The organism is Deltaproteobacteria bacterium (assembly GCA_016709225.1).
GTDB lineage: Bacteria > Myxococcota_A > Polyangia > Nannocystales > Nannocystaceae > Xiheibacterium > Xiheibacterium phototrophicum.
Genome location: JADJEE010000012.1, coordinates 112,554 through 170,224 on the forward strand (window position 1 = coordinate 112,554; position 57,671 = coordinate 170,224).

Genomic DNA, 57,671 nt, shown 5'->3' on the forward strand with positions numbered 1-57,671 from the left:
TCCATCGGATCCCAGCTGCTGGTGGCGTCGCTGCAGCCGTTGACCGCGACCCACTTGTTGCGCGACGCCTGCCCCTGGCTGTACGGCACCACGTCGTCGGTACTGCCGTGGATGATCATCGCGCCCACCGGTGACTGGCAGGTGTCGCCGGGGCTGGGCCCGCCGCCGCCGACCGCCGCGATGCCGCGCAGGTAGTTGCCGCGGTAGCACGCCAGGTAGTTCGACATGTACGCACCGAACGAGAAGCCCATCGCGTAGATGCGATCGAGGTCGAGGCACAGCTCCTGCGCGAACGCATTGGCCATCGCGTCGAAGAACGCGATGTCCTCGCCATTGCTCGCGAGGTCCCAGCCGGTCTCGGTGCCGACCTGCATCAGCCCCTGCGGATAGACCACGATCACCGGCTCGGGCCAGTAGTCCTCGAGCTGGTAGATGCTCTGCGCGAGCGCACTGTCGCCGCCCTGGCCGTGGAAGCCGAACACGATGGGATAGGCGCGGTCGCGATCGTAGTCGGTCGGTAGCACCAGCAAGTAGCTGCGCGGCGTGCCGTCGACGTCGATGGTGCCGGAGGTCACCGTCTGCGGATCGGTGCCGCAGCCGGGCGAGTGGCCGAGACCACCGGTGCCGCTCGAGTCGTCGACCGAGCCCGTGGTGGTCGGCGACGTGCTGGTCGAGCCCTCGGTGGTGGCGGTCGTGTCGGCGGTGACGGTCCCCGAGCTGTCGCTGCCGTCCACGACGGTGGTCATCGCGACCGTGCTCGACGACTCGCCGCTGCTGCCAGTGCCGGCCATGGGCCCGGCCTCGGAGGAACAGCTGGACAGCGACGCGATCAACAACGAGGAGGCGATCGTGCGGGGCGACATGGCGACGCGCACGACCATACGCCGACCCCGCGCGCTATGCACCCCAGGTCGGCGGGACCATCGCCACCGCGGCGCGGGCCCAGCAGCTGAGGTCGGTGCCGACGCTGGTGATGAACATGCGCTCGATGGTGCCCATGCCGCGCGATCCGCAGACGATGATCGGCGCCCCCTCGACCTCGGCGATCGAGGACAACCGCGCGATCACGTCGCCGTGGGAGACGACCGCGGCGGCGGACTCGAGGCCGTGGTTCGCCATCCAGCCCTTCAGATCGCGCTCGCGGTCGAGGCCCGACTGGCTGAGGAACTGGTCGACGGTCGCGTCGGGGAGGTAGCGCGCCATGTCGGTATCGGCCGGGACCACGTGCGCGACCACCAACGGGCGACCGGTGACGTGGGCGAGGCGCTTGGCGAAGCGCGCGGCCGAGCCCGCGGTCTCCTCGAGATCGGTCGCGAGCATGATCGGCCCCTTGCCGATCTGATCGGCCCGCAGATCGGGCGGCACGACGATGGTCGGACACGGCAGGCGACGCACGATGCGGCGCGCGACCCGACCCAGGCGCACGAGGTTGCGCTCGTTGCTCGGCGCCTGGCGACCGATGATGAGCGCGTCGCCGTGCTCGGCGTCGAACTCGCGGACCAGGGCCTCATCGGCGACCACGCCGCGAACGATCCGCGCGGGCCCGGCGACCCCGCCCAGCTGCGCCTTGTCGAGCTGGTCGGTCGCGGCGCGGCGGGCGAGGTCCTCGACGGCGTCGATGTGTTGGTGTCGCAGTACCTGCAGCAGGTACGACTCCTCGAGCACGTGCACCGGCACGAACGACGGCCGCTCCGACTCGATGTGGTTCGCCGCCAGCCAGGTGCCGAAGTTGAGTGCGCCCGCAGCGGTCTCGCGCAGGTCGACGCCGATGATCCACTTCATTGCTGCCCTCGCTCCCGCGGTCGCCCGCGCGTTGCGCCAGCATAGCACCGATGGCGCCCCATCGGCCCTCCCCATCGAGGGCGGCAGGCACTGCGCGGCGGCGGACCGACTTGCCGCAAGCGTCGCGGTCTGCAAGAAAGGGCGCGTGCCGGCCTTCGTGTTCGCGACCTGCCTGCCTCGCTCGGCGACGTGGCTCAAGCGCGAGCTGGCGCGCACGCGACCCGATCTGCGCCCGGCGTACTCGCGGCCCGGCCTGCTCACGTTGCGCACCGACGCCGAGCTCGACGATCCCGAGCCGCGCTCGCCGTTCGTGCGCGCGAGCGGTCGCTCACTCGGTATGGCGGCCGACGTCGACGCGGTGCTGCCGGCGATGGCCTCACTGACCGCGGCGCGCCTGCGGCTGCACGTGTTCGCCCGCGACCCGGTCGATCCGGATCGCACACCCGACGATCCCGACGCGGTCGCGCGTTGGCGGGAGCCGCTGCTGCAGCGCCTCGGCGATCGCGTGCACGAGGATCCGCGCGCCCAGCTCGGTGACGTCGTGCTCGACGTGGTCCTGCCGGCCCCGGGCGCCACCGACCCGGCGCTGGTCGGGTGGCACGTGCACGACGAACGTCGCGGCGATGCCCCCGGCGGGGTGCGTCGCGTGCCGTTGCCCGACGACGTACCGTCGCGTGCCTACGCCAAGATGGAAGAGGCGCTGGCGTGGTCACGGCTGCCGCTGCGCGAGCGCGACGTGGTGGTGGAGATCGGTGCCGCGCCCGGTGGTGCCGCGCTGTCGCTGCTGCGCCGCGGCGCCGACGTGATCGGCATCGATCCCGCCCGCATGGACGAGCGCGTGCTCGCGTACGGGCGCGACGGCCGCTTCCGCCACCTGGGCATCCACGCCGAGCGCGTGCGCACCCGCGATCTGCCGCCCGCGGTCGACTGGCTCGTGCTCGACGCCAACGTCGCGCCCCACCGCGCGATGACGGCGCTCGCCCACCTGCTGGCGCTGCGGCGCGACAGCATCCGCGGGCTGCTGCTCACGCTCAAGCTCAACGACGACGGCGTGGTCGACGATCTGCCGCGGCTGCTCGACAAGGTCGCCGAGCTGGCCGAGCTCCCCGACGCAAGCGCGCTGCGGACCACCCAGCTGCCCAGTGCCCACCGCGAGGTGGTGGTCTGGGCCGACCGACGACGCGCCGGCGCTTGAGCGCGCGATCGCCAACTCGGTTGGCGCCGTCGACAACCGCAAGCGCCCGCCGCCACGCGCCAACCCGGTGCTCTCGCGGCGCGAGCGGATGGACCCGCCACGACGACGCGAGCAGGGCGGCCCACCCGCCTCGAACGCCCGCCTGTGCCGTCGCGCCACCGACGGCACCCTTTCGGCACGCGGCCTGCAGCGCTACCCTCTGCCGCCGACCATGGATGCGAACCTGCTGACCGAACTCGCCGCGCGTCTCTGGCAGCCGTGGGTCGCTGCGTTGCTGCTGCTCGCGGCCGCCGTGCTCACGCTCGCGACCGGCTTCGTGCAGCTACGAGGCCTGCCCGCAGCCGTTCGCCAAGCGCTCGCCGCCCGTCGCGGCGGCGAGGAGGCCCGCTTCGCGATGCTGGCCGTGATCGCGGCCAGCTGTGGCATCGGGGGGCTGGGTGCGGGCGTGCTCGCGGTGCAGTGGGGCGGACGCGGCGCGCTGATGTGGATGTGGATCACGATGGTGCTGGCGATGGCGTTGCGCTTCGCCGACGCGGCGCTGCGCAGGCCCAGCCCCACCGCGGTGACGCCGGCGAGCCCCAAGGCCGGCGGCGGAGCGATGGGCCTCGTGATGCTGCTGGCCGGCCTCGCGGTGGCCGGATCGCTGCAGGGTCAACAGCTCGGCACGATGGTCGAGACGCTCTGGGACGGTGCGCCCCTCACCGGCGCCATCGCCCTCGCGGTGCTCGCGGTGCCGCTGCTGTGGCTCGACGCCGGTCGCCGCGTGCTGCTGCAAGCGGCGCCGTGGGCCCTGCTCGGCTGGCTCGTCATCGCGGGCGTGCTGCTCGCGCGCGACGACCTCATGCTCTCGTTGGCGCTCGGCGACGCGTGGGGCGAGGCGTTCGGTCTGCAGCCGGCCGTGACCGGTGCGCTCACGGGTGGCGCCGCCCATGCCTTCGCCGAGGGCGTGCTCGCGGCGGCGCTCGCCGGCGCGGTCGGGCCCTCCTCCACCAGCCCGCGCGCACGCACGCACGTGGCCCTGCTCGCGCCGCTGGTCGGCATCGGCCTCATCGGCTCGCTCGGCGGACTCGTGGCCGCGACCGCGCCGAGCCGCGACAGCATCGTGCTGCCCGAGCCCACGCCGCTCGAGCGCTACCACTCACGGGGTCTGCGACCGAGCCAGCAGGTCGGACAGACCGTGGTGATGCCGGTCGACTCCCCGCTCGAGGCCGACAAGTTCTACGCGTTCTTGCTGCGCAGCAACCCCCGCGGCATCGCGTTCGCGCAGCTCGACGGCAAGAACAACGCGGTGCTGGTGCCGGGTTGGCAGGTCGCCGACGGCGTCCACGACGTCATCTTCCGCATGCGCGAGAAGGACCCCGCCGCCAAGAACATGAGCTGGGACGTGCGCGTGCCGTGCAACCGCGAAGAGGTCACGACGCGCGACGGCTCGCACCTGGTCAAGCTGACGCCGGTGAACCCCGACCTCGAGCTGCGCAAGCTCATCGCGTACTACGAGCTCAGCGACAAGCCCTACGTGCCGCTCGCCGACGCCCACTTCGTGGGCAAGCTGGGCATCGCACAGAGCCCCGACGAGAACCTCGGGGAGCACCTCGCGATGTTCGAGGCCGAGGGCGCGGATCGGCCCTTCAACCCCAAGCTCCACGAGTTCTTCCGCGGCGGCTACCGCGGGCCGTACGCCGACATCGAGCAGGAGCGACCGCCGATGGGGTGGATCGCAGTCGCCGGTTTCGAGGCCGAGCTCGGCACCAAGGTCGCACTGCGACTGCCGGCGTCGTCGCGCGGCGAGCCGTTCGTGCGGGTCAACCGCGCCGGCGGCATCGAGGCGCCCGCCTGGGACCTGCTGATGCGCGCCGACGAGCTCGTCGTGCGCCACCAGAGCGACCCCACCCAGGACATCGTCATCCCCGTGCGCGCGCGACTCGACGGCTATCGCATCCGCTACGAGACCGACGATCCCGAGTGGCAGGACTTCCGTGCGCTCGCGAGTCGCCAGGGCTTCCTGCCGACCCCGTTCGTGCGCGTGCGCGACGTCGACTTCGACGCCGAGGTCCACGGCGACGCGCGGCTGGCCCCGGAGTTCCGGGGCCACCGCTCGCTGGTGGCCCTGCACGAGCTGGTCGAGCCGCAGGGCCCGTGGGGCGAAGTGCTGCCGTACCACCCGCACCCGATGGAGCTGGTCGGCTCGGGCATGCACGGGCCCGTGCTCGCGCGCGACGGTGCCGCGGTCATCGCCGGCCGGTTGCGCGACGAGTCGGGCGATCAGCCGCGGTGGCTGGGCCACCTCGCGGGGGTGCTGGCGTTCGTGCTCGCGCTCGGTTGTGCGGCCGGCTGGACCCACCTGCTCGCGCCGGGGGTGTCATCGAAGATCACCGTCATCGTGCTGGCCTCGGCGATGGCCGGCGGTGGCGCGATGGCGTGGCCGGTGGCGCAGGCCTTCGCCGCGGTCGCGTTCGCGGTCGTCGTCATCGCGGTCGCGATCGCCGGGCTTCGCGGCCTGGCGACCGTCCGCGCCGCCGCCAACGACCCCGAGTGATCGTCGCTGCGCGCCTGCGCTTCAGCGCAGCAGCGCGTCGACCTCGTCGGCGATGGTCTCGCCCCGCACGCGGCCCTGGTGCACGTGGCGGAGCTGACCTTCGCGGTCGAAGATCGCCGTGTGTGGGATCGGGCCCACCCCGAACGCGCGCGCCATCTGCCCGTCGTCGATCGCGATCGGCACCCGCAGGCCGGTCGCGCGTCGATACTGCTGCGCCACCGCGACCACCTGCTCGCGCGTGAGCCCGCCGCCCTCGCGGTTGACGGCCACCATCGCCACGTCGTCCGGCGACCAGCGACCAGCCATCTGGTCGAGCTCCGCCAACTCGTCGCGACAGTAGGGGCACCACGTGGCCCAGAACGTCACGACGTGGACGCGGCCGGCCAGCGCCGCGGTGTCGAAGCGCCCGCCCTCGAGGCGCTCGACGGCGAACTGCGGGACCGGCTTGCCGGGGCCGAGCGGACCCATGCGATCGAAGCGCCGTAGCCCCTGCACGAGGTCGCCGACCGCCGCGACGCCCACCAGAGCCGCGAGCACGATCCCGGCCAGCGCCGGCGCCTTCACGTGGCCACCTTGCGGGGCTCGATCGCCGCGCGCACTGCGAACGCCCAGCCCAGCGCGGCCAGGCCCGCCAGCAGCGGTGGCAGCCACGCACCCGCGGGTCGCCAGGCCCCGTTCGCGATCAACAGGTGGCCGATGGCACCGACCGCGATCATCGGCGCCAGCAACGTGCCCGCACGGTGCGATCGCGTGCGACCAAGCACGAGCTCGATGGCGAAGGTCGCGACGTAGGGCGCCAGCAGGGCGATCGCAACGTCGGCCGCGCCGAGCAACAGCGCATCGAAGCTGCGCAGCGCCACCAGGCGCGCCGTGACCTCCACCAGCGCGTAGACCGAGGTCGCGGCCAGCCACGCCAGCAGGGCCCAGGTGCCGTCGCGGGCGCCCTCGTCCGGCGCCATCGCGACCAGCGTCTGGCGCGGCGTCACCAGGATCCCACCCTGCCGCTGCAGCCAGCGCCACGCGGCGTTCATCGCCGCTGCTCCAGCTTGCGGCGCGCCGCGGTCGCGAGTGCCGACGGGATGTTCTTCGAGAACGCGACCTTCTTGACGTCGTGCGGGTGCAGCCGCACCAAGAAGCCCATCGCCGTCGCCATCGGCGTCTTCGGGTTCAGCACCAGGTTGAGCGTGATGGCGTAGTTCTTGGTCCACTCGCGGCGCTTCGAGATGTACGTGACGACGTCGCGCGCCAGCGTGCGGTTGGCCGCATAGCCCATGACCTCGTTGTCGTTGACCTTGGGCGACTTGATCGCGCTCATGGCCACCGCCTTGTTGCTGTCTCGCACGAGCACGAAGCGCTCGAAGGCACCGCCCAGCAGCGCCATGCGCATCTTCTCCATCGGATTCATGCGCGAGATGATGAAGAAGAGCCCCTGCCCGCCGGTGGCCTTCTCGGCGACCGCCGCCGCCGCCTGCTGCACGGCCTCGTCGAGCGGCAGATCGAGATCGAGGTTGGCCTCGTCCATCGGCAGCGACAGATCATCGACGGCCGACTGCGCGAACATGGCCTCGAGATCGAGCACGTCGACGCTCCCCCCGGCCTCGACCCGCACCGCGTCGAGGTCGACCTCGTCGCCGACGGCGGCGTTCTGGAAGGTCTCGATGACCTTCGCGTGGGTGTCCTGCAGGCCCACCGTCGCGCGCTTGAAGAGGTCGTCTCGCTCGGGCTGCGGTGCGGACTCTTCGAGCAGCGCCGTGCGGATCTCGTCCATGTTGGGCAGCCGCACGTCGATGTTCTCGCGCACCGCGAACTCGAGCATGCGGTGCACCACGCTCATGCGGCAGTTCGGGTTCTGGTACAGCGATTCGACGATCGCCGGGTGCCGCATCCATCGTTCCTGGTTGTCCGCGAGCACGTCGCACACCGCATCGGGGCAGACCCGCGCGATGCCGGCCAGAGTCTCGTCGTCGACCTGACGGTGTCGCACCACGCGTTCGAGCACGTCGGTGTTCCGCGGCAGCTTGCGACCGAGCAGATCGAGCACGCCGGCCGGCAACGTCGCGTCGTCGAGCGCACCGTTCAGGATCGCCGGCGGCAGCCCCTCGAGGGTCTTCGACGCCACCGTGGCGAGGTCGGGGTCGTTCGAGACCCAGATCTGATACAGCGCGATCAGTAGGTCGCGCGGCGGTAGCGGGGCCAGGCCGCGCGCAACCATGCCGCGCAGGGGCGCGGGCGCATCCGGCCCGACCACGCGCCACACCCCGGGGCCGGCCTCCTGCTGCTCGAGCGCGCGATGGGCATAGGCCACGTGCTACCGCCTCACTTGCCCCGGTTGCGCGCATGGATGATGCGCAGGCCCTGCAGCACCAGCGCGTCGTCGACGGCGTCGATGGCGTTGGTGTGCGCCGCCAGGGTTGCCGCGAAGCCACCGGTGGCGACCACCCGCACCGGGAAGTCGGCCTCGTCGCGGATGCGCGCGATGAGGCCCTCGACCAGCCCGATGTAGCCGTTGACGAGGCCCGATTGGATCGCACCGACGGTGTTGCGACCGATCACGCGATCGGGCTTGGCGGTGTCGACCCTCGGCAGCTTCGCAGCGCGGGTGAACAACGCGTCGGCGCTGATGCCGATGCCGGGCGCGATCGCGCCGCCGAGGTACTCGGGCGCCGGCGAGACCACGTCGAACGTGGTCGCAGTGCCGAAGTCGACGATGATGATGCCGCAGCCGTCGCGGCCGTGGGCCTCGTGGGCCGCGACGGCGGTGACGATGCGATCGGCGCCGACATCCTGCGGGGGGTCGTAGCGGATCGGCATGCCGGTACGGACGCCCGGTCCGACCACGAGTGGATCGAAGCCGGCGTAGCGCACCAGCGCCTCGCGCAAGGCCGAGAGCGCGGGTGGGACCACGCAGGCGATGATCGCGTCGCCGACCTCCGAGAGCGCGAGCCCGGCCAGCTCGAGCCCCTGGCGCAGCGCAATCGCGACCTCGTCGCGCGTCCAGCCGTGACGGGTGGACAGTCGCAGCTCGCAGCGCAGCTCGGCGCCGTCGAAGACACCGAAGGTCGTGTGCGAGTTGCCGACGTCGATGGCGAGCAACATCGTCGTAGTCGTCACGATACCTCGCCTTTCGGGCATCTGCTACCGTCGTAGCCCGTGGGCGAACGCGATCCAGCGCGCGACGGGCAGCCGGCCCAGGATGGCGCCGCCGGGGGCGCGGGCGCGTCCGACACGTTCGCGGGCCGCACGCTCGGCGTGTTGGTGCAGTTTCGCAGGGCCGCGCTGCCGAGCGCGACGTGGACCGTACCGGTCCTGATGATCCTCGGCATCGCGAGCCTCATCTACCTGAGCTCGTTCTGGCTCGACGTGCTGACCGCATCGCGGCATCGCCAGGGCGACGACGGTGCCTCGCTCGCCGGCCTGCTCGACACCGTGCTCGACCAGGACATCCAGCAGGCCCGCAACACCCTGGGCGGGCTCGGCGAGGTGATGGCCGCGGTGCTCGGCCTCGCGCTCACGGTCTCGAGCATCATCGTGCAGCTGGCGGCGACCCGCTTCACGCCCCACATCACGGGGCTGTTCTTCCGCGCGCGCACCAACCTCGTCATCCTGGGCTTCTTCGTCACCTCGAGCGTGTACGTGCTGTGGGTGAACTTCTCGGTCGGCGACCACTACCTCCCGCACTGGGGGGTGTTGTTCTCGATGCTGCTGATGACGACGAGTCTGTTGCTGCTGTTTCCCTACTTCGCCTACGTGTTCGACTTCCTCGATCCCGAGAAGATCGTCGGCCGCATCATGGACCACGGCCTCGCCGCCGCGACGCCGTTGCGCGGCCGCGCCGCACAGGCCACCGACGACCGCCAGCTGCGCGCGGTGGAGGCCGTCGAACACCTGGCGAACATCGGGCTCAACGCCCTGCAGCAGAAGGACAAGGGCATCGCGTCGGAGTCGATCGACTCGCTGTGCGAGTTCGGCGTCCGCTACGGCGAGACCAAGGCCGCGATGCGCCAGGACTGGCACCGAATTCCCGGGTGGAACCGGCAGAGCCCCGACTTCGTCAGCCTCTCCGACGAGGCCGTCGACGACCTGCGCCGTCGCGGCACCTGGCTCGAGTGGAAGATCCTCCGCCAGTACCAGATGCTGTTCGGCGAGGCGCTCGGGCAGATCAAGGACACCTGCTACCTGATCGCGATCGACACCCGGCGGCTCGGCGAGGCCGCGGGCCGGCGCGCCGACGTGCACGCGCTCGATCTCGCGATCAAGTTCTTCAACACGTACCTGCGCGCGACCGTCAACGCCTCCGACATCCGCACGGCCTACAACATCCTCCACCAGTACCGTCAGCTGGCGGAGTTCGTGCTCTCCCACAGCCGCGAGGTCACCAGCGACCGTGAGCGTCGCGAGAGCCTCGAGCACCGGGCGCTGCAGATCGCCCGCTTCATGCGCTACTACTCCGCGGTCGCGTTCGAGCGCGGGCTCGCGTTCATCACCGAGGTCATCGCCCACGACATCGGGACCCTGTGCGAGCTCGCCCATGGCCTCGGCTCGCGCGCGCACGACGAGTTCCTCTCGGTGTTCCTCGCGGTCGACGAGCACGCCGAGACCAAGGAGCAGGAGAAGTCGCTGCGCGGGGTCCGGCGTGCGCAGGTGAAGCTGGCGACGATGTACCTGTGCCACGGCGCCGAGGCGGTCGCGCGGCGCATCCGCGACGACATGGCCGAGGAGCCGCTCGAGCGCCTGCGCAGCATCTGGCAGGAGCTCGAGTCGCTCGAGAACCGCGAGTTCTGGGAGGTCAACGACCGCGGCACCAACTTCGACTACCTGCCGCCCGAGCAGAAGAACCAGCTCGAGACCTACTTCGGCTGGTTCCCTGGGCTCGAGCCGCCCGCCGCCGCCCGGGCCCGTCGCACCACGTCGTCGCTGCTGCCCGAAGCCGCGCGACCCGCCGCGATGCGCCGCGGCCAGGCCTGAGGCCCGCCGCAGCAACCATCGACGCGGCGCGTCGCTCTCAGCGCCAGTCGTGGCGCGCGAACCAGCCGAAGTCGACGTTCATGCCGACGTAGCCGCCCGACATCGCGATCTGGCTGCCGGAGGCCCAGCGCTCGCGGGCCACGAATCGGTAGCCGCCGTTCAGCCCCAGCCGCATCCACTTGGTGAGCGCGAAATGCATGAAGGCGCCCGGCTCCGCGACGAACATCTTGACCCGCTCGACACAGCGCGCGTCGACGTTGCTGTCGTGGCGACTGCCCTTGCGCGAGATGCAGCCGACGCCGACGCCGAGCAGCGAGTCGATCCCGAGCTCGAAGCGACCGCGACGGATGACCGCGACGCCGATCTGAACCCCGCCGTAGGCCATGGCGAGATCGTAGGTCTTGCCGCTGGTCCCACGCAGCGGCGGACCGAAGCGCTTGGTCATCCGCACGAACGAGCCGCCGATCGAGAAGCGCTCGCCGAGCAGGAGTCCGCCGCGAACGTTGGTGAAGCTCGCGGCGCGATGGGACGCACCCCCGAGTCGCCAACCGAAGCCACCGTAGCCACCGACGAAAGGGCGGTGCCGTGGGGTCTCGACGGGTGCGGCAGGGGGCAGCGGCGGCACGGCGACACGCTGCGTCACCACCACCGTCGTGGTCGTGGTGGTGGTGTTGCTCGGCGTCGTGGTGGTGACGCTCTGGGTGGTGGCGGCGGGGGTGTCCCAGCCCGGGGCGGGCTGCTCGGGCCGAAACGGATCTCGCATCGTGCCGGCGGGCGCCGCCTCGAGGCCCGTCGCGCCGAGGCTCGGCGCGGTCACGGCCGCCGCGGGATCGGGGCTCGCAGGGGCCGGGGCCGAAGCCGAAGCCGGAGCCACCGCGGTTGGGGCCACCACCACCGGCGCAGGCGCTCCCACGGCGGTGGGTGCCACGCTCGGATCGGCCACGGCGAAGGCGGACTCGAGGGCCAAGAAGGAGACCACGCTGAAGCCGAGGGCGAGCATCGTTGCGTCGATCCGAGCTTGCCCCTTTCGTGCCGGTTCCGCCACCCGTTTTGGGACCGTCGCGCGCGCGCGCCGTGCATCGCGTCACCGCCGGTGGCGCATGGTGACTCGCCCCGGCCACACACACTCCAGCGCGCAGCCTCGCACCCGCGGAACCAAAATGGGGAGGCCAACGGTCCCGCTCGCGCCCCCCCGGTGCGAACGGGACCGCGGCCCCGCCTCAATGTCCCTGGCGTAGAGACACCAGGCCGGCGGAGCGCTTCCGGACGGCGCGAAAAAAAACCGACGGCCGCGGGGCGCGCCCGCGACGGAGGTGCTCGACGCGGCGCCGCAGCGTCAGGCGCCGTCGTCGTCGTCGCCGAGGAAATCCATCGCGATCACCACGGCCGCGTAGATTGCGTCTTGGTCGCCGACGACGGTGAGCTCGTGGCTGGTGCCGTCGGCCATCACGAAGAGGTCGCCGGCGCGGTACTCGTTGCCGTGCTCGTCGCGTACGCGACCTTGCAGCACGAGCATGCGCTCCTCGCCGACGTGTCGATGGGCGGGGAAGACGCCACCGGGACGCAGGCGCACGAGGCCCGCGTGGGCCTCGCCGAGTCCGGGGCCACCGTCGAAGTCGCGGAAGCTGCAGCCAGGCAGCAGCTCCTCCCAGGCGTCACCCGGGCTCACGATGGTGTCGATCTCGCGCTGGGTCTCGGACTCCGGCAGATCGAACAGCGACATCAGCCGGTCGAGGAACGGCAAGAAGCGGTCCCGGCCGCCGATGCGGGCGAACAGCGACGCGCGCAGCGAGGGCTGCGGTGGCGGCACCGACGGCAGCGCGTTGGCGAGTGCCTCGAGGACGAGGGGATCGAGCAGGTCGTCGTCGTTGGTGGCGTCGATCATCGCAGGACCTCCCTTCGTGCCGATGGCCCGGCCGCGTCGACGCGCCCCTCGTCGATGTGCATCACGGAGCGCAGCTTCGCCAGCCCCGCGGCGGTGCGCGACTTGACGGTGCCCAGTGGCGAGCCCATCCGGGTCGCGATCTCCGACGAGCTCAGGCCGTGGAAGTAGGCCAGCTCGATGACCTCGCGTTGTTCGACGGGCAACTCGGCGAGCGCGCGGCGAACCGCCTTGCGGTCGGGCTCGAGGCCCGGATCTTCGCGCTCGTCGGTCACCGCCGACACCGGCTCGCCGTCGTCGTTGGAGACCTCTCGGCGGGTCCGCGCGGAGCGGAGTCGATCGAGGGCGCGGCTGCGCAGGCGCACCAGGATCCACGTGCGCACGCTGCCCCGCGCGGGATCGTAGCCGGCGGCGTGGCGCCACACCTCCAGAAACACGTCGTGCACGAGGTCCTCTGCCATGGCGCGGTCCAACAGGATCTTCTCGGCCATCGTCATGAGCAGACCAGCGAATCGATCGTAGATGATCGAGATCGCTCCGACCTCGCCCCGCGCCGCCTCGCGCATGAGATCGACGTCGTCGAGCTCGCTCACGGGGGTGCTGGGAGGTGCCGACACCACGTGCCGGCGACGGTACGTCACCGTCCATTCGCTGGTCAATTGCAGCTCCACGTCGCCGAGGTCCCGCTCCTTCCGGCCTGCGGAGCCGGTCTCGCAGCGGGTACGGCGGCCGGGGTGGATTCGGATCGGCCGCGCCATGCGGAACGGCTGCGACGCCGCCGCCGCACCGGCCCGACGCCGGATCGCGCGCGACGGGGGCTCAGCGCTCGGTCGGCGCGTCGGGGTCGGCGTCGGCCTCGAGCTCGGCGGTGCCGCCAGCGCCGTCGGGGCCGTCGCTCGGCACGTCGTGGAAGCGGTAGAAGGCCCGATCGTAGCGGCGCATCTGCCCCACGTTGGTGACCTTGATGCGCCCCTTCACGAACGCGAACACGGCGTTCAGCTTGCCGGTCTCGATGCCGAGGAAGGTGCGCTCGTCCATCGTGATGTTGCACGTCGGCTCGCCGACGAAGCCAGGCTCGACGTGGCATGCACCGTTCTCGATCACCACCGTCCACTGCGGCGTCGCGGACTCGCGGATGTCGAAGTGGAACACCCCGCGGTAGTCCTTCACGCGATCGAGGCGCAGCCGTGCGGGCAGGCAGCGAAAGATGGCCTCCACCTCGGCGGGGGTGTCGCGCATCGATGGTCGCGTCACGGGTGGCAATCCTAAGTGGGGGAACCGCCCGCGTCTACGTCGGGGCGCGTGCGCGTGGATCGGAGTCGATCGCCCGCGTCGCCGCACATTGGGTCGATCCGAAGCACGGGCCGCGCCGTAGAACTCGGGTCCGGGTACCCACCCGGCCCCGGGATCTCCACCCGGCAGTTCGAGACGGTCCATCGTCGGTCCATCGGCGGGAGCCCGGGTCTTGGGGCGTATGGGAGTGCGTCCCAAGGCCCGGGTGTCCACTGCGCCGTTTTTTGCGGGCGCCGACGGGCCCTGTAGACTCCCGCGCACGATGCAGTTGCCCGACGCGCTGAACGTGCCGCAGCTCGACCCTCGCGCGCTCGCGCAGGTCCGTCGGCTGTGCGACGCGATCGTCGAGAGTGCCAAGCTCGGGCTCGATCCCGGGCTGTTGGTCGAGTCACTGAACGACTGCACGGCCAACGAGTTCTCGGCGCAGGATGTCGTCGACGCCGCCGCGCGCATGGGCACGCAGACCCTCGCCTGCCTCGCGATGTCGCCGCCGACGCCGCGGGTCGACGCCGAGCTGCCGGCGTGGACCGAGGTGATCACCCGCATCCGCGCCGGGGTCGCGACCGGCTTCGAGCGGGCGTGGTGGCTCGAACTCATCGACAACGCGAGCGGCCACGACGACGCCGTCGCGCAGGTGCTGGCCCCCGACGCCGGCGATCCGCACAGCATCGCCACGCGCTTGTTCGCGCGCTAGCAGAGGGGCACGCCCGGCTAACGCGGGCCATCCGCAGGGGTGTCGCCGGTGGCGGTGGCGGCCGCGACCGGCTTGCCCGCGGCGGCCGGATCGGCGGGCACGTCGATGCGGCGGAAGCACGACCACGTCAGGCAGTCGCGCAGCGCGTTGGCCTTGTGCATGACCTCGCGGTGTCCGACGTGGGCGCGGATGAAGGCCACGCGGGCGTGCACCATCGCGGCATCGACGAGGTGACGATCGTCGCGTTCGTGCCGGCAGTGGATGCCGTCCTGCGCGAGCTCCATCCGGAGTCGCTGACACTGCCACGCGACCTCCTTCACGCCGTACCACGCCATCAGCTTGTGCCGGCGCCGCGGTGCGCTCTCGTCTCGCCGTGCGAGCACCCAATTGCGGAACTCCTCGCGCGCGCCGTACAGCGCGTCGAAGAGGTAGAGCTCGTTCACGCTCCAGCCACCGTGGGTCACGCACTTCGCGGCCACGCGGTAGCCGCCCGAGTGGGCCGACAGCGCGGTCACGCCGACGCGGGCGTCGCTGCCGATCGCAGCCTCGCCGAGCGCGTCGGCGACCTCGGCGCGTTGCAGCGCGGGCCGCAGCTCCCGCAGGAAGCGATTGAGACCGCCGACCTCGTCGAGCTTCCCGAAGCGCCCGTCGTTGGCATCGACCGGCCCCTGCGGCACCACCAGGATCGCGTTCTGCTCGCCGGCGTGGAACTGCTCGCGCAGCTGCTTCTCGGCGACGGTCTTGCGCGCGTGGGTGCCGTGACCGTGGAAGTGCACCAGCACGTCGAGCCCGTCGCCTTCACGCGCACGGTAATGGCGCGGCACGAACACCAGGGTGCTGTCGTCGGTCCACTTGGCGCCGGCGTACGGGTACGGCCCGTTGCGCATGCCCAGGATGATGGTCCAGCCGAGTTCGTCCGCCTCGATGCTGCGGATCTCGGTGTCACCCGCGATCTCGGCGCGGGCGCGCCTCGGCAACCACAGGCTCGGTGCGACCGCAGCGACCGCGATCGCCCGCGTGAGCCCCCTGCGTCCGAGCCGCCACGTCATCGCCGCTATGCGAGGTCTTCCAAGCGATCGCCACGGTAGCACGCACGCGCGGCGCAGCAACGCTCGGGCGCGACCACGTCGTCGTCGGGCCCCCAGCTCTGGCAGGTGCGCAGGCAGGTGTACGGCACCGCGTCGCGCTGCAACGAGGCCACGATCGCCGCCGGATCGCCGTCCTCGCGTGACCAGCTCTTCCAGCGCAGGTGTCGACAGAACTCCATCTTCGCGCCTCCGTTCGACTCGTCGGTGCCGCTCATCGCACCGGCTCCGCGAGCAACGCCAGCTCCAGCGCCTCGAGCACCGAGGCCTCCAGCAGCTCGACCTTGTAGCCGGTCATCGGCAGCGGCTCGGCGCCGTCGCGGGCGAGCTTCGCGGCCTTGGGCAGCGCCTCGGGCTGCGCGGGCGCGCCGACCAGCGCCGCCTCGACCGCCGCCAGCCGCAGCGGCACGCCGGCGACACCACCGACGGCGACCTTCGCCCATGCGATCGCATCTCCCTGCACGCCCACCCGCGCGAGCACCTCGACCAACGGCCACTCGGCGCGCGCGCGGGAGATCGCGCGCATGTAGGCCGCCCGCTCGCCGACGACCTTCGGCGGCACCGTCACGCTGCGCAGCACTGCGCCCGGCGGCAGGTGATGATCGCGGGTCGGATCGCCGCCGTCGCCGATCAGCGCACCCACCGTGTCGACGGCGGCGCCGACGACATCGACGGTCGCGTCGTAGGCCAACAGCGCCATCGCGAGCGTCGACGGGTGCACCGACGCGCACGGGCTCAGATCGAAGCACGCGTGGAAGAGGTGATCGCCGGCGCGGGCGAAGCACTGATCGCCGCCCTTCTTGAGGCACACGGCCTCGTGGGAGCGGTAGTACCAACACCGCGTGCGCTGCAGCAGGTTGCCTCCGAGGGTACCGACCGCACGGATCTGCGGCGTCGCGAGCCCACCGGCGGCGGCCGTGAGGCCCGGATGACTCGCGCGCAGGCCGTCGTGGGCCGCGATGGCGGCGATGGGCACGAGCGCACCGATGCGCGCGGCGCCGCCGGGAAGCGCTTCGATCGTGCGCGCGTCCTCGACGTCGCGCAGGTCGACGAGCTCGAGCCCGCGCCGTCGCTCCATCAGATCGGTACCGCCGGCGCGCACGGTGCCGGTGGCCGCTGCGGCCTCCTGCAGGGACTTTGGGAAGACGATCATCCGCGAAGACCCTCCAGCACGCGATCGGGGCGCAGCGGCAGCTCGCGCGGGCGCCACTTGGTGGCGTGGTGCACGGCGTTCGCGATCGCCGCCGCCGGCGTGAGCGTGACGAGCTCACCGAGGCCGACGTTGTGGCCCGGCACCTTCTCGTAGCCGTGCTCGTCGAAGTGCACGTGGATCGGGCCGATGTCGCCGATGCCGGCGATGCGATAGTCCTCGAGTCCGGCGGTGAGCAAGAAGCCCGCGCGCGGGTCGAGCCGGCGCTCCTCGTACAGCGCGTAGCCGATGCCCTGGATCACGCCGCCCTCGGCCTGACTGCGCGCGAGCGCGGGCGAGACGATGCGGCCGACGCCGGCGCCGAGCCAGGTCTCGAGCACGCGCACGCGACCGAGGCGGGTGTCGACCTCGACGTGGGCGATCTGCAGCGAGCCCGACACGTAGCGTTCGACCGCGAGCCCCGCCAACGGCGGCAAGAAGTAGCCGCCCTTGTCGCGCTTGCGTCGTCCCACCACGAGCAGCTTGGGTGCGATGCCGACCAGAGCGCGCCAGGGGATCACACCGCCATCGTGGCGGACGCCCTTGGGGTCGCGCTCGGCCCCACGCAGGTGCCAGCGCCGCGACGCGAACTCGACCAGCTCGTCTTGCAGCTGATCGCAGGCGTCGTCGCAGGCGCCTGCGAGCGACGAGGTCGAGCGGCTGCCGCCGGCCATCGGGCCGTGCACGTAGCGCGAGTCGCCGATGCGCACCTCGACCTGCGTCGGCCGCAGATCGAAGCGATGCGACACGAGGTTGGCGATGCTGCTGCGGCTGCCGTTGCCGATGTCCTGGGTCGAGCACGAGGCCAGCAAACCGTCGGCGGTGATCTCGAGCTGCAGCCGCGTGCTCGGCTCGGCGAACGCGAACCACGCCCCGCACGCGACCCCGACCCCGCGGCGGAAGCGACCCTTGTCGCTGGCCACCGGGCCGCGATCGCGCCACGCCGGGATGCCCTCGGCCCAGGCATAGAGAGGTTTGCGCGCGGGGTTCGGATCCCAGCGCTTGCGCACTGCGAGCGGATCTTCACCGCGCAGGTGGGCGAGTTCGTCGACGGTCGACTCGAGCGCGAACACGGCCGGCGGCCCGCCGGGGCCCCGGAACGGCTTGCCGGCCGGCGCGTGGGTCACCACGTCCTCGTCCTGCAGGTCGCGGGGCGCATCGGGATAGATGATCCGGAACATCACGCTGGTGACGGTTCCGACCGCGACGCCGGCGGTGCTGGTGGACTTGGCGCGCAGGCCGACCATCTCGCCGGCCTTGTCGGTGGCGAGCGCGACCTCGATCGTGGCGCCGGGGCGATTGCCACCGAGCATGATCTCGGCGCTGCGCTCGAGTGCGTAGCGCACCGGTGCACCGGTGGTGCGCGCGAGCTCGATCGCGACGATCGCCTCGGGGCCGAGCGTCGCCTTGGCCCCGAAGCCACCGCCGACGTGCTCGGCCACCACGCGCACGTTCTCCTCGCGCAGCTCGAAGCGCTCCGCGATGTCGTGCGCCATCATCTGTACCGACTGCGTCGACAGGTACACGGTCAGGCGATCGGGCCCATCCCAGGCCGCGACCGCAGCGTGGGGCTCGAGCGCGGTGTGGCACTGCACCTGGGTGCGGAAGCTGCCCTCGGCGACCACGCCGATGCTGCGGGCTTCTTCGATCGCGCGGTTGGCCTTGTCACCGTGCTTCGAGAACAGCTTGAACGGACCGCGACGGTTGCCGTGCCAGCGCTGCGGCAACAACGGCCCCTCGGTCGCGTTCGACGGATGGCCGCGGTCGCCGTTGGGATAGATCGCCGCGGCCCCGGGCGCGAGCGCGGCCGTCATCGTGAGCAGCGGCGGCAGCACGTCGGCGTCGAGCTCGACCAGCGCCAGCGCGCGAGTGGCCGTCGCTTCGTCGACCGCCGCGATCGCGAGGATTTCCTGGCCGGCGTGGCGCACCAGCTTGGCCGGGCCGAGCATGTCGACCACGCCGCGCACACCCGGCAACGCGAGCGCCTTCGACCAGTCGAGCTTGCGCACGCGGGCGTGGGCCCAGGGCGCGTGCAGGACCTTGGCGTGCAGCATGCCCGGCAGCCGCACGTCGACGGTGTACACCGCGCGTCCGGTGAGCTTGTCGGCGGCCTCGATGCGCGGCGACGCGGTTGCGCGATCGAACCGGCCTGCGCACGCGCCCTGCACCGCGCGGTAGATCGCCTCGTACGATCCGCAGCGACACAGGTGACCCGCCAGCGCGGCGGCGACCTCGTCGCGCGAGGGCTCGCTGCCGCCGTGGGCCGCCCGCCAGCGCTCGTAGAACGCGACCGACTCGATCACGAAGCCGGGCGTGCAGTAGCCGCACTGCAGCGCGTCCTCGGCTGCGAACGCGCGCTGCACCGGGTGCAGATCGTCGGGCGCGGTCGCGACGTACTCGATGGTCTGCACCGCGCGGCGGTGCAGCGAGGTCGCCGGCAGCAGGCAGGTCGTCACCGGCGTGCCGTCGAGCATCATCGTGCACGCGCCGCAGGCCCCGTGGCCGCAGCCGTGCTTGCTGCCGGTGAGCCCCAGCCCACGCACGACCTCGAGCGTCGAGTCCTCCGCACCGACCGACAGCGAGCGGGCCTCGCCGTTGATCGTCGTGGCGACGTCGACCCGCTCGCGCGGCGCGGCGTCGGGCGGCGTGCCCTCCGGCGCCGCCTCGCCGTGCACGCCCGGGCGGCACGCGCCGCCCAACAACGCGGCACCGACACCGCCGCGCAGGAACCCTCGCCGAGTCGTCGATGCCGTCATGGGTGATTGCCCCGACGAATCATCGGGCAATCCGGTTACCGCAGCAATCGCCGCGGCACGCCACCGGCCTCAGATCTTCTTGCAGCTCTGGGCATAGGCCTCGAAGATGTCCGTGTAGATCTTCTCGCGGACGTCCTCGGGATTCTTCGCCATCTGCTCTTTGCGGTCCGCGGGCATGTGGTCGATCATCAGTTTGCGGGCGGTCTTGCAGTCTCCCGCACGTCCGAAGCAGCCGGCGACGTAGGCGGGGAGGTTGCCCTCGAGGCTCGTGATCTGGTGGTCCTCGGCGTCCTTCGGCTTCACCTTGCCCTTCAGCTTCACGATGGTGTCGAGCGACTCCTTGCAGGCCTTCACACCGCCCTTGCTGTTGTGGACCCCCATCGAGATGGTCATGATCGCCTTCAGCAGCGCGTCGCGGTCGCTCATCTTGCCCTGGCAGTTCATCGACGCGTAGCTCTGCACCATGTTGTCGATCTGCTCGGGACCCATCATGGTGTTCGACGACTGCTCGGCGGACTTGCGGATGAGGTTCTTCCCCGCGTCGCACTGGCCGGCGATCATCAGGCACTGCCCGCGCATGTAGCCGTAGCCCGAGCGCGGGTCGTCCGACTTGTGCTTGGCGTCGAGCTTGTCGTGGGCATCGAGCTCCTTCAGGCAGCCCTTGCCGTCGCCGGCGCCCATCTTGCGCTGTGCCGCCTCGAAGTGGGCGAAGGCCTCCTCGCTCATCTCCAGCTTCGCGTTCACGAGACCGGCCGCGTTGACCGAATCGGGGGTGTCGGCGGCCTTCATCGCGGTCTTGTCGGGGTTCTCGCCGGGCCGGATCGGCCGCAGCGTGAGGCGGATCGGCGCCTTGCAGCCCTCGACCTCCTTGGCCGACTCGGAATCGCAGACCGCGAGCTTGCCGCCCTTCTTCTCGGCACTGCTCGCGCGGCTCTCGGAGGCGCCGGCACCGAAGCCGAACGCGCTGCCACCGACCTCGGCCTTGATGGCCTTGGCCGACGCCAGACCGAACGCGCCGAGGTTGTAGCCGTAGACGAAGTGGGTGGCCTTCTCGCAGCCGTACTTGCCGTCGAGGTCCTTCTGGTAGACGGCGTCGCGCGTGGCGGTGCGGGTGCCCGCGACGTAGTACTCCATGTGGAACTTCTCGCCGCCGTTGACCCGACCGCCGAGGGTCGCGTGGCCCAGCGGCAGCTTCGCGTAGAGCTCGGCCTCGTTGTTGATGTCGAGCGTCTCGAGCGAGCCGCTGGTCCACTCGGCTGGCTTGTATGCCCCCGCCTCACCGCGGATGCTCTCGTTGCGACACTCGTCGAGCACGCGCAGGTCACAGCCCTCGTAGTGCACGAACACGATGTCGTTCGCAGCGTGCTGCTCGAAGCTCGACATGTCGGTCGCGTCCCACTCGATGATGAAGGGCCGCAGGTGGTTCTCGGGGTTGCACGCGTTCTTGCCCGCGAAGGTGTCGGCCATCAGGTTGCTCTGACCCGATGCGCGATCGGCCTTGGTGTGGGCGGCGAGCGAGCACGCGTTGCCACCGATCAGCAGCAACGATGCGGACATCGTGGAGACGAGGAATCGCGTCATGTCGTGGTCCTTCGGAAGGTCGCTTGGGGAGGCCGGCCGTCCGCGTCCGGAGGGGCGCGCTCGGACCTGGCGGGGACGGTGCAACTGTCGCCGACGGCGCCGCGGCGGTCGACGCTTGCACTGCAACGACGGGCGGCTCCCGCCCACGTTGCAGGGGACCGCCCCTCGCCGCGGCCCGGTTCCCCGCGCGATTCCAGGCGGTTACAGGACGCGGGCAGGGTGCGACGATATGTTTCATTGAGTTGGAATGTTGGGTTTTGTAGGGTGCTGGCGTGATGCACGTCCCCGCACGCCTCGCCCCGCTCGCCATGCTCGTGTCGCTCGCTTGCAACGCCGGTTCGACCGCCCAGGGCGGGGATGGGACCGACGAGGGCGCCAGCTCCGACCCCACGAACACGGGCAGCGGCGCCGGCAGCGAGGGCAGCGACGGCACCGGCGTGGCCGACGACTCCGGCGGCGAGTCCGGCACTCCGGCCGGCGACGTGCCGGCCCGCGGGCTCCGCATCGCGCTGGTCGAGGCAAACCCGGGCGTTGCGATCCCAGTGGCACGCGACGGCGCGTGGGTCGGCGGCGGCGAACGCAACGCGCCGATCGTGAAGGGCCGCGACACCGCGTTCCGCGTCTACGTCGACATCGACGAGGCGGTGTGGGTGCCGCGCGACATCGAGGCGCGCATCACGGTCACGCAGCCGGACGCGCGTGAGGCCAAGAGCAGCGTGATCGTCAACGTCGACCAGGACTCGTCGGTCACCTCGCTGCAGTCGAACTTCCTGCTCGGCGTGCTGGCCGAAGACATGCAGCCGGGGGCGAAGTTCCAGGTCGAGCTGTTCGAGGCCGGCGACGGTTGGCAGTCGCTGCCCGAGCCCGCGACGCCACCGCGCGCGATCGATGCCGGGGCCGACTTCATCGGCGTCGAGGGCACCGAGCAGACCATGAAGCTCGTCATCGTGCCGGTGGCCTACGACTTCGGCGGCTGCCAGAGCACGCCGGATCTGACCACCGAGGCGCTGCAGCCCTACGAAGACGCGATGTATCAGCAGAATCCGCTCGAGCACATCGAGATCGAGGTGCGCGCGCCGCTACCGGTCAGCGATCTCGACCTCACCGACAGCAACGACTTCTTCGCGCTGCTCAACCGCGTGGTGCAGCTCCGCGCGCAGGACGGCCCCGAGCCCAACGTCTACTACTACGGGCTGTTCGACAACTGCGGCGCCTGCATCGGCGAGGGCGGGGGCTGTCTGCTGGGCGTGGCCCCGGGCACGCCGGGCTCGTCGCAGGGCGAGGCGTCCCAGCGCGCTGCGATCGGCGTGCGCTACCTGTCGGGCAGCGAGGTCGGCATCGAGACCTTCGTCCACGAGATCGGCCACACGCAAGGACGCGCGCACGTGGCCTGTCCGAGCGCGCAGTCGGCCGGCCCCGATCCTTCGTACCCGTACGAGGGCGGCAGCATCGGCGTGTGGGGCTTCGGCGTGCGCGACTTCAGCATCCACAACCCCAGCAATCACACCGACTACATGAGCTACTGCAACCCGACGTGGGTGTCGGACTGGCAGTGGAACGCCACCTTCAAGCGCATCCAGGCGCTGACCGAGTGGGATGCCTTGAAGGTCGCGCCGCCGCAGACCACGATCTTGGTCGGCACGCTCAACCCCGAGACCGGCGAGTCGAACTTCTGGACCGAGCGGGGCTTCGTCGAGCCGCAGGACACCGCGGGCTCGCCCCACACGCTGGCACTGGTGGCCGGCGACATCGATCTGCACAGCACCGCCGCCGACGTCGACGCGTGGTCCGAGGGTCCATGGGTGACCGTGCGGGCCAACCTGCCCGCCGAGGCGATGATCGCTGGCAGCGACGCGTTCGAGCTGCGGATGCCCGAGCGGACCGCTCGCATCGCACGCGAGCGCGTGCGCTTCGACCTCGCGGCTTCGATGCGCACGCCGGCGGGCGAGTGATCGCGCGCGCCTGATCGCAGGCGCGGCCGCCCCCGACCGCTCCGCGCCGAGTCCGGGCGCCGGTTTGCGACGGCGACCGCCTCGGGCGCTGCCCCGACGTCGCGAACGCGGCATCATGGCAGTCCGCCATGCCGCGCCCACCCTGCTCGCGCAACGCCGTCGCCGCGGCGGTCCTCGCGGTCGCCGCTGCCACGCTGGTGCCGCGCGCCGCGGTGGCGCAACCCAAGCGCACCGGCAAGGGGGGCGACGTCGGACTCGGCGCGAGCCTCGGCGATCCCACGGGCGCGACCCTGAAGGTCTTCCTGCACCCGCGGCACGCGCTGGAATCCGGCGCGGGGTTCGGGCCGTTCCATCGCGGTGGCGGACGCATCCACGCGACGTACCTCTTCCACTCGCGAGCGTGGCGCGACGACGAAGGCTTCTCGCTGCACGGCTATGTCGGCGTCGGCCTCGGCGTCGCGCTCTGGTACAAGCGCTACCTCGGACCCGCGCTGCCCAGCGACTTCAAGCGCGCCGCGCTGTTCGTGCGTGCGCCCGTGCTCGGGCTCGCGTTCCACATGCACGAGATCCCGCTCGACGTGTACATCGAGACCGCCTACAGTCCGCTCGTCACGCGCCCCGCGACGTTCTGGAACGTCGACTTCGCCCTCGGGGCCCGTTACTGGTTTTGAGGCCATGTTCCGCAAGAGCGACACGCACATCCACTTCGTCGGCGTCGGCGGCATCGGCATGAGCGGCATCGCCGAGGTGCTGCTGGATCTCGGCTACCGCGTCACCGGCACCGACCTGGCCGACTCCGACACCACCCGTCGGCTCGCCCAGCGCGGCGCCACCATCCACACCGGGCACGCCGCGGTCCACCTCGGCGACGCCGACGTGGTCGTGGTGTCGTCGGCGGTCGGCCGCGACAACCCCGAGCTCATCGCGGCGCGGCAGCGCAAGATCCCGGTGATCCCACGGGCCGAGATGCTGGCCGAGCTCATGCGCCTCAAGCAGGGCGTGGCCATCGCGGGCAGCCACGGCAAGACCACCACCACCTCGCTCATCGCGTCGATCCTCCACGCCGCGCAGCTCGACCCGACCGTCGTCATCGGCGGCAAGGTCAACGCGCTCGGCTCGAACGCCAAGCTCGGCGCGGGCGAGCTCCTGGTCGCCGAGGCCGACGAGAGCGACGGCTCGTTCCTGGTGCTGACGCCGACCTTCGCGGTCGTGACCAACATCGACAGCGAGCACCTCGACCACTACGGCACCCTCGAAGACGTCGTGCATGCATTCGTCGGCTTCGCCAACCGAGTGCCGTTCTACGGCATGTCGGTGGTCTGCCTCGACGATCCCAACGTCGCGCGCATCCTGCCGCAGCTGGGCAAGCGCACCACGACCTACGGCATCACCCGCACCGACGCCGACTACGTGGCGGCCTCGATCCGCCACGAGGGCCTGGTCACGCACTTCCACGTCATCGTGCGCGGCCGCGACCACGGCGAGTTCACGCTGCGCATGCCCGGCGCGCACAACGTCGCCAACGCCCTCGCCGCGATCGCCATCGCCGACGAGCTCGAGGTGCCGCTCGAGACCACGCGCGCGACCTTGGCCAGCTTCGAGGGCGTGCAGCGCCGCTTCACCGTGCGCGGCGAGGTCCGCGACGTGCTGGTGGTCGACGACTACGGCCACCACCCCACCGAGATCCGCGCGACCTTGGGCGGCGCACGCTCCAGCTTCGGCGGGCGCCGCATCGTCGCTGCGCTTCAGCCCCATCGCTACACCCGCCTGCGTGACAACCTCGAGGGCTTCGTCGCCTGCATGGACGACGCCGACGTCGTGGTCGTGACCGACGTGTACCCGGCCGGTGAGTCACCGATCCCGGGCATCGACGCGGCACGGTTGGTCGAGCTGTTGCGCGCGCGCCGGCCCGACCGCGAGGTCGTGCACGAGCCCGATGTCGCGCTGCTGCCGGCACGGCTGGCCCTGCTGGCGCAGCCCGGCGACCTCGTGCTCACGCTCGGCGCCGGCAACATCACCCGCACCGGCGGCCAGCTCGTCGAGGCGCTCGAGGGTCTGCGCACGCTGCACCCCACCGGAACCGAACGATGAGCCACCACGACACCGACTTCCAGGGCGACGTCCACCAGGCCATCCGCGACGCGATCGAGGCCGCCATCCCCGGCGCGCTCGTGGCCGTCGGCGGCAGCGGCGGCCACTACACCATCGAGGTCACCTCACCGGTGTTCGAGGGCAAGAACATGCTGCAGAGCCAGCGCTTGGTGCTCGGCGCCATCGCCCCGCTGATGAAGGGCGACCGCGCGCCGGTGCACGCGGTCGACAGCCTGCGCACCCACGCGAGCTAGCCCCGTGCACGGCCCCATCGGGGTTGCATCGTGCGGCGCCGCCGCCCACGATCCCCAGGGGTCGCCCGTGCACCGGCTCGCGCTCGTCATCACCCTCGTGCTGCCTGCGTGTGGCCGCGGACCGCTGTGGTTCTTCGGCGACGACGGGCCCATCGACACGCCACGCGGCGAGTGCGACGAGGCCGACTTCCTCTTCGTGATCGACGACTCGCCCAGCATGCAGGTCCACCAGCGCGACCTCGCCGACAACGTGCCCGCGTTCCTCGACGGCGTCGAACGTGCGCTCGCCAGTGGCACCGACCTGCACGTCGGCGTGACCACGACCGATCCGTACTACGGCAACACCGGCGCATGCCGGACCCTCGGCGGGCTGGTCTCGGCGACCGTGGGCGCCAACTCGAGCAACTCCGCGTGCGGTCCGTTCGCCGCGGGCGGCAACTACATGACCGAGGACGACCCGCTGGCCGAGGCCTTCGCGTGCGCGGCCAAGGTCGGCACCCTCGGTGACGACACCGAGCGCCCGCTCGCGAGTGCGCTCGCAGCCCTCGACGCCAACGGTGACGCGGCGACTTGCAACGCGGGCTTCCTGCGCGACGACGCGCTGTTGGTGCTGGTCCTGCTCACCGACGAGGGCGATCAGTCCAAGGGTGATCCGTCGGGCCTGGCCCGCCAGCTCGCGACCATGAAGGGCGACAACGAGGAGGCGGTGGTGGTCGTGACCCTCGCCGACGCCGGGTGCGCCGTGGGCGAGCCTCCCTGCTTCGACTGGCGCCTGAAGCAGTTCACCCAGGCGTTCGCGCACGGCTTCCTGGGTTCGATCGACGACGACTACGCCGAGCAATTCGACGCTGCCGTCGACATCGTCGCCGACGTGTGCGGGGCCGAGGGATGACGCCGCTCGGTCACGCGGGGCTCGGCGTGGTGCTGGCCCATGTCGATCGTCGCCTGCCGCTGGCGGCGGTGGTGGTCGGCGCGGTCTTGCCGGACATCGACTTCGCGCTGGTGTGGGCGCCACAGTTCAACGCATGGCACCGCGTCGTCACGCACAACCTCGTGTTCGTGGCTGCAACGTCGCTCGTTGTCGGCGTGCTGTGGTCGCGAGAGCATCGCGCGGCGCGGTGGACCTACGTCCTGGCGCTCGCGCTCGGCGGGCTCTCGCACCTGCTGGTCGACGCTTGCCTCGACGCCAACGCCAGCAACGGCATCGGCGTCGCCATCGGGTGGCCCTTTCGCGACGCGATGTGGTCGCCGTTCAATCTGCTCGACCCGGCGCCCGGGGGACCCGGCTGGGGCGATCCGACGACCGCACTGCTCGGCGCGTTGCGGGGCCTGGCATGGGAGCTGCCGGGGATCGTGCTCGCAGCGGTGCTGCTATGGCGGCGCGTCCGTGCGCGCCGTGCTCGGGCATGATGCCGCCCATGACCTGCTCGTCCCGTCGGTTGTGCGCGATCGTGTGGCTGTGGACCGGCTGCGCCGGCGGTGAGACCGGCAGCACCGCGACCGACTTCGCCGATGGCAGCGACGGTGCCGGCACCACGCTCGGCAACACCACCGCCACGACGACCGCGTCGACGACGACCACATCGGACGCATCGACGACCGACGTCGATGGCAGCGGCTCGGGCTCCGGCGGCCCGGATGTCGGCGGCGGCTGCGAGCCCGGCGCGATGGACTGCCCCTGCGACGGCGGCACGTGCATGCGCGGGCTGACCTGCGAGGCCGAGGTTTGCACACCGACCGTCCAGTGCGACGACGACCCCAACGAGCCCAATGACGGCTTCGGTGCCGCGACGATGCTCGGCAGCATCACCGACGACGACACCGAGACGCTGCCGTTCGCCGGCGTGCTCGACCACGCCGACGACGAGGACTGGTTCCGCTACGACGGCTCCGACGTGCTCGGCGAGACCGTCGACCCCGGGCGCACCTTGATGGTCGACGGCGGTGGACTCGAGCTGTGCAAGTTCTTCCAGTGCAATGCTGGCGAGGCGCAGGTCGTGTGCCCCGACGGCACCCGCGGGGTGCTCGAGAGCAACGTGCACGGCTGTTGCTCGCCGAATGCACTCAGCTTCGGCGACAGCGACGTCGAGTGCATCGGTGGAGCGTTCGACACCGGCGGCACGGTGTGGATCGCGTTGCGCGGCGCCGGTGCGCAGTGCGTCGGCTACTCGGGTGTCGCGCACTTCTGATTGTCGGCACCCTCGCAGCGGGTCGCCGCCAGCATGCCGCAGGCCGCGTGCCGGGCGGAGCCGCCGGAGTAACGCCGCACGAACGGGATGTCCGCGGCACGCAACGCATCGAGCAGTCGCCCGCGCGCGAGGTCGTCCGCGCGGCGATAGCCGTCGGCGCGCGCGTCGTTGACGTCGATCAGGTTGAGCGCGATCGGGACCCCGGCGAACAGCTCGCGCACGCGGGCGACCTCGTCGGGCCGGTCGTTGATGCCGGCGATCAGCACCCACGCGAGCGTCACCCGACCGCCGCGGGCGACCTGGTGCGCGCGCAGGGCCGCGGCGAGCTCGTCGAGACCGAAGCGCGAGGCCACCGGCAGCAAGCGGCGGCGGTGCACCGGGTCGGTCGTGGTGAGCGAGACGATGAGCCGGAACGGCTGACGATCGGCGGTGTAGCGGCGGATCTGCGGCACGAGCCCGACCGTCGAGATCGTGATCGCGTCGCCGGCGATCGAGCCGCCACATGGATCACGCAGGCGATGGCCGGCGCGCATGACCTCGTCGTAGTTGTGCAACGGCTCGCCCTGACCCTGGAACACCGCCCCGGTCACGCGTCCGGGCGCCTCGTCGCGCACCGCCACGAACGCCGCGAGGATCTCCCATGCCGCGAGGTTGCGGCGCAGCCCCAGGCGCCCGGTCGCACAGAAGTCGCAGCCCATCGCGCAGCCGACCTGCGACGACAGACACACGCTGAAGCGACCGGGCTGGTGCAGGGGGATGCGCACCGCCTCGAAGCGGGCGCCGTCGGGGGCGCGAAGCAGGTACTTCACGAAGCCATCGCTGGGATCGACGGCGCGCTCTTCGATCACGAGGCGATCGTGGCGCACGATCGCAGCGATGCGCTCACGGGTCACGCGACCGACGGTCTCGCGGGGCCGCTTGGCATCCGGGCGTGCCCACGCATCGACGAGGATGCGCCGCGCCTGTGCGATCGGCAGCGTGATCCCATGACGTTGGGCGTGCTCGACCAGCTCCTCGGGGGAGAACGCGAGCACGTGGGGCGCGTGGGGCTCGGTCATGCGAGTGCGGCCTGCCATCGATCGCCGACGGCGGCGCAGCATAGCGCGAGGCGCCGCGCTCGCACCCACGCGCGCGCCCGCGTGGGTCGACCGGCAGCTACCGATCCACGTCGGCCGCCGCACGCAGGCGCAGCACCCCGCGGTCGGCCCCGGCAGCGCCACCCACGCGCAGCACCGCACCGCAGCGCGCGTCGAACGGCCCGACCACCTTCGCCATCGCCTTGGCGACGCACGCGTCGACCTTCTTGCTGGCGCCACCATCGACGGCGAGGCTCCGCACGCGACCACCGTCGAACGTCCAGTGCACGATCACGGCGTCACCGGCGGGCGCGCAGCGATCGAACGCAGCATCCTGCTTGGCGAGGCTGCCGATCAACACCAGCGTGCCCATGAGCGGCGCGCGCTCGATGGCACAGACGAGCTCGGCAACCTCGAGGCCGTCGGCCTCGATGCCGCCCACCGTGAGCGTGGCGCCCTCGACTTGCACGAGCGCGGGCGCGGCCGCCGGTGCATCCGCAGCAGCGGGTGAGGCGTCGGCCGCGGGCGGTGCCTCGGGTTCGTCCGCCGTGCGAGCCTCGGGGCCCGCGTCGACGGCTGCGTCGTGGTGCGCCTGGGCCGGCGCCTCGGCGTTGGGCGACGGCGGCGGCGCATCGGCATCCGCTTGCGCATGTGCAGGCGTCGACGCGGGCGGTGCGGTCTCGAGATCGCGATGACATGCGCTGCCGAGCAGGCAGATCGAGAGCCAAGCGGACATCGGCATGCACGAGCGGACTGATTTCGTCATGCTCCGTTGGTCGCGCGGCCACGTCGGCGGACCGCCGTCGCGACCACGGCCGTGATGCCGCGCATGCAACGGCGCGCGGCGGTGCAACCGAAGGCACGCGCCGCCCGTCGCCCGTCACCACTCCTTCTCGTCGAAGCCGCACAGCCCGGCGTAGTGCGCGGCTGCGTCCTCGAGGAACAGCGCCCGCGTGATCGCACCGACCAGTCGCTGCACCGAGTACTTCATGCCCGAGATGCTCGCGCCACCGAAGCCGAGGCTCAGCAGGCCACCGAAGGTGTAGTTGTGGATCTGCGTCACCCACGGCGCGGCGCCGGGCTGCTTCTCGATGAACTCGAAGCCGGCGCCGAGATACGGGTGCCGCGCGAGGTCGTCGTGGGCCTCGTCGGCCGGCGGCTGGTAGCGATCGCGCCACAGCGCGACGTGGGGCGAGAGCGCGGCCAGCTCGGGGCGCCGCGCGAGGTCGGTGACGAAGCCGGTACCGACGATCACGAAGTCGACCTCGTCGATGCCACCCGGCGTGGTGATCGCGATGGCGTCGCCGCGGACCTGCACGTCGGTCCACGGGCTGCCGGGGTGCATGGTGAAGCCGGCGAACGCGGTCGCGCGGCGCATGGTGTCGGCGGGCGGCAGCTGGCCCATCCGCAGGATCTGCCGCACGAACCGCCACTTGTCGGGGTCGGGCAGGTCGGCCATGTGCTTGAGGAAGCCGACGAACTCGGCCCAGCGGTAGGGGTTCACGTCGACCAACCGCTGGCGTCGGAAGTAGAGGTCGACCCGCGCAGCGCCGTGCTCGAGCGCGACCGCGGCGTTGTCGAACGCCGAGGCGCCGGCGCCGAGCACCGCGATCCGACGCCCGCGCAGCGCGTCGAAGTCGATCGCGTCGCGGGTGTGGGCCCACTGCGATCGCGGCAGACGATCGCGGATCATCGCCGGCACGTCCCACGCGCCCGAGCCGTCGATGCCGGTCGCGAGCACCACCCGGCGCGCGAAGATCCGCTGCGCGGTGCCGGCATGGTCGGCATCGATGGCGATGACGCCGGGCTCCGCGGGACCGATCGCGGTCACGGTCGTGTCGGCCTGGACGTCGAGCCCGAGCACCCGGCGGTACCACGCCAGGTACGCGGCCCAGGTCTCCTTGGGCACCAGCCCCATGCCGCCCCAGCTGCCGGGCCCGTGCTGGGCCTCGAACCACGCCTGGATCGTCAGGCTCGCGATGCCGAGATCGGGACCTGTGAGGTACTTCGGCGTGCGCAGGGTGTTCATGCGCGCGAAGTTCAGCCACGGCCCTGCGCGATCGAGCGGGCGGTCGTCGAACACCCGCACACGCTCGACCTTCTCGCGCGCGAGCGCGAACGCGGTGACGAGCCCGCCCTGCCCGCCGCCGATGATGGCGACGTCGAGCACCGGATCGCCGGCAGCCGTGCTTCGCGGCTGCAGCCACGGCCGGCGCGGGTAGTCGAGCAGCTCGAGGTCGCGGGCCAGGGTGGCCTCGAGCCCCGCGAGTCCGGGATTCGAGCTGCTCATGCGGGATCCAGTCGTGGTCGCAAGCGAGGGCGATCGTCGCACCTGCGCAGCGCTGCACGCAAGTCGCGACGCGCCCGCTATGTCAGCGCGAGCACGCGACGGAAGAACGCCAGCTCCGCGGCCCAGCCATCGACGATGTTCTCGGCGCGGCGAAAGCCGTGGCCCTCACCCTCGTAGCGACGGTACTCGACCTCGACGCCGCGAGCCCGCAGCGCGGCGACCATCGACTCGGTCTGCGACGGTGGCACCGCGAGGTCGTCGCTGCCCTGGAAGAAGATGACGGGCACCGTGATGCGATCGGCGGAAAACAGCGGCGAGCGTGCGCGCCACACCGGCCGCGGGTCGTCGTGCACGCCGAAGAGAAAGCGATCGTAGTGGGCCTCGAACTTGTGGGTGTCGCGGACCAACGACTCGACGTCGCTCACACCATAGAGGCTGGCACCGGCCGCGAAGACCTGGTGGAACGCCAGCGCAGCGAGCACGGTGAAGCCCCCGGCACTGGCCCCCCGGATGACCATGCGACGGGCATCGACGACCCCGGTGGTGGCGAGGTGTCGTGCACCCGCGACGCAGTCGTCGACGTCGCGCACGCCCCAGTGGCCCCGCAGGCGCTCGCGGTAGGCCCGCCCGAAGCCGGTGCTGCCGCGGTAGTTCACGTCGAGCACTGCGAAGCCGCGCGTGGTCCAGAACTGCACCGCGAGCTGGCCCTGGGCGATCGCACCGCCGGTGGGGCCGCCATGGGCCATCACCACCAGCGGCGGTCGCGTGTCGTCGGGGCCGTGCACGTCCGGGTGATGCGGCAGGTACAGCCAGCCGTGGGCGGTGTCGCCATCGGTCGTCTCGAACGCGATCGCCTGCGGCTGCGACCACCAAGGCGGCGGCAGCACGGCCTCGATGCCGGTGTCGATCGTGGCCACGCACGCACCCCCGCGATCGAGCACCTGCAGCGCGGTGCCGCGGCCGTCCCAGCCCTGTAGCACCGCGATGCGCCCATCCGCAGCGACCAGGTGGCCGATCGTCCGCGGGCGATCGGCGATCGTCGTGAGCCCGCCGTCGCGCAGATCGATTCGCACCACGCTCGAGATCCCGCGATGCACCGCGGCCGCGACCGCGGTGTCGTCGTCGAGCAGGGCCCACGTGCGCAGGCCGACGTTCCACATCGCCGCGCCCAGCTCGAGCTCGCGGCGCGCGTCGGCGTCGCGCACGACCGCGTGGCGCGAGCCGTCGTCGTCGAAGCGCCACAGCGTCCACGCCCCCTCGGGCTCCCATAGCGCGAACAATCGGCCACGGCGATCGAAGGCGGGCTGCTGCGCCGACGCGTCGGCATCCCCCACGACGTGCCGCGCCCCCCGGGGCCGACCGTCGTCACCGAGCGCCGCACGCCACACCGCACCGGCGTCCCACGGCATGTCGGGGTGCTGCCACTGCAGCCAGGCCAGCTGCGTGCCGTCGTCGGAGAGCACCGGCGACGCGTAGAAGTCGGCGCCCTCGCAGAGCACGGTGACGGCGCCGTCGTCGAGGTCGATCGCGACGAGCGCCGCGTGGGGATGGGTGCCGGGCTGCGTGCGCTCGCCGACCGCGAGCACGCGAGCGCGCCCGCGATCGAAGACCGGCTCGGCGAAGCGCCACGGACCTGCGACCGTGATCGCCGTCATCGCCGTGGTCGTTGCATCGGCACCACGCCACCACAGCCGGCCGTCGCGGCGGTCGCCGAACACCAACGCGTCGCCGCACTCGACCCACGCGCGCCCGCCGTACTCGTGCACCCGCGTCCCCACGTCCCATGGCGCCGGCACCAGATCCTCGACACCGCCGTCGTCCCTTCGACGGCAAAGTGTGGTCCGGCCGCCCTCGTCGGGGCGCGACTCGCAGTAGATCAGCGCGCCGTCGACCCATCGCGGCGCCGCCAAGCGGCGCGCCCCCGCGGCCATGCGCTCGGGCGTCAGCGGCGAGTCCCAGGTGCCCCATGGTGCGCGCGTGGTCATGCTCGCGGCGAGCATACGACGGCGCACCGACCCCTGCTCCAGCGCCACCAGAGCGGCCAGAGCGGCCATCGCCATCGTTCGCGAGCGCACCGCTCGCTGCGATCGTTGCACTTGCCCGTCGCCCGCGCCACGCATACCGTTTGCGGCGATGGCCGGACCGCTGCGTTTCCTGTTCGTCGGACAATTCACCGCGCAGCCCAGCGGCGAGCGCGTCACCGTCTCGGGCGAGCGCATGGCCGACGTGATGGCACGCCTGAAGCTGCGGACCGCGGTGGTGGTGGCCGACCGGCTCGGCAACGCCGGCCAGCGCACCTACGAGCTGCAGCTCGGCAGCGCGCGGGCGCTGCGGGTGGCGGACGTGATCGCCGATCATCAACCCTTGGCGGCGCTCGCCGAGATTGCGACCGCGTTGGTCCGTCCGGGCAACGCGATCTCGATCGACGACGCGATCGCACGCGTCGAGCAGGTCGTCGGCGCCGGCCCGCTCTCGCGCGCCCTCGCGGCGCTGCAGCAGCCGCCGACCCCGGCGGCGACGACCGCCGCCCCCTCGACCGCCCAGGCCGCGCCCTCACCGGCCGCCCCGGCGGCGGTCGCCGACGGCATCGACGGCATCTTCGCGCAGGCCGACGTGCCGCAGGGCGACGACGTCGTGCGGGCGGCGAAGACCGGGCTCGATGCGTTCATCGGCGCGATGCGAGGCGGTCGCGAGAAGGCGCCCGCCAGTCGCAGCGACGAGCAGCGGCGACGCGCGTCGTCGCTGGTGTCGGACGCGGTCGAGGCCACCGCCGCCGATCTGCTTTCGCAGGATCCGGTCGCGGCGCTCGAGGCCAACTGGCGCGGGCTCAAGCTCGTGCTCGGCGAGTCGCCCGGGCACTCGCGGCTCGCGGTCGAGCTGCTCGACGCCAGCGGCGACGCGATCGCCGACGCGCTGTCGCGGGTGCTCGACGGTGAGCTGGTGCCCGACGCGATCTTCGTCACCGAAGCGTTCGCCGACCCGGCGACCATGGCGAGCCTCGCGGCGCGAGGCGCCGACGCCTCGGTGCCGATCATCGTCACACTCGATCCCGAGGCGCTCGAGGCCGGCGAGCTGCCGATGCAGGCCTGGAGCGAGCTGCGTCGAACCGCCGCCGCCGCGTGGCTGTGCGCCGCGACCAACGATCTCGTGGCCACCTACGAGGCCACGCGGGTGGGCCCGCGGGTCGCCTTCGCCGCGCCGGTGTTCGCGTTGGCGGCGATGCTCGCCGCCTCGCTGCGACGCGACGGCACCTTCGGCGACGCATTCGGGCGCGCGGGTGCGATCGCATCGCCGGCCTCGCGCCCCCTGGGTGATCGCCGCGCGGGCACCCGCAACATCCCGACGCGCGCCGAGATGACGCCCGAGCCCATGCGCCAGATGGCCGATGTCGGCGTCGTCGTGCTGGGCAGCGAGCCCGGCGGCGAGCGCTTGATCGCGATCGGCGCTCCGATGGTCGCGTCCGCCGACGGCCCGACCCTCGCGGGGCGGATCCTCGTGGGACGCGCCGTACGGGCAGCGATCTCCGCCCGGGACGGCGTGAGCCACGGGGCCGGCGACGACGAGCTGGCACCGGAGCTCGCCCGGGCCGCGGCCACGATCCTCCCGGACGGACCCCCGGGTACCTGTGTGCTGCGAGGTCGCAGCCAGGGCAACGGCTTCGCGATCACGGCGGAGTTCAGACCCCACGCGGTGGGTCGGGCGTTCAGCGTCGCATTCGCGATCTGAATTTAAGCGCGGTTTCGCCGACCCTTCCCCCGAATCGCCCGGGCCATCGGCGGGGAATTTGGCTATGCTGAGCAGCCCCGATGAGTGATCCACACGCAGGCGGGATGTGGCAGCGCCCCGAGGACCTCGTCGGGACCGTTCTCAACGATCGGTTCCGCGTCCTCAAGATGATCGGCGACGGCGGCATGGGCTCGGTGTACCTCGCCGAGCACGTCACGCTGCGCAAGAAGGTCGCGCTCAAGGTCCTGAAGCAGGAGCTCTGCCGCGAGCAGACCCACGTCGATCGCTTCCTGCAGGAGGCCCGCGCGGCCTCGATGATCGCCCACGAGAACGTCGTCGACATCGTCGACTTCGGACCGGTGCCGGGCGGCTCGGTGTTCTTCGCGATGGAGTACCTCGAGGGCGAAGACCTCGCGGTGGTGCTGCGTCGCGAGCGTCGCTTCCCGTGGCAGCGCTCGCGCGAGCTGATGCTGCAGATCGTCCGCGCGCTCAAGGCCGCCCACGCCCGCGGCATCATCCATCGCGACCTCAAGCCCGCGAACTGCTTCCTCTGCAAGCGTTCCGACGGCCGCGATTTCATCAAGCTGCTCGACTTCGGCATCGCCAAGGTCACCGACGAGTCGGGCGAGAGCGGCGGCCTCACGCGCACCGGCGCGGTGTTCGGCACCGCGAAGTACATGGCGCCCGAGCAGGCGATGGGCGACCCCGCCGACGCCCGCACCGACGTCTACGCCGCGGCGATCTGCCTCTACGAGTTCCTCACCGGGCAGGTGCCGTTCGACGGCGACAACTTCATGCGCGTGCTCAGTCGCCACCTGACCGAGCCGCTCACGTTGCCGTCGACGATGGCCCCCGACGCCGCAATCTCGCCGATGGTCGAGGCGGTGATCGTCAAGGCGCTGAGCAAGCGCCCCGACGACCGCTACCAGTCCATGACCGAGCTCGAGCAGGCCATCATGGCGATCGGCCCCGACGGCCGACTGCTCGGTGGCCACGACGTCGGACCCCCGCTGGTCGGTCGCGGTCAGACCCAGATGGCCGACGACGGCCCCGGCTCCACCATGTGGATGCCCAACGCCGGGCCGCCGCAGCAGGCCGCCGGTCGCCCGACCAGCCAGCCACCGGCGCGCGGCGGCACCGTGATGCTCGACCCCAACGCGGCGCACGAGCAGATGGAGCCGGGCGGCACCGTGCGACTGGGCGCCGAGTGGGGCACCACCAACACCCCGCCGCCGATGGTGCACGCCAAGCCCGAGGCGACGTTCATGATGGACGGCATGGGCCAGGACGTGCTGCCGCAGGGCGGTGGTGCGGCCGTGGTCACACGCAACCCGCCGGTGGGCACCTACCCGCCGCCGCGCGGCGGTGCAGCGCCGTCGACCCACCCCGGTCGCGGGCCCGAGACCCGGCCACCGACCTTCGCGCCGGATCACACGCGCAACCCCGACGCGACCGTGTTCGCGGTCGAGAAGCGCTCGAAGGCCGGCTTCATCGCGCTGCTCGTCGTCGGTGCGATCGCGGCGGTCGGCGGCGGTGGCCTGTTCGCCTACGCCATGATCGGTGGCGACGACGACAAGCCCAAGGACAAGGACCCGGTGGTCGTCGCGGACACGGGCAAGGACGGCAGCGAGGGCACCAAGCCGTCCGGCGATCCTGGGACCACGAAGCAGCCCGAGCCCAGTGGACCGAAGCTCGGCGAGGTCGATCCGCCCAAGCAGCCCGAGCCCGAGACCCCCAAGCAGCCCGAGCCCGAGATTCCCAAGCAGCCCGAGCCCGAGACCCCCAAGCAGCCCGAGCCCGAGACCCCCAAGCAGCCCGAGCCCCAGACCCCGAAGCCGAAGAACCCGCCGCCCCACAAGGACGAGGTCAAGAAGTCCCTCACCGACGAGGACATCTCGAAGGGCATCGGCAAGGCGGTCGGCGCGGTCAGTGCGTGCAAGGGCCCGCTGCCGATCAAGATCAGCGTCCGCTACAAGATCACCGCCGACGGCCGCGCCAAGGTGAGCTCGGTCGAGAAGAGCGGCGGTGGCCTGCTCTCCGACGAGACCAAGGAGTGCGTGAAGCGGGCGGTCGAGAACAAGGCGAAGTTCCCCAAGCACGAGGACCTCAAGCTGTCTTCGTTCACCTTCTAGTTCGCGCGTGGGACCGATCCGGCGCCGCGCGGCCCCCCCTTGGGCGAGCGACGATGTTCAGCCTCCGCGTCACCGCGCCTGACGGCACCAGTCACACCCACGCGCTCCCGAGCGCGCAGGTTGGCGTTGGGCGTGATCCCACCAACGCGATCGTGCTCGAGGGCGTGGGGGTCTCGTCGTTCCACTGCATGATCGAGCTCCAGGCCGGCGTGGTGCTGCTCAAGGAGCGCGGCAGTCGCAACGGCACCTGGTTGAACGGCAAGCGCCTCGAGGAGCCCACACGACTCGGCGAGGACGACCGCTTCTACGTGGGCCCGTTCCTGCTGCAGCTGACGCGGATGGCCCCGGTGCCCGAAGCGCGTCCCGAGCCAGAGATCGACTTCTCGGGCAGCGGACCGATCCTGCGCGCCTCGGCGCCCCACCGGCGCTGGCGTGACACCCAGGCCAAGCTCGAGCGCTACGCCGAGCAGTGGGATCGCGAGGACCGAGCGCCGCGGCTGCTGCTGCGCGACGCCGAGCTGCGTGGGGCCAAGCGATGGCTGGCCTCGCCGCCGCCCTCGCCCGCCGACGACGCCGGACGCCTGGTGCGGGAGTTCATCGACGCCAGCGCGAAGGCGGCGGCGCGGCGCGGCGTGATGACGGCGGTGCTCGCGGTTGCGGGCGGTGCGGTGGTGCTCGCTGGCGCAGCGGCGGCGATCGTGTTCTGGCCCGCGCCCGACCCCGACGCCGCGCCCACGGCGGACTCGGGTGGTGCCGCCGCGACCGAGGGCGGCCAGGACGAGCGCGATACGCCCGTGCGCGACGACGACGACGACGACGACCGCCCCGACGACGACGACGACGACGGCGACGACGGCGACGCGACCCCGGCGACCGACAGCGACGACAGCGCGGTCAACGGACCGATCGTGCACAAGGTGATCCCGAACGAGACGCTCGACGACATCGCGAAGCGCTATGGCGTTCGCGAAGACGACATCGTGCGATGGAACCTCATCAACCGCGACGCGCGGCTGGTCGAGGGCACGGAGCTGCGCATCGAGAGCCCGACGCTGCGCCCGCTGCCGCAGCAGCGCATCGAGTACGAGGTCGAGCCCGGCGAAGGCTGGGTCGCGCTGGCCGAGCGCTTCGGCATCGAGATCTCGAAGCTGCGCAGCTACAACCCCGAGCTCGAAGAGGTCGCGCCCGGCAAGACCATCGTGGTGTGGATCGACCCGAAGCCGTACAAGCCCCGCGAGCCGCGGCAGCCGATCGCCACCCTCACGCTCCCGGAGACGGCGCAGTCGATCGGTTCACCCAACGATGGCCGGCTCGAGAACGGCATCCAGCTGCCGGACAACGACGCGTACACCCGCAAGGCACCGAGCATCATGTACGGCGCGGCGTACATGATCCAGAACCTGCACAAGGCGATCGTCACGTTCCGCCAGGACGTCGATTTCGATGGTGTCGTGATCGTCGCCGACATGAGCAAGAAGCTCGGCGGCCACTTCGACCCGCACAAGTCCCACCAGGCCGGCCGTGACGTCGACATCTGGTTGCCGACGCTCAAGGGCGTGTACAAGAAGAAGTACCTCGGCGACGGCCGCCGCGAGACCGAGCGTCGCGCGATGTGGTACGAGGTCGATTGGTACGCGACCTGGGGCCTCGCGCGCGCGCTGATCCAGACCGGCTCCGTCGAGGCCATCTTCCTCGACCTGCGGCTACAGCCGTACGTCTACAACGCGGCCAAGAACATGGGCGCCACGAAGGAAGAGCTCGACGCGTGGATTCAGTACCCGCGCAAGCACCCGGCGGGCATCCTCACCCACTCGGCCGATCACCTCTCGCACATCCACGTGCGCTTCAAGTGCGCGCCGTACGAGACGCAGTGCAAGGGTCACCGCGGCCCGCCGGGCGACTGACCCGCGCGGGACTCGGGCTCGATGAGCCGCTGCACGAGCGCGCGACACTCGAAGCGGAGGTCGTCCTCGTCGTCACCCGCCGCCTCGGCCAGACGCAGCGCGTCGCCGGCGAGTCTGCGGGCGCGCGCGGGGTCGACCTCTCGCAGCGCCAGCGCGAGGTCGCGGCGCCGGATCGCTTGGTTGCGCGGGGTGTCGTAGGAGGGCTCGGCAGCGAGCGCGAGCTCGAGCACCTCGCGCGCCGGCGCCAGCTCCCCCTGCCGCACCAGCACGGCGCCGAGCTCCGATCGCACCGTCACCAGGCTCTCGCCTGGTAACCCGGCAGCTTCGCGTGCGGCGATCGCCAGCTCGAAGTGGCGGCGCGCGGCCGCGTCGTCGACGAACGCCAGCGACATCCCGGCGTTGATGTGGATGGTGGCGACGTCGAGCGGCGAGAAATCGCCGCGCTGCTCGACGGCCCGCAGCGCGACCTCGAAGTACGGCGCGGCCTGAGCCGCTTCGCCAGCGTCGATGTACGACGCACCGAGGTTCACGCTGGCGGTGATGCAGCCGTCGGACAGCGGACCCGACGTGCGCAGGAAGATGTCGTGGGCCTCGCGGAGCAGCGCGCGCCCCGACTCGAGCTCGCCGCGGGAGTTGCGAACGGTGCCGAGCATCAACATCGCGCCGGCGGTCTCGGGGTGCTCCGATCCGAACAGCGTGCGCAGGCCGTCGAGCGCGAGCTCGCAGTGCGGCTGCGCGGCTCGGGGCTCGCCGTTGGAGTCGAGGATGATGCACAGCTGTTGGTGGGCGACCGCCGTCAGCGGGTGGCCCTCGCCGGCGGTCGCGACCGCCACCTCGACGGCCGTGCGCGCGTGCCCGGTGGCCTCGTCGGCGCGCCCCAGGGCATCGAGTGCACGGGCGATCTCCATCTCGGGCTCGACCATGTCCTGGCACGGCGTGTCGCAGCGCTGCGCGACGCGGGCGCGCACCCCCTCGAAGAGTCGCAGCGACTGCGCCGGCTCACCGACCGCCTTCGCGACGATCGCCATTGCGCGCTCCGCCGACTCGAGCTCGATCGGATCGCCGGTCTTGCGCGCCTCGGCGAACGCTCGCCGCACCCACTGCTCGGCGGCCTCGGCATCGCCGAAGCGCTGGGCCACGAGCGGCGCCAACGCAACCGCGGCCGCGCCCGCGAGGGTCGGATCGCCGGCGGCTTCGGCGGCCTCGTACACCGCGATCGCCCCATCGCGCGCGCGATCGAAGGGGCCGAGCTCGGCGTAGACCCGCGCGCGCAGCAGATCGGTGGCCAGTCGCAGCGGCTCGTGATCGATGTCGGCGGCGGCGACTTCGTCGATGGCCGCGAGCGCGCTCGAGAAATCCCCTGCCGCCAGCGCGTGCTCGCCTTGCGCGAGCCGTGCCTCGGCCTGCTCGACCGCATCGCGCAGCGACGCCGGCACCGGTGGTCGACTCGACGCGAGCACCTCGGCGCGACGGCACGAGCTCGGATCGGGCAGGCGCTCGGCCCGATCGAGCAGGTCGGGGATGCCATCGAGGTGCACGCGCGGCACCGCCTCGGCGACAGCGGTCGCCGACGCCAGCACCCGCGCCAGACAGCGCGCCCGCGGCGAGCTGGCCGCGACGTGCTCGACGCGGCAGCTCTGCTCGTGCTCGCGGGCCCAGCTGCGCGCGAAGGTACCGAGCGCGCGATCGATGCGCTGCCACGACGCGCTCTCGAGCTCGCCGCCGATCGCCGCGAAGCCATCGGCGGCCGCGCTGCGCTGAGGCGCACTCCACAGCGCAGCCCCGTTCGCGCCCTCGGCCTCGCAGGTGTCCGCCGATGCCGGCGTGCCGATCGCGAGCACGCCGATCGCGAGCGCCCCGACCCCTGCGCCCACGAGTCCGAGTCGCCGTCGACGGCCGCGCAGGACCCCGCGCAGCTCGACCAACAGGGCCTCGAGTGTGGGCCAGCGTTGCTCGGGCTCGGCCCCGAGTCCGCGCGCGAGGATGCCGTGCAGCGCCCTCGGCGTGCCCTTCGCGGTCGCCGGTCGCGGCGGCGGCCAGGGCCCCTCGGCGACGCCCAGCACCGCCGCGCGTCCGCCCGGACGCTGCCCCCAGAGCAGCTCCCACAGCGCGACGCAGAACGCGAACTGATCCGCACGTGCATCGATGGGCCCCGAGCCGAGCTGCTCGGGTGCCATGTACGCCGGCGTGCCGACGTACGCGTCGGTGCCTTCGGTCGACCCCGACGACGCGTCCTCGAGGCCGGGCGCCGGTGGCCACGGCGTGACGCCGTCGGCCAGCGCGCGCGCGATGCCGAAGTCGATGAGCACCACGCGGCCGTCGTCGCCGACCACGACGTTCTCGGGCTTGACGTCGCGGTGGACCAAGCCAGCACCGTGCACCGCGGCGAGGCCGGCACCGATCTCGAGGAAGCACGACAGCGTCTCGCGCCAGCCGGGGCGGCGGCGCTCGTGCCACTGCCGCAGGGTCTCGCCGCGGATCATCTCCATCACGATGAAGACGCGGTCGCCGGCGACGCCGACGTCGTAGATGGCGACGACGTTGGGGTGGTTCACGCGCGCGTTGGCGCGCGCCTCACGGATGACGCGGGCCTGTAGCTGCGGGCGATTGGCCTCGATCAGCTTGAGCGCGACGTCGCGACCGAGCACGGGATCGTGGGCCACCGCCACCGTGCCCATGCCGCCCTGACCGAGCCGCTCGCGCCACTCGTAGCGACCGAACGATGCCGGCGCGACCGTCTCGCCGAAGAGCCGCGCGCGCACCACCGCTCGCGCCACACTGCCGTGCCAGGTGACGTGCTGGGCGACCGCCGTGATCTCCTCCGCTGGCGTCGACTCCACTGGGGTCTGCTCGGCCATGCCGCGCCCGCGATCATGCCACCGCTGACGCACCAGGTGCGCCGCGGTTGGGACGCCCCGGCGGCTAGTCGACGTCGACGAGGGCGTAGGCGTAGATGCCGCGGGGATCGTCGAGCACCGTGAAGATCCGAGCCTGCTCGTCGAACTCCCGCAGCACGCGACCGAGCGCGGGCCCGGCCAGGCCGTCCCCCATTCCGAGCGATGCCGCCGCACCGCCCAGCATCTGCTTGACCACGCGATCCTTGAAGTCGAGCTCCTTCTCGACGTACTCGACCGCGTAGTCGCTGCCGAGCCCGCCGCGCTCCGCCGCCGCGGCGATCGCCTCCTTCAGGCCACCGAGCTGATCGACCAGCCCCGCCGCGAGCGCGTCCTCGCCACTCCACACACGCCCCTGCGCCACCGCGTCGACCTGCTCGGTCGTCATGCCGCGGGCGTTGGCGACCCGCTCGAGGAACTCGCGGTAGCCGTGCTCGATGCCGCTCTGGATCGTTCGCGCGAGCGCCGGGTCGAGCGCGCGGTTGGGGTTGGGATCGGCGAACGCGGTCGACGACACGCCGTCGACGTGCACGCCGAGGTGGTTCGCGAGTGGCTTGTCGAAGGTGGGGAACATGCCGAAGATGCCGATCGAGCCCGTGATCGTGGTCGGGCTGGCCCAGATCTCGTCGGCTGCGGTGCTGATCCAGTAGCCGCCCGAAGCTGCGACCGAGCCCATCGAGACCACCACCGGCTTGCCGGCGGCCCGTGCGAGCTCGAACTCGCGGCGGATCACCTCGGAGGCAAACGCACTCCCGCCGCCGGAGTCGACCCGCAGCACCAGCGCCTTCACGTGCTCGTCGAGCCGCGCCTTGCGGACCAGCTTCGCGGTCGAGTCGCCGCCGATGGTCCCGGCCGGCTGGTCGCCATCGGTGATGACCCCGCGCGCCACGATCACCGCCACGCGATCGCCGTGCTGCTTGCGGGGCGACTCGCCACGCACGAACTCGAGGTAGGTGTCGGCATCGACGTGGTGGAAGTCGTGGGTCTTGGGCTCCTCGCCGACCAGCTCGACCAGGCGATCGCGCACGAGGTCGCGGCCACCGACGTGGTCGACGAGCCCGGCCGAGACCGCAGCGGCGGCCGAATCACCGCTGGCCGCGATCACGCGCTCGTCGAAGTGCTCGGCGTAGGCCAACAGGTCGGCCGCGGCGATGCCACGGGCCGCGGCGACGTCGGCGATCCATGCCCGCCACAGATCCCCCATCCATGCCAGGTCGGCCTCGCGCGCGGCGTCCGACATCCGGTTGTTCAGGTACGGCTCGACCGCGGACTTGTACTTGCCGACGCGGAAGATGTGCCACTGCACCTCGAAGCGATCGATCGCGTCCTTGAAGTACATCGAGTACCGCGCGAGGCCGGGAATCGAGACCTCGCCCATGTCGTGCATGTAGATCTCGTTGGCGAACGCGGCGAGGTAGTAGGCCGCCTGCGAGTAGCGATCGGCGGTGGCGATGATGGTCTTGCCCTGCTCGCGGAACGCCTTCAGCGCGACCCCGAGCTCCTGCAGCTTGCTGACGCCGGCCGATTGCAGCTCGCTCAGGTCGAGCACGAGTACGTGGATGCGATCATCGGTGGTGGCGCGCTCGATGGTCTCGACCATGTCGCGCAGCAGGGTCTCCTCGCCGGGGCCGCCGGTGAGCAGGCCCGAGATCGACGGCCCCTCGCCGCTGCGTTGCTCGACGATGGTGCCCTTGGGCGCCAGCACGAGCGCGTTCTTGTCGGCGAAATCCGGCGACTTGCCGGCGACACCGACCACCAACAGCGCGAAGAGGATCGCGAAGAACAGCAGGTTCAGGATCGCGATGCGCAGCTTGTTCGAGAACGTCCACAGCCGCTTGCACCCCCGCCAGAGGCGGGTCATCCACGGACGGACGAACGATCGTCGGGGGCGCTGTGCGGTGGCCACCCGAGCACTATCCGCGGGTTTGGCCGCAAACGGGCGTCGTCCCGCCGTGAGGACGCTCTCCCGTACAATCGCGACGCGACGCGAAACCACCCGGCCACGTCGCCGTGTCGAAGCCCGCACGTGGCCGTGCGCCGGTCCGCGTGCGACGGCCGCGGACGCGTCCCGAGCTGGAGCTTGCCGGCATCGCGCCGCGACGGCACGAGCACGATCGTGCGTGCGTTGTTCTTCTCGCTGTGTCTCGCAGCGTGCACCAGCGCGTCCGCCGACGACGAGGCGACGCAGGTCTGCACGGCGCGGGTGGACGTCATGCGTCGGCAGCTCGGTGGCGGCTCCGCCGACACGCGCATGCTCGCGGGCCTGCCGGCGTGGGCGCAGGCCCTCCACGATCGCATCACCCGCTCCGCCGACGTTGCCGAGCGGGCGCGACTGCTGGACGAGGCGGTCGTGAAGTCGATCGACGGCTGCTACGGACTCGCCGACGCATTCCGCGAGGCCGCGGCGGCGCCGAGTGGACAGCGCCGCGCCGCGATGGCGCGACTGGTACCCGAGGCGGTATCGGCCTGTCGCTGCCGCGGCGTCGACGTCGAGTCGCTGGCGGTGTTCCTACAGCTGTCGCCGACGCCCTGACCGTGCCGCCCGACGCGCCCGTCGGCGGCGAACGGGCACGAAGAACGCCGTCTCACGGCCATGGCGGCGCTCGGCCGCGCGCGCAGGTGCAGCCCCGGCGGCGCTGGCGTAGACTGATGCGAGTTCGGGCACGCTTGGTGCTCGGTTGGCGATGGAGTGGTGGGATGACTCGAGCGTTGGATGTTTCGTCGTGGAATCTGTCGTGGCCACTGCTGGCGGTTGCCGCCTGCGGACCGGTGATCCCGATCGACGCCACCGGCACGGATGGCAGCACCGGCGGTAGCGCGAGCGACAGCGACACCGTGCACACCAGCGTCAGCGGCGACGAGACCCCGCCGCAGTGCGTGGCCGATGCCGACTGCGATGCCGGCTACGACTGCATCGACGGCATGTGCGAGTACGCGTGCAACTACTGCTGCGGCGCGTCGCCCGACGGCGAGAACCACTTTCGCTGCAGCGAAGAGGGCTTCTACGAGTGTTTCGACGACGTCGAGTGCGGTCCGGGCTACGTCTGCGAGAACCACTACTGCGTCGTCGAGCCCGGTCGCGATTGTGGGCAGCTGCCGAGCTTCGCCGGGTCGATCAGCCTCAGCTTCACCGAGCCAGAGCCGATCGCCGACCTGCAGTACGCCAGCGCCGGCGGCGTGCCGGGCTTGCTGGTCACCCACGGCAACCGGGTGTCGCGCGTCACCGCGGGTGGCACGACGCCGTTGATCGACGCCGAAGCGGTGGTGGCCGCCGTGCTGGTGGCGGACCTCGACGGCGACGGGCTCGGCGACGTCATCGTCGCGACCGCGGGCCCGGAGCCTGCCCTCACGCCTTGGCTCGCCGACGCCGGCGGCTTCGTGGCCAGCGCAGCGGTGCCCATGAACGTGCTGTCGCTGGCGACCGCTGATCTCGACGGCGATGCCGGCCTCGATGTGCTCGCGCGCACCGACACCGGCATCCTGCGGTTGCAGGTCGACGCCGGCGCCCTCGCGCCGCCGCAGGCCCTGGTCGCCGGGACCATCGGCGCGATGGCGACGCTCGATCGCGACCTCGACGGGCGCACCGACGTCGCCGCCTTCGTCGACGGCGGCTACGGGGTGTGGTCGGCGGACGGCAGCAGCTTCGGCCTCGATGCACCCGCGGGCCCCATCGACCCCGTGTCCCTGCACGCAGCGAACTTCGCGGGGACCGCGGTGAGTGACGTGCTGGCGATCGTGCCCGACTTCACCACGCTGGTATGGACCGGCATCGACGGCAACACGCAACCCCAGCTCGACGGCCACCAAGGGCTGGCGCTCACCGCCATCGACGCCGACCTCGATGGCGACGGCACCGCCGACCTCGTCGTCGGCCGCACCGACGCCGTGCTCACCGTGATCTACGGCGGCCCGTTCCACCCGAAGCTCTCCAGCCCCCTGCTCGAATGTCCGAGCGAGTCGCTGGTCCCCGCGCTGCACCTGGCCGCCGGCGATCACGACGGCGACGGCGATCTCGACCTGGCGTACAGCGACGGCAGCACGCTCCACGTCGCGCTCCACCAGTGACGCGCGCGATCGCGCCGTAGCAACGCCCACGGCACTTTCTCGCAGACGGCAGGCCTCGCTCGCGCAACCAGCGAGTGATGAACGCTCGAAGCCGTGTCCTCGCGGGGGCGACCGCCGCATGGATGGTGCTCGCAACCGGGTGCTACGTCGGACTGCAGGGGACCGCCGACGACGCACCGGCGGGCGGTGAGAGCTGGGGCCCCGCGTCGTCGGAGGGCGGGAGCGAGGGCGGGGCCGGTGATGATGCCCCCAGCGACGCGTGTGCGCAGCCGCAGGTCGGCGCGACGCCGCTGCAGCTGAGGTCCGTCGCGCACGCGGCCAACGTGCCGGCTCACTCGCAGGTGTCGCGCGGCGAGCCGTTCATCAGCGACTCCCACTCGTCGCCGGTGAGGCTGCGACCGATCATCATGCAGCCCACGCGGTGCAGGCCCTCGGGCTGCAGCGGCCACAGCCGCACCGCGCCATCCCAGCTGCCGGTCACCAGCGCGCTACCGTCGGTGGCGACGCGGATGCGCGCGACCACGCTGGCGTGACCGTCGAGCACCATCACGCCCTCGGCGATGTCCTTGCCGGCGGCCACCGGCCACGCCCGCACGACACCGCCGCCGTCGCCGCTGTACAGCCAGCGACCGTCGGCGCTCCACGCCACCGCCGAGAGGCTCGCAGCGTGACCGGGCAGCACCACCGGATCGTCCTCCGGGTGCTTGCTCGACGTCCGCCACAGCACCAGCTTGCGATCGCGACCGCCACTGGCGAGCCAGCTGCCGTCGGGCGAGAACGCCAACACGTCGACGCCGTCCTCGTGCTTCTTGAGGCGCAGCGGCTTGGGCTCGTCGGCGAGCAGGTTCCACAGCACCACGCGATCGTTGGCATCGCCCGAGGCCGCCCAGTGACCATCGGCCGAGATCGCCACCGAGAGAATGTCGGAGTCGTGGCCGCGCAAGCGTCGGGTCGCGCCGGTCGGATCGGCGCGGTTCAGGTCCCACAGGTTCATCTGCTTCACGCCGGCGGTGAGCAACCATCGCGACGTGGGTCCGATCGCGACCAGCCGTACGATGTCGTCGTGTTGGAGCACGACGACGTCCTTGCCGGGGTCGTCGGTCATCCGCCACACACGAACGGTCTTGTCGCTGGCGACGCTGACCAAGACCTTGCCGTCGGGGCCGAACTCCAGGGCGTTCACCGGCGCGGTGTGGCCGGCGTACGCCGCATGGGCATTGCGGGGGTCTTCGCTCTCGAGGCCCCACAGGTGCACGATGCCGTCCTCGGACGCGGTCGCGCCGAAGCGACCATCGGGCGTGACCGCCACGCGCACGCGGCCCTTGTGCTCGGGCAACTCGACCAGCGGGCGCAGGCGAGTCGGCGCGGTCGCGTCCCACAGGCGCGCCGTGCCATCGGCGCCACCGCTCAGCACCCGCGTCGCCGCCGGGGCCATCGCGACGTCGAGCACCTGGCCACGGTGACCACGCCCGACCAACGACACGCCCTCGACGTGCCGCTGCGCGAGGTCCCAGACCTTCACGCGGGCATCGGCGCCGCCGCTGACACCGAACACGCCGCTGCCATCGACACCGACCGTGACCTTGCCGGCGGCGTGGGCCGCGATGACATTGCCGTCGATGGTCTTGTCGATCTGCGAGGGATCGAGCGTTCGCAGCGAGCCGTCGGCACTGCCGAACACGACCTGGTAGGGCATGCGGCCCGCCACCGGATCCGAGGGCTTGGGCCCGCGCAGGACCATCGCCGTGATGTCGCCCTGTCCACGGCCGCGACGGTCGGAGAGGCCGGCCTCTTCGGGCTTGGCGACCGTCATCTTGAAGACCGTCGCGAGATCGTCGGCGCCGGCCGTGAGCGCGAAGCGACCGTCGGGCGTGAAGCCCACGAACGACACCGCCTCGTCGTGGCCGCTCAGCTCGCGCACGGTCGCGCTCGGCACCCGCGCGGTGAGATCCCACAGGCGCCCACGGGCATCGGCGCCGCCGGTGAGCGCCCACTTGCCGTCGGGGGAGATCGCGACCGACAGCACCGCACCGAGGTGGCCCTCGAGGCGCGTGGTCTTGCCGACCAGCTTGCCGGCCGCCAGCCGCCGCACGATCGCAAAGCCGTCGTCACTCGCGGTCGCGACCCGCGTGCCGTCGCGCGAGAGGAACACCGAGGTGATCGCACCGGTGTGGCCGTCGAGCACCGTCGAGCCCGACGCCGGCGTGCTCAGATCGATCGCGCGTGCGCGACCACTGCGACCGCCAACCACCAACCATCGGCCGTCACCGCTGATCGACATCGCGGTGATGCCGGACTCGGGCGCCGCGAACGGCTGCCCATGGGGCGGCGACTCGGCGAGGTTCCACCGCCACACATCCTCGTCTTCACCGGCGGTCACCAGGGTCTTGCCGTCGTCGGCGAACGCGAGGTGACGCACCGCGCCGAGGTGACCGCGCAGGCGAGTCGCTCGCGCGGCGCCGGGTCGCTCGAGATCCCACAGCGAGACCGCCGACGAGTCGCTGCCGACGTCGACGCTGGCGACCCAGCGACCGTCGTTCGACATCGCGACCGCTGCGATCGCGCCGCTGTGTCCGAGCAACGGTCGCCCCTGAACCTTCGCGGTCACCTGTCGCAGCGCCCGCTCGGCCGCGCTGCCGCGGACATCCTCGAGTCCCACGGTCGGCAGCGCCTCGAGCCCCTCGAGCGCGACGATCGCCGCGGCCTCCGCCTCCTCGGGCGCCAGCGACAAGGCCTTGGCCGCGAGCGCGTCGGCGATCGCCGTGTCGTCGCGCGGTGGCGGAACCACCTCGGGCGTCGGCGTCTCGCCGCCGGTCGCCGTCGCGGTGTCGCCGTCGACCGGCTCCGGATCGTCGCGCATCTGGACCAGCTTCCACGCCGCGGTACCGCCGATGCCGAGCACGAGCCCGCCGATCGCGACGTTGCGGACGATGCGAGTCTGTCCGGCGCGCGCCGACGCGCGGATGAACTCCTTGTGCTCGCGCTTGGGCGGCGGCTTGCGCCCACGGCCCTGCTCGAGCCAACGGCGCGCGTGTGCCAGCTTGTCGCCGCGCAGCAACATCGTGCGGTCGCGGCGGGCCGCGATCCACTGTTGCACGAGCTTGTCGATGCGCTCCCACTCGCGGACCCATCGCGCATCGTCGAAGGCACCGCCGGGTCCCGCGGTCATCGGCGACGGCGGCGGCATGCCGGTCGTCACGCCGCTTCGCACCGGGCCCGGCAGCGGTGTGTGACCGCCCGAGCCGTGCACGCCGGGCGGCTGCGACATCGGCTGCGCGCCGCTGCCGAACACCGGCGACGGTCCCGTGCTCGCGCCCGGCGGCGGCATCATCGGCTGGCCCCCCGAGCCGCCGGCTGCGACCGGCATCGATCCGGTCACCGGGCGCGTACCGAACGCGGGCGTGGCGGTCGGCGCTGCGCCGGCGATCGGCATCGATCCGGTGGCCGGCCGCGCGCCGACGTCGTCGAGGATGCGGATCTGGTAGACCGCCATCACGATCTCGTCGAAGCCCGTGACCGACTGCGCCCCACCGACGCGCACGCGGTTGACGTAGGTCCCGTTGGTCGAGCCCATGTCCTCGATGCGGAAGCCGCCCGGCACCTGCGAGATGCGGCAGTGCTGGCTGGAGACGCCCTTGCCCTGCAGGCACAGATCGCAGCTGTCGAGACGTCCGAGGACGATCGACGCCTTGTTGAAGGTCACCAGCCGCGGCTGCTGCCCCTGCTCGCTGATCGACAGCCGGATCATGGCTCTCGCGCCCCCCTTTGTACCCGCCCCACGCCGCAGGGATCCACAAGCTCGGACGTTTCGCGGCCCGATCGCCCGGGCTGCCTGCTACGGTGCGGCCCGAGCAACGTGGCGGATACCCGCACCGAAGAACCGACCACCGGCCCCGCGCGGGCGGACACGGTGCCGGCGGCGAGCTCCGCCGAACCCGCACCCGCGGCGATCGGCCGTTATGTCGTCACCGGCAAGCTCGGCGCCGGGGGCATGGGCGTGGTCTACCGCGCCTTCGACCCGCAGCTGCAGCGCACCGTCGCGATCAAGCTGGTGCGCCCTCGCCGGGCTCGCGATCCCGCGGCCGCCGAGCACCACGCACGCTTGCTGCGCGAGGCCCGGGCCCTCGCGGCGCTGTCACACCCCAACGTGGTGCCGGTGTTCGACGTCGGCGAGCACGACGGCGGCATGTTCGTCGCGATGCAGCTCATCGAGGGCGACAACATGCAGCGATGGCTGGCGCGCGAGCAACCGCCGTGGCGCCGCATCCTCGGGGTCTTCCGCGCCGCCGGTCGTGGCCTCGCCGCCGCCCACACCGCGGGCCTCGTCCACCGCGACTTCAAGCCCGCCAACGTGTTGGTGGGCGACGACGGCCGCGTGCGCGTGGTCGACTTCGGGCTCGCCCGCGCTGCGCTCGGCGAGGACGAGCGCGCCGAAGGGCGCCTCGATCCCGAGCTGTTCGGCAGCGTCACGCAGGTCGGCGTGCTGGTCGGGACCCCGCTGTACATGGCGCCGGAGCAGTTCGTGGGCGGGGCCGCCGACGCGCGCGCCGATCAGTACGCGTTCTGTGTGGCGTTCTTCGAGGCGCTCTACGGCCACGCGCCGTTCGTGGGCCCCGAGCTGCGGCCGATGCTCGCGGCCAAGCGCAGGGGCCAGGTGCCACCCCGGCCCGCCCACGGCCGCGGCGCCGACGTGCCCCAGGCGCTCCACGACGTGATCGCCCGCGGGCTGCAGCCCGACCCCGCGCGCCGCTTCGGCAACATGCCCGATCTCCTGCGAGAGCTGCGACGCATCAGCGAGGCCAACACCGCCGAGGACAGCGAGGCCTCGTCGCGCCGACGTGGCTTGCTACTGTTCCTCGTGGTCGCGCTGGTCGCCGTGGTGGTGTTCGTGGCCCGTTGTGCGACCAACGGCTGAAGTTTGCACCGCCGGCCGTTGACAAGGCCCCGGCCGTTGGCTAACCCATCTTGCCGTGCGCATGCCATCGTCCAGGACCCTGCAGCTGTTGACGGTCGCGGCGATGGCCGCGACGGCGACCGGCTGCGCGAAGCGGCTCCCGCTGACGCCGAAGGAGCTCGACCGCGTGAAGACCGAGGCCGGCGTCCAGCCGCTGCGGGTCTACACCAGCAAGCACGTGATCGCGCGCTACCGCGACGCCAACACCGCGCAGCAGTACACCGTCGAGAAGAAGATCCAGGAGACCTCGTCGGGCGCCGACAACGAGGAGTTCACGCGCCGCGACGACTCCGGCCTCATCCTCAAGATCGACGAGCTCAACGGCGACCCCGCGCTGTGGGTGACCTTCGACGCCCGCTTCTCCAAGCCCGAGGACGCGATGATCTTCGTGCAGAGTGGCGACGGCATCTTCCGGCTCAATCACGTGCCCGAGCGCGAGGGCTTCCGCCCGCCCGAGGTCTTCCGTCAGCGCACCTGCAAGAAGTGCAAGATGAAGAACGGCCGCATGAAGAGCCTCGCCGAGGCCAACGACGTGCTGCTGATCAAGAAGAACAGCGGCAAGCTGCTGACCATCGACCTGCAGGTCAAGAAGGTGGTCTCCGATCGCGTGAAGACCAAGCGTCGCCGCGCGGGCGGCATCGACTAGCAGGGTGCGCGAGCGCAGAGGCGCGCCACGACGGGCGACCGCACCCGGCTAGCCGGCGGCGGGGGCCTTGGGCGGCGCCGCCACCGAGCCATGCTCGGCGAGCATCTGCTCCCAGACCCCCGGCACGGTCACGATGTCGCGGTTCGACAGCGTGAGCGGTCGCTTCACGTTCACATTGCGGAACACGGTCGGCGGCTCATCGCTCTTGGGATCGCGATCCTTGATCACGACCGACTCGCTGACGACCACGTTGCCCTCGGCGAAGTCGACCGTGCGGATGAGCTCGAAGCTGCGCACGTTGCCGTCCTGCTGGACCTCGCGGCGGTCACCGAGCAAGAACTCGCCGGGCCCCAGGCAGGTGCCGTCGCCCAGCACGACCGCGCGCTCGTCGAAGCGATCGCCGACCAGCGGCACCAGCCGCATCACCCGGTTGCACTTCTTGGGATCGTCCTTGTCGCACTGATCGCTCTCGACCACGAGCACCTTGCTCGCGCCCATCGGCTCGAGTCGCAGCTTCGCGCGGTTGGCGTGGGCCCGCATGGCGCCGATCGAGCGCACGGCGATGCCACGCTTGGTCCACTCCGCGATCGCGATCGGCCCCAACGCGTCGCCGTCGTCGAACCACTTGGCCTTGACCCACACCAGCGAGCGGCTGTCTTCGAGCGGGACGATCACCAGGTCGTCGTCGACCAGCGGGCGGTCGGGCAGCGCCTCGCCGCCGTTGCCGGCCGCGACGCACTGCGCCGTCTCGGGCGGTAGCTGCGGCTCGACCACCTTGTTGCTGCAATCCTTCAACGGCGTCGCAGGCACGCCGGTGTTGGGGTTGAAGTTGCGCAGCAACACCGAGAACCACATCTTGGGCGGCAGCTGACCCGACTGCGATTCCACGGCCGCGTCACCCTCGACCTCGCGCTGGCAGATCGGCATCTGCGTGACCTCTTCGGGCTTGCAGGCGGCGAGCAGGGACGCACTGACGACGAACGAGAGGGCGAGTCTCACGGCGCCGGAGCGTACCACTTCCGACCCGTGGCCTGGCGGACGCGAGACCGGCGACCGCTACCGCGGGACCGGCCGCACTTCGCCCTGCTGCGCCTGACCGGCGGCGTCGATGCAGGCGACCTCGAGCCGCTCGAGCCCGACCGGGATGCCGATCATCGTCTTGGTCACGAGGCGCCCACCGGTCACGCGGCAGTGCTCGATCGCTGCGCCCGACGAGGGTGTCACGGTGGCGTACGCCGCCGCCGTACCATCGGCGCCGAGCTCGACGTCGAGCAGGTAGACCTGCTCCTTCTCGGCCATGCGCACCACGAACGCGTGGGCGTCGCGGCGCTCGTAGTCGATGTCGATGTGCCGTCGCACGCCGCGGCCGAACGGGCTGCGCTCGTCGTTCTTGCCGGTGTCGACCCACCACATGCGGACCTCGGCGAGCTCGTTGCCGGGCTCGCTGGAGATCCAGGCATCGATCGCGATCTGGTAGTCCTCGTCGGGGTGCAGCGACTGCTCGATGCGCGCGACCTCCTGGTGCCGCAGCTCCGCATCCGCGAGCGCCTCGACACTGGTGCGACGGTGAGGAATCCGGGACTTCTGCGCCGCGGCGTCGGCCTCGGTCGCGGCGGCCTCCGGGCGCCCACACGAGGTTCCACAGGCGCACGCGCCCAGCAGCGTCACCGCCCACAGCCCTCGCAGCCGCGACATCGTCTCCATCTGCATGCCCACCCCTGCTAGTTGCCCTCGCCGCCGACCTCGGCGTAGGCGCGCGCGAACTCGGGCCCGAACATCGCCTCGGTCAGCAGACGATCCGACTCGAGCAGCTCGCGGTGTCGCTGCATGTACTGCTTCCACAGCGCCGCCCCGCGGGTCGGCCATGCGGCGGTGACCTGACGCTCGATGGCACCGGGATCGAGCCGCGCGAGCAGCCCACGGGCACCCTCGAGGACGCCGTTGATGAGCGCTACCTGGTGGATCATCAGGTCCGCGTAGACGCCGACCAGCTCCTGCGTGCGATGGGGCCCACCGACCTGCCAGTCGAGCAGGTACTTGAGCACGTTCTCCGCGGTGCCGGCCGCGTGCAGCGGCGTGAACTCCTTGATGGTGCGCACGCCCATCTCGTTGCCGAACTGCTCCTGCCCCTTCTGCAGCTCGACGAAGGCCTTCGCGCTCGCGCGCAGCACGTCCTCCACGCAGCGCAGGAACCGGCTCGCCTCCTCCGGCGTGCGCGGTGGTTCTTCGCCGGGACGGACCGCCTCGGCGAGGCGCGCCACGTTGCCGAGATCGCCCCCACCGGCACGCGCGCCCGCCGGCGCCGTGGGCTTGGGCGCCGACGCGACGCCGGCCTGCGCCAACACCTGGGCGAACTCGGGCTCGCGCTCGAGCTCTGGGAACTCGCGCTGAAACACCGACAGCGCGAACTGTCGGGTGCCGCCGTCCATGCTCGACAGCGTGTGGTGCATCGCGGTCATCACCGTGGACCACGCCCGACGAAACTGCTCGACTGCAGGACGCAGCCCCGTGACCGCGTCGTGGATCTCGTGCATCGGCACGTGGGCGGTGCCCGCGGGCGCGGCCGCGGTCTGCCGCGCGCCCGCCCGCGCGGGATCGATCGCTCCGACCACGGCCCATGCTGCGGTCGGCTGCACCGCGGATGGGGCCGGCGTCGTCGCCCACGGCGATGCCGAGGGCCCCGCTGGGGCGGGCATCCCCGCAGACACCCCGGCGTGCTCCCCCGCCTTCGACAGCCGCAGCTCGAGTCGGCCGATCGTCACCGACAACATCGCCCCGATGTCGACCGGCTCGCCCGCCTGCACGCGCCGACCGTCGAGCAGGGTCCCGTTGGTGGAACCGAGATCGAAGAAACGCGCGGTCTCGTCATCGAAGCGGACGATCGCGTGCCAGCCCGAAACGAACGGAAACGGCAACGAGAGATCGTTGAGCGGGTTGCGACCGATGCGGATCGGCGACTTGGAGAAGCTGTACTCCGATGTAGTGCCAGTCTCGGCATCGAACACCGTGATCGAGATCGGCGACATGTCGACTGGGCGCTGCGCGCGAGCGTAGCACGGCCCGATCCCCCACTGCAGCTCCTCCGCGCCTGTTGCGCCCCGCGCATCACACGAGGTGCGACGCTGTGCCGAACGCATCGCGTCGGCCTCGGTCGCGACCACCCATGGCGTCGCCGCACGAGCCCAGTCGGCAACGCGGCCGTGGTAGCGTGGTGGCCGGGAGCGTGGCGCCCTTCGGGTGGGCACGACGGGGCTTGGGCGGCGTGGACAACGGTGATCGACGGGCCGAGACCGACGCGCTCATGCGGGCGGGGGCGCGGCTGCGACTGGTGCACGAGGGCGGCGGCGACGACGAGCCCGCGACCCCCGAGGAGCTGAATCTCCGGGTCCTGCTGCCGCTGATGCGGTACCTCCGCGCCGAGTTCGGCCAAGCCACCATCGATCGACTCGCCCGCGACGCTGGCATCGACGAGGAGCTGCTGCGTCGGGCCAACGCGTGGACCTCCCATCCCTGCTTCGAAGCGATGCTCGCCGGTGCGCGCAAGCTGTTCGACAGCGATCAGGCGTTCATGCGCGCCTGCACCCACGACATGGTGAAGGTGTACGGGCCACTGCTGCTGGTGATCCGCTGCATCTCGGTCGAGAGCGCGTACCGCATGATGGCCGGCACCAGCCACCTGGCGACTCGCATCAGCCGCTACGAGGTGCGGGCCTCGTCGCGCACGTCGATTCGCTTGCGCTACGTCTCGACCAAGACCGAGTCGCGCCTGATGTGCCTGTCGCGACAGGCCCAGCTGCGCGCCGGGCCCACGCTCTACTGGGGCATGGCGCCGGCGGCCCTGCACGAGAGCAAGTGCCTCGCCCACGGCGACGACGCCTGCGAGTACACGCTGCGCTGGTACCAGCCGCTGCGCTGGCGCGGACCGCTGCTCGGCGGCCTGCTCGGCGCGCTGCCGCTGGCGATCGCGCTGCTGCTGGGCGTGACCCCAGCCCCGCTGCTGGCGGTGATGGCGGTGCTGCTGGGCATGGCGAGCGGGCTCGCGATCGAGCAGCGGCGCCTGGTCTCCGACCACCTGCAATTCGCCGAGCAGACCAACCGCGAGTTCGATCACCTCGTGCAGGCGCACGCGTGGGCGGTCGACGAGGTGCTCGCGCTACACCAACGCGAGCGGCAGTGGGGCGAGCAACGCGAGGCCGCGCTCGAAGAACGCGCCGCCCGACTCGACCGCGTGGTCGATCGCCTGCAGGACATCGGCGAGCCCAACCGCGACAAGCTGCGGAACCTATCCCATGACATCAACAACCCCCTCGCGGTGCTGCTCGGCATCGCCGCGCACATGCGCCGCGCAATGACCTCCGAGGATCTCGCGGACACCGCGACCACCCTCGAGACCACCGTGTCGCAGCTGAGCGGCCTCGTGCGGGAGATCGCCAACATCGCATCCCACGAGCCGGCGACCCCCTTCGAGCCCGCGCGCATCGACGTCACCGAGCTGACCCAGCGCATGCGTCGACAGCTGCGGGCGACCGTCGTGGCGCGGGACATCCGGGTCACCGTGTTCCAGACCCGCGAGGCGCCCGAACACATCGTCACGCTGCCGGCGATGCTCGAGCGCGTGATCGACAACATCCTCACCAACGCCGCCAAGTACACCGAGCGCGGCAGCATCGTGGTCGAGGTCGGCGGGACCCCGGGGCACCTGCTGCTCAAGGTCTCCGATACCGGCCGCGGCATCGGGCCGGAGCGACTCGAGCAGGTGCTGAGCACCGGCGGGCCCGATCCCAATCCCCCCGTCGGCGGCAGCCACGGCGCGGGCCTCAGCATCGTCGCGCGGCTACTCGACGGGCTCGGCGGTCGCCTCGAGATCATGAGCGAACCCGGGCGGGGCACGACGCTGTGGGTCTACGTGCCGTCGGATCTCGCCCGCGCCGAGCTCGGGCCGCGCGAGCTGCCGGCCGACGACTCGTTGCAGGGCGTGATGGAGCGCGTGGTTCGAGTCCGCGCCAAGCCCACGTTCGGAGGGGACGGCAGCTGACGTGCCGGTGCACGAACAGCTGACGATGGCGGACGTGTTCCTGCGCTACCTGCGAGCCGAGGGCGCGCGGGTCGTGTTCGGCGTGCCGGGTGGCCTGCTGCACCCCTTCTTCGCGGCGGTCGCCCGCGACCCCGAGTTCCGCCTCATCGTGACCCGTCACGAGTGCGGTGCGGCGTTCATGGCCGACGGCTTCGCGCGCACCGGCGGCGCCATGGCGGTCTGTGCCGGCACCTCGGGTCCCGGTGCGACCAACCTGCTCACCGGGGTCGCGTGCGCCTACTCGGACGGCGTACCGATGCTGGTCGTGACCGGGCAGGCGCCCTCGCACGCGCTCGGCAAGGGTGCGGCCCAGGAGACGCCACCGGAGGACATCGACATCGTCGCGATGTTCAAGCCCATCACGAAGTACTCGACGATGATCCCCGGGCCCGCACGCCTGGCGCATCACCTGCGTCGCGCACTGCGACTGGCGCTGACCGGTCGCCCGGGTCCGGTGCACCTCAACATCCCCGTCGACTACTGGGATCAACCCGCGGTCGAGGACTGGTTCGATCCCGCGACCTACCGCCCGGCCTACGAGCTGTTCGATCGTCGCGCGGTGAGCAGCGCGGCGCGCCGCCTGCTGACCGCGCGCAAGCCGGTGATCCTCATCGGCTCCGGCGCGGCGACCTCGGACGCCGCCGAGCACGTGCGATCGCTGGCGGAGCTGCTGCCGGCCCGGGTCGCGACCACCCCGCGGGCCAAGGGCGTGTTCCCCGAGGACCACCCGCTGTCGCTCGGCGTGATGGGCATCGCGGGCCACTCCGCGGCCCGCATCGCGTTGCTCTCCGACGACGTCGACGTCTTGCTCACGGTCGGCGCCTCGCTCAACGAGACCACCACGCTCAACTGGCACCCGCGCTTCCGACCCTCCGAGGCGCTGATCCAGATCGACGTGATGGCCGATCGCATTGCCCGCAACTATCCAGTCGACATCGCATTGGTCGGCGACGCCCAGACCATCGCCATCGAGCTCATCTATCACATCCATCGCCTGCTGCGCGACGGCGTGGCCGCGCAGTCGGCGTGGCGGGACGAGCTCGAGCTGACCCACGGCCACGAATTCTACGACGCACCCGAGCTGCGCTGCTCCGACGCGGTGCCGGTGACCCCGCAGCGTTGGCGCGTGGAGCTCAACGCCGTGCTGCCGGAGGACGCGGTGGTGTTCTCGGACATCGGCGGCCACATGCTCTTCAACGTGCACGACCTGTGCATCCGTGAGCAGCAGCGCTTCGTGCTGAACCTCGGCTTCGGTTCGATGGGCCACGGCACCGCGGCGCCGATCGGCGCCGCCTTGGCCGAGCCGCAGCGGCCGATCATCGCCATCATCGGCGACGCCTGCTTCGCCATGCAGGGCATGGAGCTGCTGACCGCCGTGGAGTACGACATCCCGGTCGTGTGGATCGTCGAGAACAACCAGATGCACGGCATCACATGGTTCGGCAGCCAGCTGGTCGGCGCCGGCG

Annotated in this window: 45 protein-coding genes (2 of these 45 cut by a window edge); 20 read left to right on the plus strand and 25 right to left on the minus strand. The window is 71.7% G+C overall.

The window, feature by feature from the left end:
• Both IPH07_25420 and IPH07_25425 read right to left on the minus strand, forming a co-directional pair.
• On the minus strand, positions 1-863 hold the 5' portion of the coding sequence (locus tag IPH07_25420) for a hypothetical protein (protein ID MBK6920761.1). 136 nt of this gene lie to the left of the window's left edge; the window shows 863 of its 999 coding nt (coding positions 1-863); the start codon lies at positions 861-863; the stop codon falls past the left edge of the window.
• Between the two features lie 34 nt (positions 864-897).
• Entirely contained in the window at positions 898-1,782 is an 885-nt protein-coding gene (locus IPH07_25425) for a universal stress protein (protein MBK6920762.1), read from the minus strand.
• Between the two features lie 145 nt (positions 1,783-1,927).
• On the opposite strand from IPH07_25425, the gene IPH07_25430 reads away from it, so the two are divergent.
• Positions 1,928-2,977 (plus strand): hypothetical protein, encoded by a 1,050-nt coding sequence (locus tag IPH07_25430; protein ID MBK6920763.1) that lies wholly within the window; start codon positions 1,928-1,930, stop codon positions 2,975-2,977.
• A 211-nt stretch (positions 2,978-3,188) separates the two neighbouring features.
• Complete coding sequence (locus IPH07_25435; protein ID MBK6920764.1) at positions 3,189-5,513, plus strand: sodium:alanine symporter family protein; 2,325 nt, start codon at positions 3,189-3,191, stop codon at positions 5,511-5,513.
• Positions 5,514-5,534: 21 nt separating this feature from the next.
• Here the strand turns inward: IPH07_25435 and IPH07_25440 are convergent, their stop codons facing one another.
• Genes IPH07_25440 through IPH07_25455 form a run of 4 tightly spaced genes read right to left on the minus strand, consistent with a single transcriptional unit; the run spans position 5,535 to position 8,609 of the window.
• Positions 5,535-6,077: a TlpA family protein disulfide reductase gene (locus IPH07_25440; GenBank protein ID MBK6920765.1), complete on the minus strand. Its 543-nt coding sequence runs from the start codon at positions 6,075-6,077 to the stop codon at positions 5,535-5,537.
• Positions 6,074-6,544, minus strand: a complete 471-nt coding sequence (locus IPH07_25445; GenBank protein ID MBK6920766.1) for a hypothetical protein — start codon at positions 6,542-6,544, stop codon at positions 6,074-6,076. The genes IPH07_25440 and IPH07_25445 overlap by 4 nt, the downstream gene beginning before the upstream one ends.
• Complete coding sequence (locus IPH07_25450) at positions 6,541-7,818, minus strand: hypothetical protein (protein ID MBK6920767.1); 1,278 nt, start codon at positions 7,816-7,818, stop codon at positions 6,541-6,543. Before IPH07_25450 ends, IPH07_25445 begins: the two co-directional genes overlap by 4 nt.
• Positions 7,819-7,829: 11 nt before the next feature.
• Positions 7,830-8,609, minus strand: a complete 780-nt coding sequence (locus IPH07_25455; protein MBK6920768.1) for a type III pantothenate kinase — start codon at positions 8,607-8,609, stop codon at positions 7,830-7,832.
• 54 nt (positions 8,610-8,663) lie between these two features.
• Here IPH07_25455 and IPH07_25460 point away from each other — a divergent pair, with 54 nt between their 5' ends.
• Entirely contained in the window at positions 8,664-10,478 is a 1,815-nt protein-coding gene (locus IPH07_25460; GenBank protein MBK6920769.1) for a DUF2254 domain-containing protein, read from the plus strand.
• 37 nt (positions 10,479-10,515) lie between these two features.
• Here the strand turns inward: IPH07_25460 and IPH07_25465 are convergent, their stop codons facing one another.
• From IPH07_25465 to IPH07_25480, 4 genes are all read right to left on the minus strand, one after another.
• On the minus strand, positions 10,516-11,478 hold the full coding sequence (locus IPH07_25465; protein MBK6920770.1) for a hypothetical protein: 963 nt from the start codon (positions 11,476-11,478) through the stop codon (positions 10,516-10,518).
• Positions 11,479-11,814: 336 nt separating this feature from the next.
• The gene (locus IPH07_25470) at positions 11,815-12,363 is read right to left on the minus strand and encodes a cupin domain-containing protein (GenBank protein MBK6920771.1); all 549 of its coding nucleotides are present in this window, start codon (positions 12,361-12,363) and stop codon (positions 11,815-11,817) included.
• Positions 12,360-12,953, minus strand: a complete 594-nt coding sequence (locus IPH07_25475; protein ID MBK6920772.1) for a sigma-70 family RNA polymerase sigma factor — start codon at positions 12,951-12,953, stop codon at positions 12,360-12,362. Before IPH07_25475 ends, IPH07_25470 begins: the two co-directional genes overlap by 4 nt.
• A gap of 226 nt (positions 12,954-13,179) precedes the next feature.
• On the minus strand, positions 13,180-13,614 hold the full coding sequence (locus IPH07_25480; protein MBK6920773.1) for an SCP2 sterol-binding domain-containing protein: 435 nt from the start codon (positions 13,612-13,614) through the stop codon (positions 13,180-13,182).
• Positions 13,615-13,915: 301 nt separating this feature from the next.
• Between IPH07_25480 and IPH07_25485 the strand changes: the two genes are divergently transcribed.
• Positions 13,916-14,347, plus strand: coding sequence for a hypothetical protein (locus IPH07_25485; GenBank protein MBK6920774.1), 432 nt, complete (start codon positions 13,916-13,918; stop codon positions 14,345-14,347).
• Positions 14,348-14,364: 17 nt separating this feature from the next.
• Here the strand turns inward: IPH07_25485 and IPH07_25490 are convergent, their stop codons facing one another.
• The 5 genes from IPH07_25490 to IPH07_25510 all read right to left on the minus strand — a co-directional run bounded on the left by IPH07_25490 (position 14,365) and on the right by IPH07_25510 (position 20,958).
• A complete protein-coding gene (locus tag IPH07_25490) occupies positions 14,365-15,396 on the minus strand; it encodes a hypothetical protein (GenBank protein ID MBK6920775.1) in 1,032 nt (343 codons plus the stop codon).
• Between the two features lie 5 nt (positions 15,397-15,401).
• The gene (locus IPH07_25495) at positions 15,402-15,650 is read right to left on the minus strand and encodes a hypothetical protein (protein MBK6920776.1); all 249 of its coding nucleotides are present in this window, start codon (positions 15,648-15,650) and stop codon (positions 15,402-15,404) included.
• Entirely contained in the window at positions 15,647-16,585 is a 939-nt protein-coding gene (locus IPH07_25500) for an FAD binding domain-containing protein (GenBank protein MBK6920777.1), read from the minus strand. The genes IPH07_25495 and IPH07_25500 overlap by 4 nt, the downstream gene beginning before the upstream one ends.
• Positions 16,582-19,377 (minus strand): molybdopterin-dependent oxidoreductase, encoded by a 2,796-nt coding sequence (locus IPH07_25505; protein ID MBK6920778.1) that lies wholly within the window; start codon positions 19,375-19,377, stop codon positions 16,582-16,584. The genes IPH07_25500 and IPH07_25505 overlap by 4 nt, the downstream gene beginning before the upstream one ends.
• 69 nt (positions 19,378-19,446) lie before the next feature.
• Complete coding sequence (locus IPH07_25510) at positions 19,447-20,958, minus strand: hypothetical protein (protein ID MBK6920779.1); 1,512 nt, start codon at positions 20,956-20,958, stop codon at positions 19,447-19,449.
• A gap of 275 nt (positions 20,959-21,233) precedes the next feature.
• Between IPH07_25510 and IPH07_25515 the strand changes: the two genes are divergently transcribed.
• From IPH07_25515 to IPH07_25545, 7 genes are all read left to right on the plus strand, one after another.
• A complete protein-coding gene (locus IPH07_25515) occupies positions 21,234-22,910 on the plus strand; it encodes a hypothetical protein (GenBank protein ID MBK6920780.1) in 1,677 nt (558 codons plus the stop codon).
• 128 nt (positions 22,911-23,038) lie between these two features.
• Positions 23,039-23,581 carry a hypothetical protein gene (locus IPH07_25520; protein ID MBK6920781.1) on the plus strand — a complete coding sequence of 181 codons (543 nt, stop codon included), beginning with the start codon at positions 23,039-23,041 and terminating at the stop codon, positions 23,579-23,581.
• A gap of 4 nt (positions 23,582-23,585) precedes the next feature.
• On the plus strand, positions 23,586-25,001 hold the full coding sequence (locus IPH07_25525; GenBank protein ID MBK6920782.1) for a UDP-N-acetylmuramate--L-alanine ligase: 1,416 nt from the start codon (positions 23,586-23,588) through the stop codon (positions 24,999-25,001).
• Positions 24,998-25,255 carry a BolA/IbaG family iron-sulfur metabolism protein gene (locus IPH07_25530; protein MBK6920783.1) on the plus strand — a complete coding sequence of 86 codons (258 nt, stop codon included), beginning with the start codon at positions 24,998-25,000 and terminating at the stop codon, positions 25,253-25,255. Before IPH07_25525 ends, IPH07_25530 begins: the two co-directional genes overlap by 4 nt.
• Positions 25,256-25,259: 4 nt before the next feature.
• The gene (locus IPH07_25535; GenBank protein MBK6920784.1) at positions 25,260-26,147 is read left to right on the plus strand and encodes a hypothetical protein; all 888 of its coding nucleotides are present in this window, start codon (positions 25,260-25,262) and stop codon (positions 26,145-26,147) included.
• Entirely contained in the window at positions 26,144-26,665 is a 522-nt protein-coding gene (locus IPH07_25540; protein MBK6920785.1) for a metal-dependent hydrolase, read from the plus strand. Before IPH07_25535 ends, IPH07_25540 begins: the two co-directional genes overlap by 4 nt.
• A gap of 8 nt (positions 26,666-26,673) precedes the next feature.
• Positions 26,674-27,444: a hypothetical protein gene (locus tag IPH07_25545; GenBank protein MBK6920786.1), complete on the plus strand. Its 771-nt coding sequence runs from the start codon at positions 26,674-26,676 to the stop codon at positions 27,442-27,444.
• Here IPH07_25545 and IPH07_25550 read toward each other — a convergent pair.
• The 4 genes from IPH07_25550 to IPH07_25565 form a co-directional block, all read right to left on the minus strand.
• On the minus strand, positions 27,420-28,502 hold the full coding sequence (locus IPH07_25550; GenBank protein MBK6920787.1) for a radical SAM protein: 1,083 nt from the start codon (positions 28,500-28,502) through the stop codon (positions 27,420-27,422). The genes IPH07_25545 and IPH07_25550 overlap by 25 nt on opposite strands.
• A gap of 97 nt (positions 28,503-28,599) precedes the next feature.
• Positions 28,600-29,262 carry a hypothetical protein gene (locus IPH07_25555; GenBank protein ID MBK6920788.1) on the minus strand — a complete coding sequence of 221 codons (663 nt, stop codon included), beginning with the start codon at positions 29,260-29,262 and terminating at the stop codon, positions 28,600-28,602.
• Between the two features lie 138 nt (positions 29,263-29,400).
• Positions 29,401-30,810 carry an NAD(P)/FAD-dependent oxidoreductase gene (locus tag IPH07_25560; GenBank protein MBK6920789.1) on the minus strand — a complete coding sequence of 470 codons (1,410 nt, stop codon included), beginning with the start codon at positions 30,808-30,810 and terminating at the stop codon, positions 29,401-29,403.
• Positions 30,811-30,887: 77 nt separating this feature from the next.
• Entirely contained in the window at positions 30,888-32,795 is a 1,908-nt protein-coding gene (locus IPH07_25565; protein ID MBK6920790.1) for a S9 family peptidase, read from the minus strand.
• A gap of 148 nt (positions 32,796-32,943) precedes the next feature.
• Between IPH07_25565 and IPH07_25570 the strand changes: the two genes are divergently transcribed.
• The 3 genes from IPH07_25570 to IPH07_25580 all read left to right on the plus strand — a co-directional run bounded on the left by IPH07_25570 (position 32,944) and on the right by IPH07_25580 (position 38,572).
• Positions 32,944-34,536 carry a hypothetical protein gene (locus tag IPH07_25570; protein MBK6920791.1) on the plus strand — a complete coding sequence of 531 codons (1,593 nt, stop codon included), beginning with the start codon at positions 32,944-32,946 and terminating at the stop codon, positions 34,534-34,536.
• 80 nt (positions 34,537-34,616) lie between these two features.
• Positions 34,617-36,668: a protein kinase gene (locus tag IPH07_25575; GenBank protein ID MBK6920792.1), complete on the plus strand. Its 2,052-nt coding sequence runs from the start codon at positions 34,617-34,619 to the stop codon at positions 36,666-36,668.
• 53 nt (positions 36,669-36,721) lie between these two features.
• Entirely contained in the window at positions 36,722-38,572 is a 1,851-nt protein-coding gene (locus tag IPH07_25580; protein ID MBK6920793.1) for a penicillin-insensitive murein endopeptidase, read from the plus strand.
• Here the strand turns inward: IPH07_25580 and IPH07_25585 are convergent.
• Together IPH07_25585 and sppA are read right to left on the minus strand one after the other, a co-directional pair.
• Positions 38,548-41,430, minus strand: a complete 2,883-nt coding sequence (locus IPH07_25585; protein ID MBK6920794.1) for a serine/threonine protein kinase — start codon at positions 41,428-41,430, stop codon at positions 38,548-38,550. The two genes, IPH07_25580 and IPH07_25585, sit on opposite strands and share 25 nt — an antisense overlap.
• A gap of 64 nt (positions 41,431-41,494) precedes the next feature.
• Positions 41,495-43,327 carry a signal peptide peptidase SppA gene (gene sppA / locus IPH07_25590; GenBank protein MBK6920795.1) on the minus strand — a complete coding sequence of 611 codons (1,833 nt, stop codon included), beginning with the start codon at positions 43,325-43,327 and terminating at the stop codon, positions 41,495-41,497.
• 255 nt (positions 43,328-43,582) lie between these two features.
• Between sppA and IPH07_25595 the strand changes: the two genes are divergently transcribed.
• Together IPH07_25595 and IPH07_25600 are read left to right on the plus strand one after the other, a co-directional pair.
• Positions 43,583-43,999: a hypothetical protein gene (locus IPH07_25595; protein ID MBK6920796.1), complete on the plus strand. Its 417-nt coding sequence runs from the start codon at positions 43,583-43,585 to the stop codon at positions 43,997-43,999.
• 164 nt (positions 44,000-44,163) lie between these two features.
• Positions 44,164-45,531: a hypothetical protein gene (locus IPH07_25600; GenBank protein ID MBK6920797.1), complete on the plus strand. Its 1,368-nt coding sequence runs from the start codon at positions 44,164-44,166 to the stop codon at positions 45,529-45,531.
• Positions 45,532-45,862: 331 nt separating this feature from the next.
• Here the strand turns inward: IPH07_25600 and IPH07_25605 are convergent, their stop codons facing one another.
• Complete coding sequence (locus tag IPH07_25605; GenBank protein ID MBK6920798.1) at positions 45,863-49,279, minus strand: FHA domain-containing protein; 3,417 nt, start codon at positions 49,277-49,279, stop codon at positions 45,863-45,865.
• 108 nt (positions 49,280-49,387) lie between these two features.
• Here IPH07_25605 and IPH07_25610 point away from each other — a divergent pair, with 108 nt between their 5' ends.
• Together IPH07_25610 and IPH07_25615 are read left to right on the plus strand one after the other, a co-directional pair.
• Complete coding sequence (locus IPH07_25610) at positions 49,388-50,446, plus strand: serine/threonine protein kinase (GenBank protein MBK6920799.1); 1,059 nt, start codon at positions 49,388-49,390, stop codon at positions 50,444-50,446.
• 61 nt (positions 50,447-50,507) lie between these two features.
• A complete protein-coding gene (locus tag IPH07_25615) occupies positions 50,508-51,131 on the plus strand; it encodes a hypothetical protein (protein MBK6920800.1) in 624 nt (207 codons plus the stop codon).
• Between the two features lie 48 nt (positions 51,132-51,179).
• Here IPH07_25615 and IPH07_25620 read toward each other — a convergent pair whose 3' ends face one another.
• The 3 genes from IPH07_25620 to IPH07_25630 are packed head-to-tail and all read right to left on the minus strand — an operon-like array spanning position 51,180 to position 54,157.
• Positions 51,180-52,130, minus strand: coding sequence for a hypothetical protein (locus tag IPH07_25620; GenBank protein MBK6920801.1), 951 nt, complete (start codon positions 52,128-52,130; stop codon positions 51,180-51,182).
• Between the two features lie 57 nt (positions 52,131-52,187).
• Positions 52,188-52,841, minus strand: coding sequence for a hypothetical protein (locus tag IPH07_25625; protein MBK6920802.1), 654 nt, complete (start codon positions 52,839-52,841; stop codon positions 52,188-52,190).
• Between the two features lie 11 nt (positions 52,842-52,852).
• Positions 52,853-54,157: an FHA domain-containing protein gene (locus tag IPH07_25630; GenBank protein ID MBK6920803.1), complete on the minus strand. Its 1,305-nt coding sequence runs from the start codon at positions 54,155-54,157 to the stop codon at positions 52,853-52,855.
• A 236-nt stretch (positions 54,158-54,393) separates the two neighbouring features.
• Between IPH07_25630 and IPH07_25635 the strand changes: the two genes are divergently transcribed.
• A complete protein-coding gene (locus tag IPH07_25635; protein MBK6920804.1) occupies positions 54,394-56,166 on the plus strand; it encodes a HAMP domain-containing histidine kinase in 1,773 nt (590 codons plus the stop codon).
• Position 56,167: 1 nt separating this feature from the next.
• Positions 56,168-57,671: the 5' portion of a thiamine pyrophosphate-binding protein gene (locus IPH07_25640; protein ID MBK6920805.1), read on the plus strand. The gene runs 227 nt beyond the window's last position; 1,504 of the gene's 1,731 nt are visible here — the first part of the coding sequence; the start codon lies at positions 56,168-56,170; the stop codon falls past the right edge of the window.

Bases quoted from the DNA above. Each gene is read 5' to 3' on its own strand.
- IPH07_25605 (MBK6920798.1), bottom strand. From the start codon at position 49,279: ATGATCCGGCTGTCGATCAGCGAGCAGGGGCAGCAGCCGCGGCTGGTG.
- IPH07_25545 (MBK6920786.1), top strand. From the start codon at position 26,674: ATGACCTGCTCGTCCCGTCGGTTGTGCGCGATCGTGTGGCTGTGGACC.
- IPH07_25570 (MBK6920791.1), top strand. From the start codon at position 32,944: ATGGCCGGACCGCTGCGTTTCCTGTTCGTCGGACAATTCACCGCGCAG.
- IPH07_25510 (MBK6920779.1), bottom strand. From the start codon at position 20,958: ATGACGCGATTCCTCGTCTCCACGATGTCCGCATCGTTGCTGCTGATC.
- IPH07_25525 (MBK6920782.1), top strand. From the start codon at position 23,586: ATGTTCCGCAAGAGCGACACGCACATCCACTTCGTCGGCGTCGGCGGC.
- IPH07_25445 (MBK6920766.1), bottom strand. From the start codon at position 6,544: ATGAACGCCGCGTGGCGCTGGCTGCAGCGGCAGGGTGGGATCCTGGTG.
- IPH07_25530 (MBK6920783.1), top strand. From the start codon at position 24,998: ATGAGCCACCACGACACCGACTTCCAGGGCGACGTCCACCAGGCCATC.
- IPH07_25520 (MBK6920781.1), top strand. From the start codon at position 23,039: ATGCCGCGCCCACCCTGCTCGCGCAACGCCGTCGCCGCGGCGGTCCTC.
- IPH07_25500 (MBK6920777.1), bottom strand. From the start codon at position 16,585: ATGATCGTCTTCCCAAAGTCCCTGCAGGAGGCCGCAGCGGCCACCGGC.
- IPH07_25550 (MBK6920787.1), bottom strand. From the start codon at position 28,502: ATGACCGAGCCCCACGCGCCCCACGTGCTCGCGTTCTCCCCCGAGGAG.
- IPH07_25600 (MBK6920797.1), top strand. From the start codon at position 44,164: ATGACTCGAGCGTTGGATGTTTCGTCGTGGAATCTGTCGTGGCCACTG.
- IPH07_25625 (MBK6920802.1), bottom strand. From the start codon at position 52,841: ATGCAGATGGAGACGATGTCGCGGCTGCGAGGGCTGTGGGCGGTGACG.
- IPH07_25490 (MBK6920775.1), bottom strand. From the start codon at position 15,396: ATGACGTGGCGGCTCGGACGCAGGGGGCTCACGCGGGCGATCGCGGTC.
- sppA (MBK6920795.1), bottom strand. From the start codon at position 43,327: ATGACCCGCCTCTGGCGGGGGTGCAAGCGGCTGTGGACGTTCTCGAAC.
- IPH07_25485 (MBK6920774.1), top strand. From the start codon at position 13,916: ATGCAGTTGCCCGACGCGCTGAACGTGCCGCAGCTCGACCCTCGCGCG.
- IPH07_25435 (MBK6920764.1), top strand. From the start codon at position 3,189: ATGGATGCGAACCTGCTGACCGAACTCGCCGCGCGTCTCTGGCAGCCG.
- IPH07_25565 (MBK6920790.1), bottom strand. From the start codon at position 32,795: ATGACCACGCGCGCACCATGGGGCACCTGGGACTCGCCGCTGACGCCC.
- IPH07_25465 (MBK6920770.1), bottom strand. From the start codon at position 11,478: ATGCTCGCCCTCGGCTTCAGCGTGGTCTCCTTCTTGGCCCTCGAGTCC.
- IPH07_25585 (MBK6920794.1), bottom strand. From the start codon at position 41,430: ATGGCCGAGCAGACCCCAGTGGAGTCGACGCCAGCGGAGGAGATCACG.
- IPH07_25560 (MBK6920789.1), bottom strand. From the start codon at position 30,810: ATGAGCAGCTCGAATCCCGGACTCGCGGGGCTCGAGGCCACCCTGGCC.
- IPH07_25455 (MBK6920768.1), bottom strand. From the start codon at position 8,609: ATGTTGCTCGCCATCGACGTCGGCAACTCGCACACGACCTTCGGTGTC.
- IPH07_25425 (MBK6920762.1), bottom strand. From the start codon at position 1,782: ATGAAGTGGATCATCGGCGTCGACCTGCGCGAGACCGCTGCGGGCGCA.
- IPH07_25505 (MBK6920778.1), bottom strand. From the start codon at position 19,377: ATGACGGCATCGACGACTCGGCGAGGGTTCCTGCGCGGCGGTGTCGGT.
- IPH07_25580 (MBK6920793.1), top strand. From the start codon at position 36,722: ATGTTCAGCCTCCGCGTCACCGCGCCTGACGGCACCAGTCACACCCAC.
- IPH07_25495 (MBK6920776.1), bottom strand. From the start codon at position 15,650: ATGAGCGGCACCGACGAGTCGAACGGAGGCGCGAAGATGGAGTTCTGT.
- IPH07_25555 (MBK6920788.1), bottom strand. From the start codon at position 29,262: ATGCCGATGTCCGCTTGGCTCTCGATCTGCCTGCTCGGCAGCGCATGT.
- IPH07_25615 (MBK6920800.1), top strand. From the start codon at position 50,508: ATGCCATCGTCCAGGACCCTGCAGCTGTTGACGGTCGCGGCGATGGCC.
- IPH07_25515 (MBK6920780.1), top strand. From the start codon at position 21,234: ATGCACGTCCCCGCACGCCTCGCCCCGCTCGCCATGCTCGTGTCGCTC.
- IPH07_25630 (MBK6920803.1), bottom strand. From the start codon at position 54,157: ATGTCGCCGATCTCGATCACGGTGTTCGATGCCGAGACTGGCACTACA.
- IPH07_25470 (MBK6920771.1), bottom strand. From the start codon at position 12,363: ATGATCGACGCCACCAACGACGACGACCTGCTCGATCCCCTCGTCCTC.
- IPH07_25575 (MBK6920792.1), top strand. From the start codon at position 34,617: ATGAGTGATCCACACGCAGGCGGGATGTGGCAGCGCCCCGAGGACCTC.
- IPH07_25540 (MBK6920785.1), top strand. From the start codon at position 26,144: ATGACGCCGCTCGGTCACGCGGGGCTCGGCGTGGTGCTGGCCCATGTC.